Annotated in this window: 40 protein-coding genes and 2 pseudogenes; 23 read left to right on the top strand and 19 right to left on the bottom strand. The window is 70.6% G+C overall.

The window, feature by feature from the left end; genetic code table 11:
* Positions 1-151: 151 nt before the first annotated feature.
* Complete coding sequence (locus MTF69_RS40925) at positions 152-706, bottom strand: CchlQ (protein ID WP_243341893.1); 555 nt, start codon at positions 704-706, stop codon at positions 152-154.
* Between the two features lie 162 nt (positions 707-868).
* On the opposite strand from MTF69_RS40925, the gene MTF69_RS40920 reads away from it, so the two are divergent.
* On the top strand, positions 869-1,135 hold the full coding sequence (locus tag MTF69_RS40920; RefSeq protein WP_243341892.1) for a hypothetical protein: 267 nt from the start codon (positions 869-871) through the stop codon (positions 1,133-1,135).
* Between the two features lie 145 nt (positions 1,136-1,280).
* Here MTF69_RS40920 and alr read toward each other — a convergent pair whose 3' ends face one another.
* The 6 genes from alr to MTF69_RS40890 form a co-directional block, all read right to left on the bottom strand.
* Complete coding sequence (gene alr / locus MTF69_RS40915; protein WP_243341891.1) at positions 1,281-2,354, bottom strand: alanine racemase; 1,074 nt, start codon at positions 2,352-2,354, stop codon at positions 1,281-1,283.
* Between the two features lie 47 nt (positions 2,355-2,401).
* Positions 2,402-3,700 (bottom strand): ATP-grasp domain-containing protein, encoded by a 1,299-nt coding sequence (locus tag MTF69_RS40910; RefSeq protein WP_243341890.1) that lies wholly within the window; start codon positions 3,698-3,700, stop codon positions 2,402-2,404.
* A gap of 38 nt (positions 3,701-3,738) precedes the next feature.
* Positions 3,739-4,878 (bottom strand): GNAT family N-acetyltransferase, encoded by a 1,140-nt coding sequence (locus tag MTF69_RS40905; RefSeq protein ID WP_243341889.1) that lies wholly within the window; start codon positions 4,876-4,878, stop codon positions 3,739-3,741.
* A complete protein-coding gene (locus MTF69_RS40900) occupies positions 4,875-5,366 on the bottom strand; it encodes a hypothetical protein (RefSeq protein ID WP_243341888.1) in 492 nt (163 codons plus the stop codon). The genes MTF69_RS40905 and MTF69_RS40900 overlap by 4 nt, the downstream gene beginning before the upstream one ends.
* Positions 5,367-5,530: 164 nt before the next feature.
* The gene (locus tag MTF69_RS40895) at positions 5,531-6,772 is read right to left on the bottom strand and encodes an MFS transporter (protein WP_243341887.1); all 1,242 of its coding nucleotides are present in this window, start codon (positions 6,770-6,772) and stop codon (positions 5,531-5,533) included.
* A 35-nt stretch (positions 6,773-6,807) separates the two neighbouring features.
* A complete protein-coding gene (locus MTF69_RS40890) occupies positions 6,808-7,890 on the bottom strand; it encodes a hypothetical protein (RefSeq protein WP_243341886.1) in 1,083 nt (360 codons plus the stop codon).
* A gap of 262 nt (positions 7,891-8,152) precedes the next feature.
* On the opposite strand from MTF69_RS40890, the gene MTF69_RS40885 reads away from it, so the two are divergent.
* From MTF69_RS40885 to MTF69_RS40875, 3 genes are all read left to right on the top strand, one after another.
* A complete protein-coding gene (locus MTF69_RS40885; RefSeq protein ID WP_243341885.1) occupies positions 8,153-9,175 on the top strand; it encodes a LuxR C-terminal-related transcriptional regulator in 1,023 nt (340 codons plus the stop codon).
* Between the two features lie 28 nt (positions 9,176-9,203).
* The gene (locus tag MTF69_RS40880; RefSeq protein ID WP_243341884.1) at positions 9,204-9,851 is read left to right on the top strand and encodes a M15 family metallopeptidase; all 648 of its coding nucleotides are present in this window, start codon (positions 9,204-9,206) and stop codon (positions 9,849-9,851) included.
* Between the two features lie 154 nt (positions 9,852-10,005).
* Positions 10,006-10,554, top strand: coding sequence for a hypothetical protein (locus MTF69_RS40875; protein WP_243341883.1), 549 nt, complete (start codon positions 10,006-10,008; stop codon positions 10,552-10,554).
* A gap of 843 nt (positions 10,555-11,397) precedes the next feature.
* Here MTF69_RS40875 and MTF69_RS40870 read toward each other — a convergent pair.
* A complete protein-coding gene (locus MTF69_RS40870) occupies positions 11,398-11,811 on the bottom strand; it encodes an adenylyltransferase/cytidyltransferase family protein (RefSeq protein ID WP_243341882.1) in 414 nt (137 codons plus the stop codon).
* Positions 11,812-12,114: 303 nt separating this feature from the next.
* Here MTF69_RS40870 and MTF69_RS40865 point away from each other — a divergent pair, with 303 nt between their 5' ends.
* Positions 12,115-13,119 carry a helix-turn-helix transcriptional regulator gene (locus MTF69_RS40865; RefSeq protein WP_243341881.1) on the top strand — a complete coding sequence of 335 codons (1,005 nt, stop codon included), beginning with the start codon at positions 12,115-12,117 and terminating at the stop codon, positions 13,117-13,119.
* Between the two features lie 8 nt (positions 13,120-13,127).
* On the opposite strand, the gene MTF69_RS40860 is transcribed toward MTF69_RS40865, so the two are convergent.
* The 4 genes from MTF69_RS40860 to MTF69_RS43635 form a co-directional block, all read right to left on the bottom strand.
* Positions 13,128-13,772 carry a sortase domain-bontaining protein gene (locus tag MTF69_RS40860; protein WP_243341880.1) on the bottom strand — a complete coding sequence of 215 codons (645 nt, stop codon included), beginning with the start codon at positions 13,770-13,772 and terminating at the stop codon, positions 13,128-13,130.
* Between the two features lie 218 nt (positions 13,773-13,990).
* Entirely contained in the window at positions 13,991-14,200 is a 210-nt protein-coding gene (locus MTF69_RS40855) for a hypothetical protein (protein WP_243341879.1), read from the bottom strand.
* 136 nt (positions 14,201-14,336) lie between these two features.
* The gene (locus MTF69_RS40850) at positions 14,337-16,310 is read right to left on the bottom strand and encodes an MFS transporter (protein WP_243341878.1); all 1,974 of its coding nucleotides are present in this window, start codon (positions 16,308-16,310) and stop codon (positions 14,337-14,339) included.
* A 173-nt stretch (positions 16,311-16,483) separates the two neighbouring features.
* Positions 16,484-18,277, bottom strand: coding sequence for a D-alanyl-D-alanine carboxypeptidase family protein (locus tag MTF69_RS43635; RefSeq protein WP_243341877.1), 1,794 nt, complete (start codon positions 18,275-18,277; stop codon positions 16,484-16,486).
* Between the two features lie 2,440 nt (positions 18,278-20,717).
* Here MTF69_RS43635 and MTF69_RS40840 point away from each other — a divergent pair.
* The 3 genes from MTF69_RS40840 (at position 20,718) to MTF69_RS40830 (ending at position 22,985) form a co-directional block, all read left to right on the top strand.
* Positions 20,718-21,452: a GPP34 family phosphoprotein gene (locus MTF69_RS40840; protein ID WP_243341876.1), complete on the top strand. Its 735-nt coding sequence runs from the start codon at positions 20,718-20,720 to the stop codon at positions 21,450-21,452.
* A gap of 254 nt (positions 21,453-21,706) precedes the next feature.
* Complete coding sequence (locus MTF69_RS40835) at positions 21,707-22,591, top strand: helix-turn-helix transcriptional regulator (protein WP_243341875.1); 885 nt, start codon at positions 21,707-21,709, stop codon at positions 22,589-22,591.
* A 184-nt stretch (positions 22,592-22,775) separates the two neighbouring features.
* Positions 22,776-22,985, top strand: coding sequence for a DUF397 domain-containing protein (locus tag MTF69_RS40830; protein WP_243341874.1), 210 nt, complete (start codon positions 22,776-22,778; stop codon positions 22,983-22,985).
* 195 nt (positions 22,986-23,180) lie between these two features.
* Here the strand turns inward: MTF69_RS40830 and MTF69_RS40825 are convergent, their stop codons facing one another.
* The gene (locus MTF69_RS40825) at positions 23,181-24,026 is read right to left on the bottom strand and encodes a hypothetical protein (RefSeq protein WP_243341873.1); all 846 of its coding nucleotides are present in this window, start codon (positions 24,024-24,026) and stop codon (positions 23,181-23,183) included.
* Positions 24,027-24,154: 128 nt separating this feature from the next.
* Here MTF69_RS40825 and MTF69_RS40820 point away from each other — a divergent pair, with 128 nt between their 5' ends.
* The 3 genes from MTF69_RS40820 (at position 24,155) to MTF69_RS40810 (ending at position 29,559) form a co-directional block, all read left to right on the top strand.
* Positions 24,155-25,411: a PLP-dependent aminotransferase family protein gene (locus MTF69_RS40820; RefSeq protein ID WP_374325603.1), complete on the top strand. Its 1,257-nt coding sequence runs from the start codon at positions 24,155-24,157 to the stop codon at positions 25,409-25,411.
* 721 nt (positions 25,412-26,132) lie between these two features.
* Complete coding sequence (locus tag MTF69_RS40815) at positions 26,133-26,921, top strand: SDR family oxidoreductase (protein ID WP_243341872.1); 789 nt, start codon at positions 26,133-26,135, stop codon at positions 26,919-26,921.
* Between the two features lie 40 nt (positions 26,922-26,961).
* Positions 26,962-29,559: a bifunctional FO biosynthesis protein CofGH gene (locus MTF69_RS40810; RefSeq protein WP_243341871.1), complete on the top strand. Its 2,598-nt coding sequence runs from the start codon at positions 26,962-26,964 to the stop codon at positions 29,557-29,559.
* 76 nt (positions 29,560-29,635) lie between these two features.
* Here MTF69_RS40810 and MTF69_RS40805 read toward each other — a convergent pair whose 3' ends face one another.
* On the bottom strand, positions 29,636-30,724 hold the full coding sequence (locus MTF69_RS40805; RefSeq protein WP_243341870.1) for a tyrosine-protein phosphatase: 1,089 nt from the start codon (positions 30,722-30,724) through the stop codon (positions 29,636-29,638).
* 817 nt (positions 30,725-31,541) lie between these two features.
* Here MTF69_RS40805 and MTF69_RS40800 point away from each other — a divergent pair.
* From MTF69_RS40800 to MTF69_RS40785, 4 genes are all read left to right on the top strand, one after another.
* Positions 31,542-32,780 (top strand): ADP-ribosylglycohydrolase family protein, encoded by a 1,239-nt coding sequence (locus MTF69_RS40800; protein WP_243341869.1) that lies wholly within the window; start codon positions 31,542-31,544, stop codon positions 32,778-32,780.
* A gap of 159 nt (positions 32,781-32,939) precedes the next feature.
* Positions 32,940-33,800 carry a TIGR03619 family F420-dependent LLM class oxidoreductase gene (locus MTF69_RS40795; RefSeq protein WP_243341868.1) on the top strand — a complete coding sequence of 287 codons (861 nt, stop codon included), beginning with the start codon at positions 32,940-32,942 and terminating at the stop codon, positions 33,798-33,800.
* Positions 33,801-33,843: 43 nt separating this feature from the next.
* Positions 33,844-34,125, top strand: a complete 282-nt coding sequence (locus MTF69_RS40790) for a type II toxin-antitoxin system Phd/YefM family antitoxin (RefSeq protein ID WP_243341867.1) — start codon at positions 33,844-33,846, stop codon at positions 34,123-34,125.
* Between the two features lie 3 nt (positions 34,126-34,128).
* Entirely contained in the window at positions 34,129-34,404 is a 276-nt protein-coding gene (locus MTF69_RS40785; RefSeq protein ID WP_243341866.1) for a type II toxin-antitoxin system RelE/ParE family toxin, read from the top strand.
* Here the strand turns inward: MTF69_RS40785 and MTF69_RS40780 are convergent.
* Positions 34,367-34,834, bottom strand: coding sequence for an ATP-binding protein (locus MTF69_RS40780; protein ID WP_243341865.1), 468 nt, complete (start codon positions 34,832-34,834; stop codon positions 34,367-34,369). The genes MTF69_RS40785 and MTF69_RS40780 overlap by 38 nt on opposite strands.
* A gap of 128 nt (positions 34,835-34,962) precedes the next feature.
* On the opposite strand from MTF69_RS40780, the gene MTF69_RS40775 reads away from it, so the two are divergent.
* The 3 genes from MTF69_RS40775 to MTF69_RS40765 all read left to right on the top strand — a co-directional run bounded on the left by MTF69_RS40775 (position 34,963) and on the right by MTF69_RS40765 (position 36,606).
* A complete protein-coding gene (locus tag MTF69_RS40775) occupies positions 34,963-35,799 on the top strand; it encodes a helix-turn-helix transcriptional regulator (RefSeq protein WP_243341864.1) in 837 nt (278 codons plus the stop codon).
* Positions 35,796-36,041 (top strand): DUF397 domain-containing protein, encoded by a 246-nt coding sequence (locus MTF69_RS40770; protein ID WP_243341863.1) that lies wholly within the window; start codon positions 35,796-35,798, stop codon positions 36,039-36,041. The genes MTF69_RS40775 and MTF69_RS40770 overlap by 4 nt, the downstream gene beginning before the upstream one ends.
* Positions 36,042-36,162: 121 nt before the next feature.
* Positions 36,163-36,606: a DUF6069 family protein gene (locus MTF69_RS40765; RefSeq protein ID WP_243341862.1), complete on the top strand. Its 444-nt coding sequence runs from the start codon at positions 36,163-36,165 to the stop codon at positions 36,604-36,606.
* A gap of 96 nt (positions 36,607-36,702) precedes the next feature.
* On the opposite strand, the pseudogene MTF69_RS40760 reads toward MTF69_RS40765, so the two are convergent.
* Together MTF69_RS40760 and MTF69_RS40755 are read right to left on the bottom strand one after the other, a co-directional pair.
* Positions 36,703-36,800, bottom strand: a pseudogene (locus MTF69_RS40760) (GNAT family N-acetyltransferase); the annotation flags it as partial.
* A 37-nt stretch (positions 36,801-36,837) separates the two neighbouring features.
* Entirely contained in the window at positions 36,838-37,392 is a 555-nt protein-coding gene (locus tag MTF69_RS40755) for a GNAT family N-acetyltransferase (RefSeq protein ID WP_243341861.1), read from the bottom strand.
* Between the two features lie 85 nt (positions 37,393-37,477).
* On the opposite strand from MTF69_RS40755, the pseudogene MTF69_RS40750 reads away from it, so the two are divergent.
* The 5 genes and pseudogenes from MTF69_RS40750 to MTF69_RS40730 form a co-directional block, all read left to right on the top strand.
* A pseudogene (locus MTF69_RS40750) lies at positions 37,478-37,642 on the top strand (N-acetyltransferase); the annotation flags it as partial.
* 61 nt (positions 37,643-37,703) lie between these two features.
* Positions 37,704-38,342, top strand: coding sequence for a LysE family translocator (locus MTF69_RS40745; protein ID WP_243341860.1), 639 nt, complete (start codon positions 37,704-37,706; stop codon positions 38,340-38,342).
* Positions 38,343-38,410: 68 nt separating this feature from the next.
* Positions 38,411-38,806, top strand: coding sequence for a hypothetical protein (locus tag MTF69_RS40740; RefSeq protein ID WP_243341859.1), 396 nt, complete (start codon positions 38,411-38,413; stop codon positions 38,804-38,806).
* Positions 38,807-38,902: 96 nt separating this feature from the next.
* Positions 38,903-39,880, top strand: coding sequence for a sigma-70 family RNA polymerase sigma factor (locus tag MTF69_RS40735; protein ID WP_243341858.1), 978 nt, complete (start codon positions 38,903-38,905; stop codon positions 39,878-39,880).
* A 33-nt stretch (positions 39,881-39,913) separates the two neighbouring features.
* Complete coding sequence (locus MTF69_RS40730) at positions 39,914-40,312, top strand: VOC family protein (RefSeq protein ID WP_243341857.1); 399 nt, start codon at positions 39,914-39,916, stop codon at positions 40,310-40,312.
* Positions 40,313-40,361: 49 nt separating this feature from the next.
* Here MTF69_RS40730 and MTF69_RS40725 read toward each other — a convergent pair whose 3' ends face one another.
* A complete protein-coding gene (locus MTF69_RS40725) occupies positions 40,362-41,150 on the bottom strand; it encodes a DUF4239 domain-containing protein (RefSeq protein ID WP_243341856.1) in 789 nt (262 codons plus the stop codon).
* 439 nt (positions 41,151-41,589) lie between these two features.
* Positions 41,590-42,609: IS200/IS605 family accessory protein TnpB-related protein (locus MTF69_RS40715; RefSeq protein WP_243341855.1), on the bottom strand; the 1,020-nt coding region annotated here is incomplete at its 5' end.

Here is a 42,609-nt window from a genome sequence, read left to right as displayed (position 1 = left end):
GGTCGTTCGTCACACATCGACGTTGGACGCCCTCGTCTCATGTCCGCAGGCGATCCCTTGGACTCATTCATCTAGGTGCCGTCCGATAGAGATGGTGCTCCGGCTGGAAGAGTCGCTGCTCCCGTCGATCGTGGCCGGGGCGGGGTCAGTGCTACCCGGACGCCGTGTCTGCCTGGCGCTCCCCGCACTGCGCGCAGCGCTCGCGGCCGTCCCACACGGACCAGCCGAAGTCGGCCGGGGTAAGGGCCTGGCCCTCCAGCTCGTTGCGGACGGCCTCGCGGTAGGCCCAGACGGCCTCCAGGTAGGGGTGGTAGATGTCGTGGAAGGCGGGGGTCGAGATGCCGGCGCCTGCGGCGACCGTCCTTCGAAGGACGCGGAGGCGTTCGAACATGGTCTGGCCCGTGCCGGCGATCCGGGCGCTGGCGTCGAGGAAGAGGCGCTCGCGCACCTCGTAGACGCGGGCGTCCGTCAGCGCCAGGCGGCTTGCTTCCTCCAGGTCGGTCGCCTCGGCGCCGTGCTGCGCGAGGCGGCGCAGTTCGGTGTGGGCCGCACCCGCCGCCGCGATGAACTCCGTGTAGACGTCCCGGCGGCGCGACTGGAGGCCGCGGCGGTGTTCCTGGCGGGTGCGCAAGCGGTCTGCCAGCACCGTGCCCGCTATCGCGATCAGACCGCCGCCCAGTGTGGCGACTAGCGTTCCCCACTCCATGCCGTGACCCCCCAGCCGGTGTTCCGGAAGGGCGCGCCCCCGCGCCGTCCCCTCCCCCAGATCATGCCCGACGGCCGTGGCCGACCGTGCACATTCTGGAGCGCGAACCCGCGCTCGTGGTGCCTCGTACACCGCCGTGCGATCAGGCCGCGACGAGCACGAGTGCTTCCTCTAATACTCGGCCAGTACCTCATCTCCCGTGACCCCCAGATGTCCGTCCTCGCCCTCGACCGCGAGATCGAACTCCTCTACCAGCGCGCTGTCCGCCTGCATCGCAGCGCCATAGCCCCCCTCGGGGAGGAAGGCCGGCAGAGCCCTCAGCTCCGTGTGGTGCACACCGCCCTGGCAGGCATGATCGAGGCGGCGGCACCTCTACGGCACGCCGGATTCTCGGCTGGTGTCGTGGTGCGAAACGGGGGCGGTCCCTGACCCGATCCGTTTACGCCCCGCTGAGCAGGAGATCCCAGGTCAGCACCGCCGTGTGCGTGAGCGATGCGTGAGCGGTGCGCCATCTTCTGGATGACCGGACATCGGCCATCCCGCCCCACCCCGAATGGGGGCGGGCCGATGGGGCTCATCCGGTGTACCTGCGCCGCAGGCGTGGCCTGGACATGCCGGTGACGATCTCGTAGTCGATGGTGCCCAGCGTGTCGGCCCATTCCCTGGCCGTGGGCCCGTCGCCGCTGCCGGAACCGAAGAGCACCACGTCCGTGCCGACCGCGATGTCCTCGTCACCGCAGTCCACGACTATCTGGTCCATGCATACCCGTCCCCGCACGGGCCTGCGGGCGCCGCCGATGAGTACGTCGAAGCGGTTGGACAGTCCGCGCGGCACGCCGTCGGCGTAACCCACGGGGACCAGCGCCAGCGTGGTGGGCCGGTCGGCGGTCCACGAGTCGCCGTAGGACACACACTCCCCGGCGCCGATCCGTCTGGTCATCACCACCGAGGAACGCAACGTCATGGCCGGCTGAAGGTCCAGCGTGCCGGGAAGCGGGTTGAGCCCGTACAGGGCGATGCCGACCCGGACCATGTCGAAGTGCAGATCCGGACGATCCAGAGTGGCCGCCGAGTTCGCGAGGTGACGCTTGGGGTCAAGGCCGGCATCCCGTGCGACCCGGAACGCGTCGGCGAATCGTTGCGCCTGCCGGTTCACCGACGGATGACCCGGCTCGTCAGCACACGCAAGATGCGACCAGATCGCGTACACCTCGTTGTCCGATGCCGCGGCAGCGCGCACCAGGTCGGGCCACAGCTGCGGAGGGCATCCGTTGCGGGACAGCCCCGTGTCGATCTTGAGGTGGATGCGCCGTCCGGACAGTGCCCGCAGCTGCTCCAGGCTGGATACGCCGAGGTCCACGTCAGACGGGACATCGGCGTCGGGCACATCGAGCCACGCGAGTATCGGCGCGTCGATCCCCGCCGCGCGCAGGGTGCGCGCCTCCTCCGCCGAGCAGGAGCCGATCCACGTCGCACCTGCCTCCAGTGCTGCCCGGGCGACCTCGACAGCACCGTGGCCGTACCCATCGGCCTTGACCACAGCCATCACCTCGGCCCCCGCGACATGAGCGGAGAGGAGGCCAGTATTGTGCCGAATTGCATCGAGGGCGACCGTCACCTCGGCCCTGATAAACCTGCGATCAGTCATAGCGTTCCATCACTCCCTTATCGGAGCTCTGTACTTTTTCTGGCGCCCTACCCCGATGTAGCGTTCGCAGCCTGCTCCTCGTCGATGTCGTAGCCGATGCAGGCAGCGACGCCCAGTGCGTTCTCGTAGGACTCCTCGCGAGTCCGGCCAACGGCGTGTACATATCCGATGTACTGGCTGTTGGATTCGATCTCGCTGCTCACATGATCATCCAGTTCGACGTAGAGGCCGGCTCCTCGGAATCCTGGAGCAACGGCGGCTTCCTCCAGCCCATGCACCTCGCGCAGACAGCCAGATGTGGGGGCGGTGAGGTACAGCTCCGTCACAGCTCCTGATGTATCGAACTCCGGCAGTTCCCTGCCGATGGAACCGGCGATGACGAGGTCGGCGGGATGTGCGCCCGTAAGGTGACTGATGGCGTGCTGCACGCCTGCACCTACGAGCCGGGGGTTGAGTTCCACCAGCCTGGGCCCGTCGGTCGTCAGGATGAACTCCAGGTGGAAGGCGCCGAAGTCGTATTCCAGCGCCGTAAGGGTACGGGCGACATAGGCGTCGGCGTCTGGGAACGGTCGGTCGGCCGAGAAGCGCAGGGCGAGCTCGACGAAACGGGGCGGCGGCGACATCACCCGGTCCGAGTAGCCGATGACGTGCACGCCCCGGCCGTCGACGAATCCTTCGGCGCTGAACAGCGGCCCTTCGAGAACTTCCTCGAAAAGCAGTCGGCGTTGGGGCTGCACACGGCGGCCGTAGGCACGCTTGAGGTGGTCTGAAGCCATCTTCCGTACGGCTTCTTCGTTCTCGACCAGCGCGACATCCCAGCTGGACGCTCCGTCCACGGGTTTGACGATGCACGGGTAGCCGATGGGGGAGCTCAGGTCTTCCTCGAATGCGGATTTCACAGCCCACCGGATGTCAGGCACTCCGGACTCCGCCAGAGCCTGCCTGGCGACCGCTTTGTCGCGGGCAATGCCGGCGCCCAGAGGCGACGGGCCGGGGAGGTGCAGCTTCGCGGCCACTTCGGCAGCTATCCTCACGAAGCTGTCGACCGAGCTGTAGACAGCGGCAACCCCGCCATTCAGAACCCTGAGGATGTGGACGATGTCCGCGGCATCCAGCGTGTTCGTGATGAGCCATGCATCGACGACATCGTCGTACTGGGTGCCGTAACTCTCGCGGTCCGAAGCAGCCACCGCCGTTCGATAGCCGAGCCTTTTCGCCGACTCCAGCTGGGCGCGGCACGGGGCCGTGACCGCGTCGCCTGCGTGGCGAGTGCCCCGCCCTCCGCCCGGCAGAGTGTGCATCTCGACCGAAACAACCCAGGCACCGTGCATGATCGTGTCTCCCACTCGCCTTTTGTCTTCTGTCTGTTCTCGTGGAGCGGCAGTCACAATGAGTGCTCCAGCAGGCCCGACATCACTTGGCGGGCCGCCCCGCCCAGTTCGTCGGCCATCGGTTGCCATCGGGCAGCGTTGTTCGCCGCGGCTTCTCCGGATCCGTCGGTTCCCAGCCGCTCGCCGGTGCTGACAGCCCACAGAAACGAGACTTCTGCGCCTCTTCGGATCTTGGGCCGAAGGGTGCCGATGCCGAGGTGCAGCCGACGCGCTCCTGAGCGGTAGGCGGCTTCCATGGGTCGGTAGTAGAGGAGTTCGAAGTACTCGCCCGCGACGGCGGGCCTGCTGTGGTCGAACCCGTAGGCGCGAGAGCTGACTTCGCGTTCCGTGGTGTACGTGAGGGTGCAGCCCCGCATGACGCCGCCCAAGTGGCACGCGTGCACGATGCCGGACTCGCCGGTGGCCTCGGCCTGCTCACGCATCAGGCGTCGGATCACGGCCGGGTCGGCTGGCTCGCCGTGATGTGCCTGGTGGGAGGTGATGAGTGGGCTCATCTCGGCCCAGACATCGGCGAAGGGCACCTCCGTGCAGGTGTACTCGGCCCGCTGGAAGGCCTCGCGGTCCTTGCGGATCTGCCGCCGCATGTTGCTGGTGCCTTGCTGGAGGTAGTCCCCGAAGCTGTCACCAGGAAGCGGTATCGCGCAGTCGGCGGCGAGCAGCCGGGGCACCGCCCGATTGGCGTGGGTCAGGAGCGTTTCGGTGTCCCCCTCGCCGAGGTACAGCCACCATGCCTGTCCGTCGGCTTCCTGGGACGCGACAAGGTTGACGGCATCGACGAGCATTTTGGTGATCTCGTTGCGGTCCTGCCGCTCGTCGATGAGGAGGCGGTTGGAGTAGCCACGCCGGTTGCCCACCAGGACGGTTCGTCTGGACGCACCGATGGTCCCCGCCGCGTCGGGAAACAGCACCCGCGGGTTGTACATGCCGCTGGCCTCGGAATCGACGACGTAGATCGGCATGCCCGCGACCAGCCGACCCGAGGCGTCGCGCACCAGCACGTACCGGACGGACGAGTCCGGGGCCGCTTCCTGGTACCGCATCCAGGCGAGGCTGCCGTAGAACGAGCCGGCCGACAACGTATTCCATGCCCCGTCGGCGACACCAGCAAGACTGTCGACTATCTCTGTCCTCAACGGTTGACACCTGCCTGCGTCGTTATGTCATCGATCCATTTGGAAAGGTCTGCGGTGCCGCCGAAGCCCGGCGATGCCTGCACGCTCGGCCGCAGGATGATGGCTCGGCCGGTCCAGCTCGCCCAGAACCGTTCGGCAGGGAGCTCGTCGTGCAGAGCACCCCAGCGGGAGGGGTCAGCGAAACCGGCCACCCGCTGGCCGAGCTGGATCCTCTCCCCCCGGAACAGCACCAGGTGCCCGCCCCTGCGTCCATCCTCGGGAAAGGTGAAGGTGCACGACACGATGGCCGGGATCCCTTCCTGGGCCAGCCGTTGGAGCGGCTCCGGTGAGTCGAAGTGGGCCGCCACACCGGACAGACCCAGACCATCGGCCAGGTTCACCAAGCCCTGGTGGTGCCAGCCCTTCGGGGTGTACGCCCCCAGTTCCAGCCCCTGTGCCAGCAGGTGGCGCTGGGAGGGAACAGCCAGAGCGAAGTGGTCAAGGAGCATGCGGACGCATGCCAGGCCACAGCAGCGCTCCCCCCAGACATCAGGTCCCCCGTCGGGCCAGCCAAAGGCGTGGTCGTCCCGTTCCTCCTGGGTGAAGTGCTGGGCGTAGCGCCTCAGCTGAAGCGGCAGGGACGGGCGTGAAGCCAAGGTGTCACCGTCACCGGTCATGACACGGCCGCCGTCGGCTGACGCTCTGCTTGCGCGGGCACAGAGGCTTCTCCGTGCATTTCGCTGCGGTTGCGCAGTGCCCAGAGGGCGGCGACGGATACCAGCCCGCCCGAGACGGCGAACAGACCGCCGAGGGCGATCCACCCCGTCGAGCCGCTCTCCAAGACCGCCAAGGCCAGCAGAGAGGGGCCAAGGGCCCTCATGACTCCGGGGCCGAGGGCGAACGTGCTCTGGTATGCCCCTTGTGCCTCATCGGCAGCCAGCTCGAAGCCCAGACAGAACTCGGATGAGGTCTGGAGTAGTTCACCTGCGGTATAGATCAATGCCCAGATCAACAGGACCACCAGGCACAGGGCAGGGCCGAGCGCCGTCGTGCCGGCCATCACCAGCGCGGCGGCGGCGAAGACGAGGCCGGAGATCCAGGCCATACGCGCAGCCTTGGGCACCGTGGCCGCGTGCTTGCTCGTACGCACCTGCAGGAGAACCACCAGGATCGTGTTCACGACGAGCACCACCGCAATGCTCCACTTCGGCGCCTGGGTGTGGTCGGCGACCCAGAGCGGAAGCGCGAAGCTCAGCACAGCTGCATGCAGCGTGAGCAGACCGTTGGCTGCCGTGACAGCGAGGTACCGGACATCGCGCAGCGGTCGGGGGCCCCGGAAGGCCGCTGCGGCGGAACCCGCCCGACGCAGCTGGTGCTCGACACGTACCCCGGCCAGTAGTGACGCCGCGGTGAAGAACAACAGGGCATTGCCGGCCACCACAAGGGTGTACGCACCAGTTGTGTCTGCGGTCAGCGCCGCGCCGGCGATCAGCGTGCCGACGCCCAGGCCGACGTTCGTGGCCGTACGAAGCTGGGCGCGGGCCGTCACACGGTTCGCAGTGCCGCTCATCGAGTGAATGAGGGCGCCGACCGTACCGGAGATGCCACGGTCCGCGATTCCGCTCACGATGGCGATGGCAAGGAAGGCGGGGAAGCTACGTACCTGGGTGAAGGCAGCCATCGCCAGCCCCTGGACGACCAGCAGGCAGAGGTAGACCGGTTTCGGCCCGATGCGGTCGGCCAGTCGGCCGAACCCCATCATGAACGCCAGGCCGATCGCGGTGCCGAGGGTCATGCCCAGCGCCGTCTCGGAGACCGTCAGGCCGACCACCCGCGTGAAGTACAGAGTGCCGCCGGTGATGTACAGGCCGCTACCGACGGTGTTGATCAGGTTGGCGATGGCGAACCTGCGCAACCCTCCTGGCGGTGGCAGGAGCTGGAGGCGACCGATCACGACGTGACCCCCCAGGGCATGGGCTTGGCACTGGCCAGAGCCTCAGTCAGCAGTTCGACCAGCAGGTCCGAGTATGAGATCCCGGCGTGACTGCACGAGACCGGCAGGTTGCTGTGCTGCTGCAGGCCGGGAATCGTGTTCACCTCAAGGGCGTACGGGGTGCCGACCGTGTCGACCATGTAGTCGACGCGGATGGCCCCACTGCATGCCAGAAACTCGAACACGCGCTTGGCGCCGTCGGACATGGCCTGGTTGACGTGAGCGGGGAGGTCTTCGGGAACCCGGTATTCGACGCTCGGGGCACCGGCCCCGCCGAGCTTCGTCGACTCGTCGTAGTAGTCGGACTCCGTCACGAACTCCAGCGAGGGCAGGGCGATCGGTCCCGGCTCCCTGCCGATCACGCTCACCGTCATCGACCGGCCGTCGATGTACTCCTCGAGGAACAGCCGCTCGAAGCCGCGGTCACGCAGTTTCCGGATCTCCTCGGAAAGGCCGGCCTCTTCCCGGACCAGCGCCATGCCGACACTGCTGCCGCCGTCCACGGCCTTCAGCATCGCGGGGAAGGGGAAGTCGGAAGGCACCTGGGCCCCTGCGGACCCGAGGATCGGAATACCCCGGGGTACCGCGATGCCGAGGTAGGCGAACACCGCCTTGCTGGCCAGCTTGTCCATGCCGATGCTGCCGGCCAACACCCCGGACCCGGTGTACGGCACAGCCAGGTAGTCAAGAAGCCCTTGGATGCGCCCGTCTTCCCCGAACGGACCGTGCACGTTCAGGAAGGCCACATCGAACAAGCGGACCTTCTCGGCGAAGTCCGGGCTGGTGGGATCGATGTGCTCAGCCGAGAGCCCGAGTTCCCAAAGGGTCTCCATGATGTGGGTGAGCGACCACTGGTCTCGCGGAACGTTACGGATGTACAGGCCGTCCTCCTCAGAGACTGCCCCGTACACCACGGCGATCCTCTTACCCTTCAACACGTCCACGGCGCCCCGGCCCGCCGTCTTGGTCGATGTCCCCATCATGCCCCCTTGCTTGGTTGTGCCTGTTACTTCGCTCTGGGCTTTCGCGACATAAGTCACTTCCCAGCCCTGGCTCCCCAGCCTGAATCGAAGGCAACGAACTGGGCCTCGGTGGCCTCTATGACGGGCCCGTCCTGCACGTCGGGCGAGATGAGTGCTGACACGGCAACTGCCGCTACTGCAACGAGGACAAACACGGAACGGAGCGCGCGATTCACTGAAACTCAAATCCTTTTGATCTCTACTTGCCGGCTCATTGGAGCGGCGGATCAAATACTGCTCGGTCGGTGGCGCTCGTAGGCTTGACATATGCTTCACGATCATGAAATGCACATTCTTGAAGCGCCCACAAAGCGGTACGGAATTGGGCAATCCAGGCATTGCTCACACCGCGGACCCCTGCGGGATAGAGCCCTGCCCCGAGGCGCTGCACATCTACCAGCAGGCTGCGTCGACCGGAGCCCCACTCATAGGCGAAGTCCCGTCATGCTTGTTGTCTCTGGGGCTATTGGAGGAAATCCCCGATAGCCCAGGCGAGTTCTTGGCGCTGCCCCCAAGCGCCGCAGAGGCGCGGATCACCTTGCCGATCGAGCGGGAAATGGCCAAACTCAGGCAATCCCTTGAAGTCACCCGAATCACCCTCGCGCAAGCGGACTCCGCATATCAGCAGGCAATGCGCAACGAGGGCAAGGTGCATTCCATCGTCCGAGGCGCAGACGTCATCAACACCTTGCTGGCGCGAGAAGTGGACTCCTGTACCAAGGAGTTGCGAACAGTACAGCCGGGAGGCGGTCGCCCAACGACCGTTCTCCAGCAAGCGGTCGTCCGGGATCTGGCACTACTCGGGCGCGGAGTGCGTCAGCGCACTCTGTACCAGGAGACCATCCGGGCTCATGGTCCGACGCTCGAATACGCACGACGAATACGCGAGTTCGGAGGGCAGGTGCGAACACTCAGCGAGGTGGCCGACCGGCTCATCATCTGCGACCAGCGCGTGGCATTCATTCCCGTCAGTGACGACCGGGCCAGCTCCGCGTTGGAGATCCGGGAGCCCGCACTGATCCGCTACCTGGCGCGTGGCTTCGATCTGGCGTGGGACCGTGCCCAGTCGCTGGCCGAGGAATCCGTCAGCCCCAGCCGTCCGCAGATCTCTTCGGATGTACAGTTGAAGATCGTTCAACTGGTCGTCGAGGGACACACGGACAAGGCCATCGCTGGACGCGTGGGGACCAGCGCCCGTACGGTCGCCGAACATGTCCGGCGCGTCTCTGACCAGCTCGGCAGCCGCAGCCGCGCCGAGTTCGGCTACCTGGTCGCGAAGTCGAACCTGCTGCAGGACGCGTAATGCCGCACTACGGGGGAGCGCTCCACTCGTGAACGAAATTGTCCTGATGTCGGACCCGCGGGTATACGCCGTGCCGGTACGCGAGTGCGGCGAGCCGCTCGTCGACGTACGCGACAGCGGGATCCTGGTCGACCCTCGGAAGGCGGACGCAACGGGGTCCTACGCCTTGCTGCGGAAAGGGGTGCTTCGCCGGCTGCTGCACGCGCAGGACCAGCTGCCTCAGGGGCTCCGCCTGCTCTTCGTCGAGGGCTACCGGCCGCCATCCCTCCAGCGCCAGTACTTCGACGAGTACCTCGGCGTACTGCGCGCCCAGTACCCGAACCTCCATGAAGCCGAATTGCACACCGCGGCCAGCCGCTACGTCTCTCCACCAGAGATCGCCCCGCACAGCGCCGGAGCGGCCGTGGACCTGACGCTGGCCGATACCAACGGGGTCGAGCTCGACCTCGGCACACGCATGAACGCGAGCCCCGAGGAGAGTTCGGGCACCTGCTACACGCACGCCTCGGGTATCGACACCACCGCCCGCGCGAACCGGGAGATCTTGGGGTCCGCCCTGACCGCTGCGAGATTCGTCAACTACCCCACGGAATGGTGGCACTGGTCCTACGGGGACCGGTACTGGGCCCTGCAGAGCGGGACGGATGCGGCCCTGTACGGCCCACATGAGGCGTAACGCCCGGCTCATCAGAGAGGGGCCGGGGTGCTGGAGACGCAGGATCCTGCGCATACCGCTCAACGGGCTATGCACACCCCGCTCCGGCCCTGCTGCTCAGCCCCTCGTAGGGTGCGTGTCCACGTGGATCGAACGCGTCAGCGAGGAGTAGGGCATGCCGCAACAGTCTGCCGTCCCCGGCCGCAACCACACCTGCCGGCTCCTCCGCAACAACTGTGCCGAGAATTCACCCGAGTTGCGCGATCTCCTCGGCCACGACCAGGCCGCCCACCGTATCGCCCGGTGCCTCATCCAGGCGGGCATCACCACGCCCGAAGCCCTCAGAGATGCCGCCTCTCGCGAGATCATCTATCTACGCGGCGTCGGCCGTCTCGGGCTTCGTCTCCTGCACGCCCGAGGCCTGCTCGGCCGCAGGGCCGGCCACCGCGCGCTCATCTATCAGTCCACCACCCAGCCGCGGGCCAGCATCGAGGAGCTCGACCGGGCCCATGCCCTCGTCGCCTACGCACGCGCCCACGACTTCGACATAGTCGGCGTCGTCATCGAGAACCCCAGCCCGTACGTCCACGACTTGCCCACCGCACAATGGCGCGCTGCTCAGCGCGAACTGCGCGATGGCGACCTCGACGTCATCGTCATCTGGGACGCCACCCGCAAACAGCCCGCCACTTGGGCCAAGGGGGCGCAGGGAGAGCCTGGCTAGCCATCGACACCGGCCGTGACATGAGGAGCTCCGTGTCGCGCACACCGCGCTCGCGGGCGTGATCCAGGCAGCAGCGCCGCTCCGGCATGCCGGATTCTCGGCTACGTCGCGTAGCCGTGGCGGGCGTCGTGCAGCCGGATCTTCTTCTCCAGTTGGACGAGGAAGGTGCTGTCCAGCAAGGCGACACGACCGACTTCACCGCTCTCAGGACCTCTGCAGGGGGAGCGAAATCTAGCCAAGTGGACCGGGCCCCCATTTGAGCCATTAGACCGATACGCGGCATTGTCCAAGCAAGCCTGCGTCACGTCCCCCTGGTATATGACCCAGTACAGACGTGTCCCACGTTCTTCGGCGTTTGGAACGAGTATGCGGCAACTCGCCCAGCAAGCCGTCTGAAAACGCACCGGTTGAGAAACGAGCAGGTCAGAGGGCTGCTACGTTCCGACAGCAACGGAGTTCCGATCCCGTCCGGCCGGACGGGATCGGAACTCACCAGACAGATCCTCGGCATTGGAATCGCCGGGGAGGCCCGATCGCATGGAGGAACACCGTGTCGAATCCCGATAGCCCTCCCAGGGACGAGCCTAATGAGGAGAAGCGTGGGCGAGCCAATCTGTGGCTGGCGGGCATCACGGCCACTGCGGCCCTCCTCGGAGCACTCGCAGCCGTGATCACAGCACTTCGAGGCTGACCCTCTCCACACGACGGGTTGGGAGCCGTACGAGCTCACCGCAGGAACGCTCGTCGTCCTGCACGGGTGGATGACCATGGTCGGTAGCGGCTCCCCGTACCAGCCGCAGGTAGAGCGTCGTGGGTGGCCGAGAGCGACCGGATGTCTGCGGGTCACAGTTGCCGGATCAGGCGGTGGAGGTTCGCGCTGGGGGCGTGCGGGGTGTTCGGGAGGTGGATGACCTCTACTCCGAGGGTGCCGAAGTCGCTTTCCCAGCGCTCGCTTCGGGGGGTGCCGCGCCGGTCGGCGCTCTTGAACAGGCGGTGGAAGCCGACCTGCTGCCAGGCGTCCAGGGTCTCCGGGGTGTGGTCGACGATGGCCTCGTCGACGCAGCTCATGGAGCTGACGACCTCGATGCGCTCGTGGAGGGGGATGGCCGGGGGGAAGCCCTCGTGGCAGGCGGCCTCGTCCGTCAGTACGCCGGCCACCAGGTAGTCGCACTGGGCGCGGGCCTGCTTGAGCAGGTTGAGGTGGCCGACGTGGAAGAGGTCGAAGACGCCTGGCGCGTAACCGATGATCTGAGACACGGGGGTCCTCCCTGAGGCGCTGTAGCGGACGGACGGACAGACCGTGGTGACGGTCCGGTCCCCCGAGCGGTGCGGTGTTTCCTGCTGACGTGATCAAGGTTGCCGCAGGCGGGAGGGGTGGACCAGGGGTCTTGGATGTCCTGGACCCGACATGTCCTACACAGGACAGGGAGAGGAGGGGAGGGGAGGGGGAGAGAGGGGAGAGGGCGGGCGATCAAGCTAGCCTGGCGCACGTACGTAGGGCATGAGGTGCATGAGCTGCGCTGATGTGCCTGTGCATGGTCTTTCAGGGGGTGGGCGGCAATGTTCGGTCGGCTGGAACTCGATGACGTGACCGCATCGGTCTACCGAAGCAAACTGGCCCATCCCCAGGACGGTGTTCCGGAGCTGGCAGAGCGGCTGACGCTCACCCCGGACGACGTGCGCCGTTCGCTGGCCCGGCTCAGTGAGATGGCGCTGCTGCGCGGTGGCGGGGGCGACCCCGGGCAGGGCCGTGCCGTCGATCCGCAGCTCGCGCTCCAGCTCCTCCAAGCCCGCCAGCAGGCCGAACTCGCCGCCCAGCAGCAGCGCATGGAGGCCACGCGGGCTGCCGTCGTCGGGCTGATGGCCGAGATCGCCGACTCCTCGTCGCAGGAGTCCCCCAAGTCCGGGATCCGGTACCTGGAAGGCATCGACGCGATCCGGGACCAGATCGAGCTGCTGTCCGCGCAGACCCGCTCCGAGGTGCTGTCGTTCGCCCCCGACTCGCAGATGTCGCAGGCGAGCATCGAGGCGGCCCGGCCGCTGAACCTGCGCAACGTGGAGCAGGGCATCGTGATGCGGACCGTCTACCTCGACAGCATCCGCCACGACACCCACGCCCGGGAGTACGCGACGTGGCTGGAGGGCATCGGAGCCCACATCCGCACCAGCCCGGTCCTGCCCAACCGCCTCACCATCGTGGACCGCCGCAGCGCCCTGGTGGCCGTCGACGCGACGGACACCGCCGCCGCGGCGGCGCTGGTCACCAGCCCGGGCCTGATCTCCCTGCTGGTCACGCTCTTCGAGCACATCTGGCAGGCCGCGACCCCGCTCGGACCGGCGGCGGCGCCCTGCGAGCCGGAGCTCCTCACCCGGCAGCAGGCCGCGGTGCTGCAGCTCATGGCCGAGGGGCGGACGGACGAAGCCATCGCCCACAGCCTGGGCGTCTCCACGCGCACCGTGGGCCGGGTGATCACCGGGCTGCTCGCCCACCTGGGCGTCCGCAGCCGGTTCCAGGCCGGAATGCGCGCGGTTCAGTACGGATACCTGTCGCACTCCTCCCACTGACAGCGGGATCAGGTCACCAGGTCCGCGTAGAGGATCACGTTGTTGGTGCGGTGGCCGTTCTTGATTTCACCGCCGCAGGTCAGCAGGCGCAGCTCGGGGCGGCTGGTGTCCCCGTAGACCTTGTCGGTCGGGAAGTCCTTCTTGGCGACGTCCTCGATCTCGCGGATCGTGAACCTGGCCGTCTTCCCGTCTTCGCGCGGCACCTCGATCAGGTCGCCGAGCTTGATCTTCTTGACGTTCTTCATCACCGCGTGCCCGTACTTCGTGTCGAAGTGCGCGACGAGTACGGCCGCCCCCTTCTCGCCCGGGGTCACGCCCTGGGTCCACCAGCCCGGGTTGTCCGCGTCGGTGTCCGCGTTCGGCACGCCGAGCTCGCCCGTGGCCGGGTCCACCGCGAGGCCGACCATCTTCTTCGCGTCCACGCCCGCCGCGTCGATCTTCATCCCTGTCGGTTTCGCCCTCGGGAGGGCGGGCGCGGCCTCGCCCGCGGGAGCGGGGGCCGCCGTGCTGCCGACCTTGGGGTCCGGCGGCAGCGCCGCAGCGCTGCCGGCCCCGCCGCCGGTGCCGGTGCCGCAGGCCGTGAGGGTCCCGCACGCGGTGAGGGCGGCGAGCGCCGCGGCGGCGGTGGCGGCGGTACGGACAGTGGCGCGCATGAGTGTGTCCCTCGGGTCGGCGTCACCTGCGGTGGCGACGACCACGACGTTACGAGGGTCATGTCCGGGTCGTCCGTCGGCGAGGTAACAGCCGACCGGACACCTCCCCGCGAAACCGTTAAGGGGCAGGGGCGGACGAAAGCCCTTCCGGCCGGAGCCGGAAGGGCCACATCATCAGATTCACGACAGGGAGGCGGGCTCAGACTTCGGCCCCGCCGTCAGCTGAGGCCTCTGCTGCGCTCGCCGATGCGGTCGCCCTGCGGGGTCCCGGCCCGCTTGAGTTCCGCCTTCGTGTGCGCTCCGCCCTTGACCTTGCTCCGGACCGGTCCGGAGAATCCGTGCGCGTGTTGCACGGCGCGGGGCAGGTGGGTCGCTTCCGCGGCCTTCGCGACAGCCGTGTGGAAGTCCTGCTTCTGCTCTTTGCTCATCCCGTCGTCACTCCCTAAAAAGACTCGGGGCACCCAATCGGACTACTGGGATGGTATGCACATAAAGGGGCCAACGCACCCGGACCGGACGTAAAGAATGGTCGATCAAGGGCGGTCCAAGGGCGGTCAAGGACGGTCAAGGACGCGGCGGAGACGGGCGCTCCGGTGGCCCCAGTACCTCGTAGAGCAGCTCGTCCGGGCACGGGGTGCCCCGCGGGAGCTGGTACTTCGCCGCGATCCGGTACTCCCCCGGCGCCGGGGCGAGCAGCTCCGTCCACTCGTCCCCGGTACCGTCCGAGGCCGCCTTGAACAGGCACCCGGCCGTGTTCGCGTAGACCTTGGGCAGGGTGACCGCACCCTTCGGCGTGGCCTTCCCGGCGGCCTTCGAGGCCTCCGTCTCCTGCGGCGGCTCCACCGGCTTGCCCGCGCCGTCCACCAGGCCCAGCCACGGGGAATGCGGGATGCGCACCATGACCCGTCCGGCCTGCTTCACGTCGATGACCAGCTGGTCGGCGCCGGCGCGCACCACCGTCGCGGGGCCGGTGACCAGGTTCGTCGGGTCCGTGACCTTGAAGAGCTGCCAGTTCGCGTCGCCCCACACCTGCTGGAGGTACGGGAGCCCCTCGCGCACCAGCTTCGCCTCGTCCCTCCCGCCCTCGTCGGGTTTGTCGGCGGGCAGCACCACGTAGTGCACGGCCCAGCGCTCCAGCCACTCGCGGTAGCTGCCGGGCGTCAGGGTGTCGTCGTAGAAGACCGGGTTGCGCTCCAGATCGGCCTGCCGGTTCCAGCCGCGCGCGAGGTTCACGTACGCGGGGAAGGCGGAGGACTCGCGGTGGCTGCTGGCCGGGACCACCTCGACGCGGCCCCGGTCGGCGCCCGCCTTCTGGAGCTGGTCCACCAGCGGGGCGAGCTCCCGGCTCCAGGAGGCCAGCGGGGTGGTGCGGACGATGTCGGTGACGCTGTTGATGGTGATCCAGGCGGTCACTCCGGTGAGCGCGAGGAGCAGCCCGTACCAGCGGCGCGTGCGCGGGGCCTCGTACGGGAGGGCCGCGAGCAGCACCACCCCGCCGAACAGCATCGCCAGCCGGGTCACGTTCGAGCCGACCTGGGAGTCGATCGCCCAGGTCAGCGCCACCCCGAGGGCGTAGATCGCGGAGGCGGTCCGGACCGACTTCCAGCTCTTCGGTACGAGGAACAGCGCGGCCAGCGCGCACGCGAACGGCAGCGCCGCCGAGATCAGCTTCATCGGCTGCGTCCCCGAGAAGGGGAACAGCCAGGAGGACAGCCCGACCACCGCCGCCGGGGCCAGACCGAGGGCGTACGCGCCCGGGCGCCGGCCGTTCAGGAACAGCGCGGCCGCGATCACCCCGAGGAACAGTCCGGCGACCGGGCTGGAGGCGGTCGCGACCGCCGCGAGAGGAGCCGCCACGGCGGCCTTCGCCCAGCGCCGCTCGGCCCATTTGCGGGGCCAGCAGAAGACGGCGGCGACGGCCCCGAGGGCGAACATCGCGCCGAGACCGAAGGTGACGCGGCCCGACACGGCGTTGCACAGCAGCCCGTACACCCCGGCCAGGGCGGGCCACAGCGGCTCGCGGACGGCGCCCCGGCAGCGGGTCAGGATCATGGCGAGCAGCCCGGCCGAGACCGTACCGGCGATCATCATCGTGGTGCGGACGCCGAGCACGTGCATCACGTACGGCGAGACCACGCTGTACGAGACCGGGTGCATGCCGCCGTACCAGGCCAGGTTGTACGCGGAGTCGGGATGGCGGCCCACGAACTCGGCCCAGGCGTCCTGCGCGGCCAGGTCGCCGCCGCTGTTGGCCACGGCGAAGAACCAGATCAGGTGCAGCAGCCCGGCCAGCGCGGTGGCCACGGCCACGGGGTGGCGGCGGGCCCAGCCGAGGGCCCAGCCGAGGGCGCGGACGAGGGCGCGGACGAGGGGACCTCCGAGGGCATGGCCGATGGCACTGCCCCGGGCTGCCAGGTCCTCGGGGGGGCGGAGCGCGGCCTCGTCCCGGCCGTGGCCGTGACTGTGGCCGTGGCCGTGGCCCTGGCCGTGGCCCTGGCCCTGGTCCTGGCCCTGTTCCTGCCGCTCAGCGGTGGTCACGCCGACGTACTCCCCACTCCGGTCACCTCGGGTGCGTCCCTCGGTTCGTAGACGCGGTCCGGCACCCCGGGGTTGCCCCCGGGGCGCCGGACCCGCTCCTCGCTCGCTCGCTCGCTCGTGCGCGGCGTCGGCCGGCGCGTCGGCGCGTCGGCGGTCGGCTCGGCGCCGGTACGTCAGCCGACGCGCGTCAGCTTCTTGCCGATGCCGGGTGCGATCAGGTCGCTCTGCAGCGCCACCGGCACCTTGACCTGGCTGGCGCCCTCTCCGACGGTCAGCACGCCGATCTCCGAGCCCGCCCTGGCGGTCTGCGGGAGCTTGCCCGCGCCGTCGGCCAGCTTGGTGGAGATGGTGAGGGTCGGCCAGCCGACCGCTTCCACGTCGTCGGTGGCCACGACCGGGACGTGGGTCCCGAGTCCGTCGTCCACGTAGCCGACGACATCACCCTTCTTGACGACCGGCGCGGCCTTGAGCATCTTCTGCGTGGCGAGCAGGATGTCCTTGCTCGCCGCGATCGCGGTGCCGAGGATCGGCACGCCGTGCTGGCCGAGGACCGCTCCGACGATCAGCTGATTGGTCTTGCCGACCTTCTTCTCGGCGGCGAAGAGCAGGTTGCCGCCGGCCTTGGTGGTGGAGCCGGTCTTGATGCCGAGCGAGCCGTAGAGCGGAACCAGGTCGTTGTAGTTCCGCCACTTCTTGCCCGAGGGGTCGGTCCACGACGGCTTCATCGTGATCGCGATCAGCTCCGGCATCTCGACGATCTTGAGGCCGAGCTTGACCTGGTCCTCGGCGGTGCTGACCGTGGTCGCGTCCAGACCCGAGGGGTCCGTGTACGTGGTGTTGGTCATGCCGAGTTCCTTGGCGGTGTCGTTCATCTTCTTGACGAACGCCTCCTGCCCGCCGTCCCAGCGCGCGAGCAGCCGCGCGACGTTGTTGGCGGACGGGATCATGATCGCGGAGAGGGCGTCCTTCTGTGAGATCTTGCCGCCCTCCTTCAGGTTGTTGACCGTGGACTCGCCCTCGGTCTCCTTCTTGCCGTCCTCGACCGCCGTCCGGTCGACGGGGATCATCTCCCCCTCCTCCCCCTTCTTCATGGGGAAGTCCTTGAGGATGACGTAGGCGGTCATGGCCTTGGCGACACTGCCGATCGCCACGGGCTTCTGCTCGCCGAAGGACCCGACGGTGCCGAGGCCGGCCGCGGCCATGTAGGCCTGGCCCTCCTTCGGCCACGGCAGGTTCGGGGCATCGCCCTTGAAGGTGTACGAGGTGTTGGCGGTCACCTTCAGCGTCGGCGTGGGCAGCGGGCGCACGAGCTGGACGACGGCGAGGATCACCGCGAGGAGCACGAGGATCGGCGCGTAGATCTTGAACCGGCGGATGGCGGTGCGGGCCGCGCTCGGCGGCGGGGGCGGGTTGTTGGTGAGGTCCGCCAGCATGTCGAGCGGCGGCTTGGGCGGCAGCGGCTGCTGTGTGGTCCGCTCCGGGGACTCGTACGTGACGGGGGTCCGCGGGCCGGCGGGTACCCCGGTCCGTCCCGGCGCCTGCCCCTGAGCCGGGGTGGATGCGGTCCGCGGAGCACCGGGGGCGGGGGGCGCGGCCGGGGTGGGCCGCGCGGGCACGTCGTCGCTCCGCAGCGGTACGAAGGTGCTCGCCCGCTCCGCACCGACGCCGCGCGGGGGCCCTGCCTGGGCGGCACCGTTGCCCTGCCGGGCTGTGCCGGGGTGGGCGGTGCCCTGCTGGGCTGTGCCCGGGTTGGCGTTGCCCTGCTGGGCTGTGCCCGGGTTGGCGGTGCCGGGCTTGATGGCCCGGAACACAGCCGTCCGCTCGCTGTCGGCGGGCTCGCCTCCGGCGGGGGCGGCCGGAGCCGGCGGCTTGACCGCCCGGAACACAGCCGTCCGCTCGCTATCCTCCACCTGGCCGCCGCCCGGAGCGGACCCGGCCCCGGAGCCGGGCTTGACCGCCCGGAACACGGCGGTCCGCTCACTGTCGACGGGCTCACCGGATCCGGAGCCGCCCGGGATACGCGGGTCGCCGGAGGCGGCGGGGGGACGCGGAGCCGTCTGGCCACCCGGGGCCGTCTGGGCGCCCGGGGCCTTCTGGCCGCCCGGGGTCCCCGGGGCGGCCGAGGGGGCCCGGGTCCCCGGAGCCTCCGGGGTGCCCGGAGCCGCCGGGGTAGCCGGGGCACCCGGGGTAGCCGGGGCACCCGGACCGGCCTGGGTAGCCGGACCGGCCTGGGTAGCCGGGGCACCCGGACCGGCCGGGGCGCCCGGGAGCACCTGGCCACCCGGGGCCGTCGGGTTGCCCGGAGTGCTCGCAGAGCCCCGGGGGCCCGGCGCAGACGGGGCGCCTGAGACTCCCGGAGCACCCGGAGCGGCCTGGCCACCCAGGGACGCCGAAGAACCCGGCGCGCTCGCCGAAGCCCGGGGACCCGACGAAGCCGGAGCCCCCGAAGAAGCCGCACCACCCGAGGCCGCCTGGTCACCCGGGGCGCCCGAAGAACCGGGGCCGCTCGCGGAAGCCCTGGAGCCCGACGAGGCCGGACCTCCCGAGGAGGCCGGGCCACCCGAGGCCGTCTGGTTGTCGAGGGTCACCGAAGAAGCCGGGGCGCTCGCGGAGGCCCGGGGGCCCGACAAGGCCGGAGCCCCGGAAGAAGCCGCACCACCCGGGGCCGCCTGGTCACCCGGGGCGCCCGAAGGGGGCCGGGTACCCGAGGCCGGAGTGCCCGAAGCCGGGATACCCGATCCCGGAGTGGCCGAGGCCGAAGTGCCCGAAGCCGGGGTACCCGAAGCCGGAGTGCCCGAAGCCGGGGTACCCGAGCCCGAGGTACCCGAAGCCGGAGTGCCCGAAGCCGGGGTACCCGAGCCCGAGATACCCGAGGCCGAAGTGCCCGAGGCCGGGGTACCCGAAGCCGGAGTACTCAGAGCCGGAGTGCCGGTGGGCGACGTGCGCGACGTCGGGGCGGGCGTCGTGCGGAACGCGGACGTGCGCTCGCTGTCGGCGGTCTCGGCGGGTGCAGGCGCGGACGACGAAGCGGAACCCGCCGGGCGGCCGGTGGTGGCCTGCGGCGGCGTGACCGTACGGAACACCGCGGTGCGCTCGCTGTCGACCGAGTCGGCGCCTGCCGCGGGCTCGCCCGACGTGCCGCGCGCACGGTCGGCGCCAGAAGCGGAATCCACGGGCAGACCCGTACCAGCCGGAGGCGTCACCGGACGGAACGAAGCCGCACGGTCGCTCCCGGCCGACCCGCCGGCAGCCGCGGGCTCGCCCGACGTGCCGCGCGCACGGTCGGCGCCGGAAGCGGAATCCGTGGGGAGGCCCGTACCGGCCGGAGGCGTCGCCGGACGGAACGAAGCCGCACGGTCGCTCCCGGCCGACCCGCCGGCAGCCGCGGGCTCGCCCGACGTGCCGCGCGCACGGTCGGCGCCGGAAGCGGAATCCGTGGGGAGGCCCGTACCGGCCGGAGGCGTCGCCGGACGGAACGAGGTCGTACGGTCGCTCCCGGCCGGCCCGGCGGCAGCCGCGGGCTCGCCCTGGGCAGCACCCGAAGCGGAACCCGCGGAGCGGTCCGCATCGGCGGGCGGAGTCACGGCGCGGAAGGCAGTCGTACGCTCGCCGCCCGCCGCCGTGGAAGAAGCAGAACCGGAAGCGGAATCGGAAGGTGCGGGCCGGTCGGCGGGTGCCGGAGGTGTCGCGGTACGGGACTCGGCCGCGCTCCCACCATCGGCGGGAGCGGCTGCCGCCCGAGCACCCGATGCACCCACACGCCCTGAAGCGGAATCATCAGAGGGAGAGCGAGGAGTGGAATCGGCAGCCGGGGGCGTCACGGTGCGGAACACCGCCGTGCGCTCGCTCTCGGCCGGGCCGGCGGCTGCGGACCCGTCACCCTCGGACCCCGAAGCGGAATCCGAAGGCGACGGCGAAGCCGAAGGCGAGCCAGGGGCCGAACCCGCGGCAGCGGCAGCGGCACCCGCATCCGCGGGCAGGGCCTTGAAGGCCTCGGCCTGCTCGCCCGGCGCAGCCGGCGCCGCGTCGGACGGGTCGTCACCGTCCCCGGAGGTGGCCACCCACGCGGCCACCGCCTCCCGCAGCGGATCGCGCTCCGCCGACCCGTCCTCCGAGCCCCTCGGGCGGAACAGCGACGCCCTCGGGTCACGCCCCTCGGACGACTCCGCCGTCCCCGACGTTCCTTCATCAACCGACTTGTCGGGGGACTCGCCCGCCACCAGTTCCTCCTCGATCGCCTTCACGTCCGGCTGTCCGAATGTCTAACAGTGTCCCGTCTAGGGGGCATCGCCCCCGTGCTAGACGAGAACGACATAGCTGACGGTTCCCCCACAAAGCGGCCAGGCGCTCTCGACAGATGAATGTGAGAGGCGTCACCCTGTCACTCATCCACGCGGGGAGGCATGGATGGGCAAGAGCCGCAGAACGATTCCGGAGGAGCTTTTGCTGCTCGCCTTGGACCCGGCCACGGGTACCACGGCGCAGCCGCAGTCGCTCGACCTCGGCCTGGCCGGGGCACAGCTAGTGGAGCTGGCTCTGGCAGGACGGATAGCCCCTGATGGGGATCGTATCGCCGTGGTGATGCCACGGCCGACAGGAGATCCGACTCTGGACTCCGCACTGGAACTGCTGCGCAGGCGCGGCAGCCCGGTTCGGGCGGTCCACTGGATCGGCGGACCCCGACTGGGGCTCCGTCAGATTTACCTCGCTCACCTGGAGCGTTGCGGCATGGTCCATGCCGTCGCGGGCCAGATGTGCGGGGTGCTGCCGACGGTTCGCTACCAAGCGACCGACACAGCGATCAGCCGGGAGATCCGTGGCCGGCTGGACAGTGCGATCCGCACCGGCGTACCGCCGGACCCGCGGACCGCGGCGCTTGCCGCACTGGCCCACGCGGTCGGACTCGGCAAGCACCTGTACCCCGGCAACGAGGGGCGGTCGTCCAGGTCCCGGCTCCGGGACCTGATCCGGCACGACCCGATGGGCGGACTGGTGGCTCACGCCGTCATGGACGTCCAGAACGGCGTGGCCGCACAGCCGCGCCGCGACCGGGCACCGGCCCAGCCCGCCCGGGCAACGGCGGCAGCCGTTCCGCTGCAGCCGCGCCGGACCGGTGCGATGGCCCGCGCGGCCGCGCACTGATCCACCGGCGGGGCACGCAGGACAGCACGCTCGGCAGCACGCAGGACAGCAGGGCAAGCAGTAGTCGCAACCGCCAACGCGCGGGGCGACGGGGCCGGTACGCCGGCCCCGTCGGCCCGCGCGTTTGCTTTTCCTGACCGATCCGGACCGTTCCCCAGCGAGGTCACACGCTTCGGTGGCAGTCTGCTCACCAGCAGACACGCAGAGAGACAGCAAAAGAGACAGCAACAGAAGAAGGCGGAGGTGCCGTTCACGTGGCGTCCAATGTCAATCCCACCGTCCGACGCCGCCGACTGGGCATGGAGTTGCGCAAACTGCGCGAGGACAAGGGCATGACGGCCGAGCAGGTCGCGGAACGCCTGCTCGTCTCCCAGTCGAAGATCAGCCGGCTGGAGAACGGCCGCCGTTCCATCAGTCAGCGCGACGTCCGCGATCTGTGCGACGTCTACGAGGTCGAGGACCGGCGGCTCGTCGACTCCCTCATGCAAATGGCCAAGGATTCCCGCCAGCAGGGCTGGTGGCACGCCTTCGGCGACATCCCGTACAGCGTCTACATCGGCCTGGAGACGGACGCCGCCAGCCTGCGCACGTACGAACCCCTGGTGATCCCGGGCCTGCTCCAGACCCCGGAGTACGCCCAGTCGCTCGTCCGCGGCGCGTGGCCGGAGACGGCTCCCGTCGACGTGGAGAAGCGCGTCCAGGTCCGGATGCACCGCCAGAAGCGGCTCCACGAGACCGAGAACAGCAATCCCGAGATCGGACCGCTGCGTCTGTGGGCGGTCATCGACGAGGCCGCCCTGCGGCGGCACGTGGGCGATGCGCAGCTCATGATCCGGCAGCTGGAGTTCCTGATAGAGCAGTCGGAGAAGCCGCACGTCACGGTCCAGGTGATGCCCTTCTCCGTCGGCGCCCACCCGGGCGTCAACGGCCAGTACGCCATTCTGGAATTCCCGGACGCGTCGGACTCGACGGTGGTCTACATCGAAGGCGTGACGAGCGACCTGTACCTGGAGAAAGCGAACGACGTCCAGAAATACAGCGTGATGTACGAACATCTGCGCGCACAGGCCCACAACGTGGACCAGACGAGGCAGTTCATCGCGCAGATCATCGAGGACTTCGCGGGCAAGGGGAAATGAGGTCCGGCGAAAAGGCCGGTACGGTACACCGTCACTCCCCGGCCGCAGAAGGCCTGAATGGAATATGCCACTCGGTCGGGTGAACGCGCCCTTCGTGCAACGGGAGCTGCGGGTAGCGTCGATCACGTCAGCCGGAGCAATGGCCGACATGACACCGGAACCACTCGCTGAACCGGAGAGAAACATGGCTATTCGTCAAGGTGCAACGGAAAACTGGACCAAGTCCTCGTACTCCGCCAACGGCGCCTGCGTCGAGGTCAAGTCCCCCGTCATGGAGGCCATCGCGGTCCGCGACTCGAAGGTGCAGGACGGCCCGTCCCTCACCTTCGCGCCCGGCTCCTGGACCTCGTTCGTCGCCGAGGTGACCGAGGGCCGCCTGGGACGCCTCGCCTGAACGTCGAGGCGACCTTCCCGGCCCGCTTTCACACGACAAGCGCCACCAGCCCCACCGCAAGACCTGCAAGACCAGCACCACCTGCAAGACCTGCACTACCTGCACTACCTGCACCACTGACTGGAGCCCTCTCGACCGGCCCGCCGTCGCCTGCCGAGGGGGCTCGGCCATGTCGTCCGGCCCCCCGACCCCGAACTACCTCAGCTGATCGACGTACCGGTCCGTCCCCGGCACCGTCGGGATGAAGGGCGCCACCAGCTCCACCCGCCCCAGCCCCGACTCCGCGACCTCCTCGTCCAGCCCCTGGAACCGGTCCCAGCAGTCGCGCGGGTCGGCCTCCAGGAACCACAGCAGGGTCAGCCGGGTGTCGACCCCCTCCACCTGCTTGACGTACGTCATCCGGTCCCCGGGCAGCGGCGTCGGCCGGAAGACCGTGACCATCGCGGCCGGCGACCCGGCCAGCCGCTTCGGCAGGGCGCGCGAGCGCAGCCACTCCAGCAGCTCTGCCCGCCGCTCCGGGCCCTCCGCGTCGATGACCTGGGCCACGAGCCCGCCGTACGGGTGGTCGAGGGCGTGGAAGTCGCGGGGGCCGGCGGCGCCGTCCCGGTAGACGGTGGCCTCGTGGTCCTGGAACGCGGTGAAGACGTGGGTGCGGTCCTGGTAGACCCGGCCGTCCCGGTTGAGGCGCTTGTTGATGCCGACGGTCCACTTCATGTGCTCGTCGTAGCGGCCCTCGGTGACCCAGTAGGTGGAGATGTAGCACCCGGCGGTCACGGGCTGGGCCACGGCCGACTTCTCCGGGTAGCGCAGCTCCTGGAGCTCGCGGGTGGCGACCCAGCGGCGGCCGGCGAACATCCAGGGCATGGCCATGGCACCGGCGTAGTAGTGGTCGTCCTCGTACCAGCGGTTGTACGCGAACTCGTGGCCCGGGTGCGGCTCGACCATGGTGATCAGCGCGTGGCCGGGGTGGACTCCGTAGGGGCCGACCGAGGCGAGCTCGGCGTAGTCGTCGGCCCGGGTGTTCCGCTCGTCTGCTGTCATGGGAGACGGTCTAGCTGATGTGACGTCAGATGGGGAGCCCCTGGCGGCCGTTCAGCATCCGATACATAGATGCCATCTACACCTTCCCGCCGCTACGATGCGCGCACCCGCCTCCCGAAGGAGCCCCCGTGCCCGCTCCCATACCCGCCTCGGCGCCCGCAGCCTCAGCCGGCGCCGCACCCGTACCCGCACCCGGCGCCGCCCTCGCCCCCACCCCCACCCCTCCGCCGCCCTTCGCCGCGCGGATCCGTACGACCTCCCCCTCCGCCGTCCGCGAGATCCTCGCCGTCACCGCCCAGCCCGGCATGATCTCCTTCGCCGGCGGCCTGCCCGCGCCCGAACTCTTCGACGCCGAGGGCCTGCGGGCCGCGTACGACTCCGCCTTCGCGCGGTCCGCCCGCCGCGCCCTCCAGTACTCGACCACCGAGGGCGTCCCCGAGCTGCGCGCGGCGGTGGCGGCCCGGATGGGCCGGCGGGGGCTGGCGACCACCGGGGACGACCTGCTGATCACCACCGGCTCGCAGCAGGGGATCGGCCTGATCACCACCGCGCTGATCGAGCCGGGCGACGCGGTGCTCGTCGAGAACCCCACCTACCTGGCGGCGCTCCAGGCGTTCCAGCTCGCCGGCGCCCGGGTGATCCCCGTGCCGTGCGACGACGAGGGCATCCTCCCGGACGCACTGGCGGAACTCGTCGCCCGCGAACGCCCCAAGCTGCTCTACACGATCCCCACCTTCCAGAACCCGACCGGCCGCACCCTCCCCGCCGCCCGCCGCGCGGAGATCGCATCGCTCGCGGCCCGGCTCGGACTCTGGCTGCTGGAGGACGACCCGTACGGAGACCTCCGCTACGAGGGCCACGAACTGCCCTGGCTCGCCGCGCACCCGGGGGCCGAGGACCGCACCGTGCTCCTCGGCAGCTTCTCGAAGGTGATGGCTCCCGGGCTCCGGCTCGGCTGGCTGCGCGCCCCGGCGGCGCTGCTGCGCGGGGCGGTGCTCGCGAAGCAGGCGGCGGACCTGCACACCTCGACGCTGGACCAGCTGGCGGCGGCGGAGTACCTGCGGACGGCGGATCTGGACGCGCACGTGGCCCGGGTCCGCGAGGCGTACCGCCTCCGGCGCGACGCCCTCCTGGAGGGCCTGGCCGACGCGCTCCCGCCGGGCTCCACGTGGAACCGCCCGGAGGGCGGCATGTTCGTCTGGGCACGCCTCCCCCAGGGCCACGACGCGAACGCCCTGTTCCGCGCGGCGGCCTCCCGGGGCGTCGCCTTCGTCCCCGGAGCCCCCTTCTTCGCCGCGACCCCGGACCCCCGAACCCTGCGCCTGTCGTTCACGACGCACACCCCAAAGGAGATCCAACAGGGCCTAACCCGCCTGACCACGTAGCCCCTCGCCCCCCTTGCGGACCGAAGCCCCCGCAGCCCCCTCACCTCTGCCCGCAGCAACCCTTGCCGCTGCGCGGGGCGAAGTTCCCCGCAGGGACCCTTGCCGCTGCGCGGGGCGAAGGTCCCCTACCCGCCCTTCCACCGTTCCCCGGGCGCTGCCCGGACCCCGGTCCTCAAACGCCGGACGGGCTGGGAAGGGGTACCGGGCTGCGCCCGGACCCCCTGGGGCTCCGCCCCAGACCCCGGTCCTCAAACGCCGGACGGCTGAATTGGCGCGGGCGGGCTGGATTGCCGCGGGCGGCCGGATTGGCGCGGGCGGGCCGGATTGGCGCGGGCGGGCTGATAACCCACCCGTCGGCGGGGCCGGGAGCGGCCCGGGCCTGGGACGGGGGCGGGGTGGGGTGTCGGCCTGGACGTAAAGCGTGATTTGTGGCGCAGGTGCAGCCCGCACCCTGTCGGAGTAGAACAGGGGGCGCCTAAATCATGCAGTCCAGGCCGACACCCCACCCCGACCCCGGCACCGGCCCCACCCGCAGCCCCGGCCACGCCGGCCACAACCCAGCCCCGCCGGCGTTTGAGGCGCAGGGGCCCGGGGACTGGTCCCCGGCAACGGCGCCGCACCCAGGGCCGGCACCCAGGCACCCGCCCCCCTTCCCTCCCCGCGCCCCGCCCCGTAGCCTGACGCCCCGTCAGAAACAACCGGCGTCCAGGAGGCCCGCACCATGTCGCTGCTGCTGCAAGGCAAAACCGTCATCGTCTCCGGCGTAGGCGCCGGCCTAGGCCACCAGGTCGCCGCCACCGTCGTCCGCGACGGCGGCAACGCCGTGCTCGGGGCGCGGACCGAGGCGAACCTCGCCAAGTCCGCCGCCGAGATCGACCCCGACGGCACGCACACCGCGTACCTGCCGACCGACATCTCCGACGAGCGCCAGTGCGAGGCCCTCGCCGCCCTCGCGCAGGAGCGGTTCGGCGGGGTCGACGCCGTCGTCCACGTCGCCGCCTGGGACTCGTACTTCGGGGGCCTCCAGGACGCCGACTTCGGCACCTGGCAGCAGATCCTCGACGTGAACCTGCTCGGCACCCTGCGGATGACCCGCGCCTGCCTGCCCGCGCTGAAGCGAACCGGCGGCTCCGTCGTCATCATCGGCACCCAGTCCGCCATCGCCTCCCCCAACGAGGTGCAGCAGGCCGCCTACGCCGCCTCCAAGGGCGCGCTGACCTCCGCCATGTACTCCATGGCCCGCGAGCTCGGCCCGCACCGCATCCGCGTGAACACCGTGCTCCCCGGCTGGATGTGGGGCCCCCCGGTCCAGGCCTTCGTCACCTTCACCGCCCACACCGAAGGAATCCCCGAAGCCGAGGTCCACTCCCGCCTCACCGACCGCATGGCGCTGCCGGACCTGGCCACCGACGGGGACGTCGCCGACGCCGCCGCCTTCCTCGCCTCCGACCGGGCACGGGCGATAACCGGCCAGTCCCTGCTGGTCAACGCCGGGGAGCTGATGCGATGAGCCCCTCCGTGCCCGCGCGAGCGGATCGTATGCTCGGGCCATGACCACTCCGAGTGACGCTCCGACCGAGAACTCGATGCGCCGCGCGCTCCGCCGCGCCCGCGACGGCGTCGCGCTCGACGCGACCGAGGCGGCCGTACTCCTGCAGGCGCGCGGCGAGGCCCTGAAGGACCTCGCCGCGTCCGCCGCCCGGGTAAGGGACTCCGGCCTCGAAGCCGCCGGCCGGCCCGGCGTCATCACGTACTCGCGCAAGGTCTTCATCCCCCTCACCCGCCTGTGCCGCGACAAGTGCCACTACTGCACCTTCGTCACGGTCCCCGGCAAGCTCCGCCGCGAGGGCCACGGCCTGTACCTCTCCCCCGACGAGGTCCTCGACATAGCCCGCCAGGGCGCGGCCATGGGCTGCAAGGAGGCCCTGTTCACGCTCGGCGACCGGCCCGAGGACCGCTGGCCCGAGGCCCGCGAGTGGCTCGACGCGCACGGCTACGACGACACCCTCGCCTACGTGCGCGCCATGGCCATCCGCGTCCTGGAGGAGACCGGCCTCCTCCCGCACCTCAACCCCGGCGTGCTGTCCTGGTCGGACCTCCAGCGCCTCAAGCCCGTCGCCCCGTCGATGGGCATGATGCTGGAGACCACGGCCACCCGCCTCTGGTCCGAGCCCGGCGGCCCCCACCACGGCTCCCCCGACAAGGACCCGGCCGTCCGGCTGCGCGTCCTGGAGGACGCGGGCCGCTCCAACGTCCCCTTCACCACCGGGGTGCTGATCGGCATCGGCGAGTCCTACGAGGAGCGCGCGGACGCCTTCTTCGAGCTGCGCCGGATCCAGCGCAGCTACCACGGCATCCAGGAAGTCATCGTCCAGAACTTCCGGGCCAAGCCCGACACGGCCATGCGCGGCATGCCCGACGCGGAGCTGGAGGAGCTCGCGGCGGCCATCGCCGTGGCCCGCCACATCCTCGGCCCGAGCGCCCGCATCCAGGCCCCGCCAAACCTGGTGGACTCCGAGTACGCGCTGCTCATCGGCGCCGGCATCGACGACTGGGGCGGGGTCTCCCCGCTGACCCCCGACCACGTGAACCCCGAGCGCCCCTGGCCTCACATCGACGAGCTCGCCGAGCGCACCGCCGCCGCCGGCTTCACGCTCCGCGAACGCCTCACCATCTACCCCGAGTTCCTCCAGCGCGGCGAACCCTGGCTGGACCCGCGCCTGCTGCCCCACGTACGCGCGCTGGCCGATGCGCAGACCGGGCTCGCGGACGAGGCCGCGAAGGTCGAGGGCCGGCCGTGGCAGGAGCCGGACGAGGCCTTCACCGCCTACGGCCGCACCGACCTGCACACCACCATCGACACGCAGGGCCGTACCGGCGACCGGCGCGACGACTTCGACGAGGTCTACGGCGACTGGGAGGCCCTGCGCGAGGCCGCGGCCCCCGGCATGGTCCCCGATCCCGAGCGCATCGACACCGACGTACGGGCGGCGCTCGCGCAGGCCGCCGACGACCCGACCCGGCTCACCGACGAGCAGGCGCTCGCCCTGCTGCACGCGGACGGCCCGGCGCTGGACGCCCTCTGCCGGATCGCGGACGACCTGCGCAAGTCGGTGGTGGGCGAGGACGTCACGTACATCGTGACCCGCAACATCAACTTCACCAACGTCTGTTACACCGGCTGCCGCTTCTGCGCCTTCGCGCAGCGCCGCACGGACGCGGACGCGTACACCCTCTCGCTCGACCAGGTCGCCGACCGGGCCGCCCAGGCCTGGGACGTGGGCGCGGTCGAGGTCTGCATGCAGGGCGGCATCCACCCGGACCTGCCCGGCACGGCCTACTTCGACATCGCGCGGGCGGTGAAGGAGCGCGTGCCCGGCATGCACGTGCACGCCTTCTCCCCGATGGAGGTCGTCAACGGCGCGACGCGCACGGGGATGTCGGTACGGGACTGGCTGACGGCGGCCAAGGAGGCCGGCCTCGACTCGATCCCGGGCACGGCGGCGGAGATCCTGGACGACGAGGTCCGCTGGGTCCTCACCAAGGGCAAGCTGCCGACGGCCGACTGGATCGACGTGGTCTCCACCGCCCACGAACTGGGCATCCGCTCCTCCTCCACCATGATGTACGGCCACGTGGACCAGCCCCGGCACTGGCTGGGCCACTTCCGCACGCTGGCCCGGATGCAGCAGGACGCGCACGCGAAGGGGGTGGAGGGCTTCACGGAGTTCGTGACGCTGCCCTTCATCCACACCAACGCCCCGGTCTACCTGGCGGGCATCGCGCGCCCCGGCCCGACGGTCCGCGACAACCGCGCGGTGACGGCCATGGCCCGCATCCTCCTGCACCCGCACATCACCAACATCCAGACCAGCTGGGTGAAGCTGGGATCGGAGGGTGCGGCCGAGATGCTGCGCTCGGGCGCCAACGACCTCGGCGGCACGCTCATGGAGGAGACCATCTCCCGGATGGCGGGCTCGAGTTACGGCTCGTACAAGTCGGTCCAGGACCTGATCGCCGTCGCCGAGGCGGCCGGCCGGCCCGCGAAGGCCCGTACGACCCTCTACGGGGAGGTCCCGGAGGAGCGCCAGGCCGCGGCCCGCGCCTCGGACGGCCACCTGCCGGAGCTGCTGCCGGTCCTCGACTGACGCGGACCGCCCCCGCGCACGCGTGCGGGCCCGGCCGGGAGACAACCCGGCAGGGCCCGCACGCGTCGAGGCTCGATCAGCCGACCAGGAGGTCCTTCTTCAGCTGCTTCAGCTCGTGGCCGTCGATGCCGAGGCCGCTCTTGAGGTAGTTGTCGAAGGTGCCGTACTTGGCGGTGACCTCGTCGTACCCGGCGTTCAGGTACTCGGGGCGCACGTCGAGCAGCGGCTTGTAGACGGCGGCGTGCGAGGCCGGCAGGTGGGAGAGGATCGCGTCGTTGGCGGCCTTGCGGTAGTCGTTGCTGGCCAGGTAGTCGGCCATCACGGTCTCGCTCGGCACGCCGAGGGCGGTCAGCAGGGAGGCGTTCGCCCAGCCCGTACGGTCCTTGCCCGCGGTGCAGTGGAACAGGACGGAGCGGTCGCGGTCGCGCTCGATGCCTTCAAAGACCTGCGTGTAGGCCTTCTTCCCGCCCTCCCCGCTGACCATGGCCTTCTCGGCGTCGACCATGGCCTTGACGGCCTCGTCGGGGGTCTTGGGCATGGTCTGGAAGGAGCCGGAGCCCGCGAAGACGTCGGCGACGACGTAGTGCGCGCCGGCCGGGACCTTGTCCACGTCGGTGGTGCGCTCGCTCTCCATGCGGAGGTCGAAGATCGTCTTGACGCGCAGGCGCTGGAGCTTGGCGAGGTCGTTCTCGGTGAGCTTGTTGAGGGCGTCGGAGCGGTAGATCTCGCCCATCTTGACCCACTGGCCGTTCGTGGTGCGGTAGCCGCCCGCGTCACGGAAGTTGGTGGTGCCGTCCAGCTTGATCAGCCGGTCGGCGAGGCGGAGCCCCTGGCCCCGCTCGGGATCGAAGTCGAACCACTGCCGGTCGGCGGCGGGGAGCCCGCTGACCACGGCCTCGCCCTGGGCGCCGCCCTTGGCGACGACCTTGCCGTTCGCCCTGATCTCCACGCGCTTGGTGCCCTTGGCGTTCCACTTCAGGGTGTACGCGCCGTCGGCACCGGCGGTGACGGTGGCCTCGGTGAAGGGAATGGAGGAGCTGCCGTGGTGCCGACCGCCCCAGGGGAGGTCCCACCCGGAGGCGGAGGCGGAGGCGGCGGGGGCCGCGATGATGGCGACGGTGAGCGTGGAGGCGACGACGGTCGCGGCGAGCAGTGCCTTCTTCATGTCCCGAGACTCTTGGCCTCCGAATAACGCAGTGTGAACTCTGCATGGCCGAAATCGACCGGGTGTAAGTCCACTGTCAAAACGTGCCACCCGCCTGGCCGGCGCGGGAACGCACCCCGGGCAGGGCGCGCCCTGGGCTCCGCCCCGAGGCCGGGTGGCGTGCGCGCCGCTGCCACCCGGTGCGGCTGGGTCGACCCTGCGGGGCGGAGTTCCCCTACCCGCCCTTCGCCCGTTCCCCGGGGCTCCGCCCCGGACCCGTTGCCGCGTGCGGCACCGCTCCGGGGGCCAGCCCCCGCACCCCCGCTCCTCAAACGCCGGAGGGGCTGGATTTCGGCTGGCGGGGCCCGCACCTCCAGGCCGACGCCGGCCAAATCCAGCCCCGCCGGCGTTTGAGGCGCGGGGTCCGGGGCGGAGCCCCAGGGGGTCCGGGCGCAGCCCGGGACTCCTTCACAGCGCCGCCCGGCGGCATCCCCAGCCCCGCCGGCGTTTGAGGCGCGGGTCCGGGCAGCGCCCGGGGAACGGTGGAAGGGCGGGTAGGGGACTTCGCCCCGCGCAGCGGCAAGGGGCACCGCGGGGAATCTCGCCCCGCGCAGCGGCGAGGGTTGCTGCGGGGACTTCGCCCCGCGCAGCGGCACAACCGCAGCCGCCGCCCGGCTCGGGCAGGGCCGGACCGGTTCAAGCCCCCCGCCAGGGGACCGGCGGAATCCAGCCGTTCCCGGGCCCCATCCGCCCCCGTGACCGACTGCTTCCGGACCCGATCGGTACTGTCCACTACAGTGCCCGCCAGAGCACGCGCGGGGAGTCCGGGGGGATCGAAATGGACACGGCGACGGAAACGTCCGGGAAGCGACAGAGCGCGCCCGGGGCCGCCCAGCCCCTCCAGGCAGCACCCGCACCCGCACCCACCGGCGGAGCCCCCGGAAGAAGCCCGGGCCCCGCCACGGGCCCCGCCGGCACCACCGGCCTCTGGGGCCGCACCGAGCAGCAGGACTTCCGTAGCCGCGTCAGGGGAACCCTCCTCGGCTCGGCCATCGGCGACGCCCTCGGCGCACCCGTCGCCGCCCTCCCCCTCCCCGAACTCCTCACCGCCCACGGCCCGGCAGGCCTCACCGAGCCGGCCGCCCCCCGCGCCGAGATCACCGCCGCCACCCAGCTCGGCCTGTTCACCGTGGACGGCCTGATACGGGCCCACGTGCGCCGCGACACCGGCGCCTGGCACCCGCCGACCGACGTGCACCGCGCGTACCTCCGCTGGGCCCTCACCCAGAGCGACTGGGGCCCCGACGAGCGCCGCGAGGACAACGGCTGGCTCGCGCAGGAGGAGTGGCTCTACGCCCGCCGCTCCCCCGACCGCTCCTGCCTGACGGGCTTCGCCGACGGAGTCCTCGGCACGCTCGCCCAGCCGAAGAACCCGACCGCCCTGGACCCGGCCGCCGCCACCCGTTCCGCCCCCTTCGGGCTCCTGGTCGGCTGGGAGCCGGCCCTGGTCCTCCAACTCGCCGTCGAGTGCGCCGCGCAGAGCCACGGACACCCCACCGCGTACCTGTCGGCCGGCGCCCACGCCGTCATCGTCCACGGCCTGACCCGCGGCGAGTCCCTCGACTCCGCCGTCCAGCGCGCACTGGGTCTGCTCGGCGTCCGCCCCGGCCACCAGCCCGTCACGGACGCCCTGCAGCGCGCGCTCGGCGCCGTCACCTCGGGGGTCCCGTCGCCGCAGACGATCGAGGGCCTGTCCCCCGGCCACGGCCGCCACGCCGAGGAGGTCCTCGCCATCGCGGTGTACTGCGCCCTCGTCGCCGAGAACGTGGCGCACGGCCTGCGCCTCGCGGTGAACCACAGCGGCGACTCCGCGGCCACCGGCGCCCTGTGCGGCTCCCTGCTCGGCGCCCAGCACGGCGAAACGGCCCTCCCGGCGGCCTGGCTCGCCGGCCTCGAAGGCCGCGCCACGGTCCTGGAACTCGCCGACGACTTCGCCCTGGAGATGACCCAGGGCCCCGCCCTCCACGGCCCCGCGGCGGCCTCGTCCACCTGGCTGACCCGGTACCCGCGGGGGTGATCCCGGGCGGACCGCCACGGCCACGGGCCCGGACCGGGCCGACTCCGTCTCCCGACGCGCGCCGTGGCCGACGCGCGCCGTGGCCGACGCACGCCCCTGCCCTCCGCACGCGCGAAGCCGTACTTTGGCCCTCCCCACACCACGGAGGTGTCAGCGCACATGCGGATCGCCACGACCGTCTTCCTCACCGACCGCACCATCGCTCCCGTCCCCCTCGCCCGAGCCCTGGAGGAACGCGGCTTCTCCGGCCTCTACCTCCCCGAGCACACCCACATCCCGGTCAGCCGCGTCACCCCGGCCCCCATGGGCGGTGAGCTCCCCGACCGCTACGGCCGCACCCTGGACCCCTTCGTCGCCCTCGGCCAGGCCTCCGCCGTCACCGAGCGGCTCCACCTCGGCACCGGCATCACCCTGGTCGCCCAGCACGACCCCATCGACCTCGCGAAGCAGGTCGCCACGCTGGACCACCTGTCCGGCGGCCGCGTCACCCTCGGCATCGGCTACGGGTGGAACGTGGAGGAGGCCGCCGACCACGGAGTCGAGTGGCGCACCCGCCGCGAACTGGTCCGCGACCGCATGGCCCTGATGCGGACCCTGTGGTCCCCGCACCCCACGGCGTACGTGGGCCAGTTCTCCTCCGTCCAGGCCAGCTCGGCCCACCCCAAGCCGGTCCAGCCCCCGCGCGAGCTCGCCCCGGGCGTCCCCCTGTACGGCCCGCGCACCCTGATCGGCGGCCAGGCCGGCCCGAAGCTCTTCGCAGCCATCGCCGACCACAGCGACGGCTGGCTCCCGATCGGCGGCGGCGGCCTCACGGAGTCCCTCCCGGCCCTGCGCCAGGTCTGGGAGGCCGCGGGCCGCGACCCCAAATCCCTCCAGGTGGTCCCGTACGCCGTCCAGCCGACCCCCGGCAAGATGTCCCACTACGCCGACCTGGGCATCGAGGAGGTCGTCCTCCAGCTCCCCTCGGAGGACGAGCCCGAGATCCTGCGCATCCTGGACGAGTTCGCTCAGTACCTGTGAGAGCCCCACAGGCACATTCATGCACATTCGGTACATTCGCTGCATGAGCGAGCCTGTGATCGAGTCCGTGGAAGAAGTGAGCAGCCGCCTGGCGGACGCCATGGACCGTGCGTACCGCGAAGGCGTCCCCACGATCATCACGCGCGGCGGCGAGCAGGAGGCGGTCCTGATCGGCATCGAGGAGTACCGGCTGCTGCGCCGGCTCGCCGACGAAGCCGAGGACTCGCGGCTGAACGAACTGGCCGACGCAGCCGAGCGCGCAGGGGCCGCAGGGTCCGTCACGCTCGAGGAGATGGCCGCCGTCCTCCGTCACGAAGAGTGCTGACAGATGACCCACACCATCCGCCTCACCCCGCACGGACAACGCGACCTGCTCACCGTCCCCCGCCCTGACGCCCTGCGCATCCTGCAACGACTGGCCGAGTTCGAGAGTGCCCTCGCGGCGGGGGACACGACAGCCTTCGACACCAGGCCCCTGCACGGGCACGCATCACGCCGCCGCCTCCGCCTCGGCGAGTACCACGTGGTCTACACGATCGAGGACGGCCGGCTGATCATCTGGGTGCTCACCGACGCCCGGCACCACCGCCCGGGGAGCCGCTGACGGTTCCCCGAACCGTCAGCTCCGCCCAGATCGTCTTCCCGACCACCCGGTCCCTGACCCCCCAGTCGGCGGCGACGGCGTCGACGATGCGCATGCCGTAGCCCGACTCGGCCCCGTACTCGTGCGGCCGGACGGCCGGGCGGCGGTCCCGGCGCGCGTCGGACACCTCGATGCGCAGCGCCCCGGGCAGCAGGCTCAGCCGGAGCTCGAAGTCCCGCCCGGGGACCCGCCCATGGGCCACCGCATTGGCGGCGAGCTCCGCGACGAGCAGCCCGGCGTCCTCGGAGAGCCCGGTGCGGTCGGGGATCCCCCAGTCGTGCAGCTCGACGAGCGCCAGCTGCCGCGCCAGGCGGGCACCGCGCCGGGTGGAACTGAAACGCTGAGTGAACGTGCGTGCGAGGCTCCGAGCCGGGCCCGAGGGTGTGGTCATGGGAGCAAAGTCCCGTGTGGGGCGGGCCGTTCCCCAGCAACCGGACCGCTACTTTTCATCTGTACGAGTTCGCGCTCTGGACAGTCTCGGTCACCGACAGTGAACATGGTGCCGGGGAGGTGACCTCCATGGCGAGTGTCGATGACAGCGGTGACAACGAGGTCGAGCCGGACGCCGACCTGCGCAACTTCGGCGAGATGGTCAAGGCCTTCAGGAAACGCGCCGGCCTGACCCAGGAGCAACTGCACCCTCTGATCCGGTACTCCGTGCAGTACATCGGGTCGGTGGAACAGGGTCGGCGGCATCCGTCCACGAGGTTCGTGGAGAAGGTGGAGGAGGTGCTCGACGCCTTCGGCATCATCCGCATCGCGGCGAGGCAGCTTCAGCGAAGGCGGGGGCTGGCGTCCTGGTTCCGGCGGTGGGCAGAGCTGGAGGAGGGGGCGGTGACGCTGAATACGTACGAGTCGCGGTCAGTTCCGGGCCTGTTACAGCCGGAGTCCTACGCCCGTGCGCTGATCGCCGCAGTGCTGCCGCTACCCACGGTTCAGGAGACCGAAGCTCGCATCACGGCGCGGCTGGAACGGCAGAAGGTCCTGCACCACACGCCATACACGATCTTCAGTTTCATCCTCGACGAGGCGGTGATCGAGCGGCAGACGGGCGGGCCGGAGGTGACCATCGAACTGATCGACCATCTCCTCACGTGTGCACGACTCCCCAACGTCGATCTGCAGATCATGCCTAAGGTCAGCCCGGTGCATGCGGGGCTGGGCGGGCCGTTCTGCCTCCTTGAGACAGAAGAAAACGACTGGCTGGGCTACAGCGAGGGGCAACAGACGGGGCAGGTCATCTCGAACCGGAAAGACGTCAGTCTCCTCCACCAGAGGTATGCCAAACTTCGCATCCAGGCCCTCAATCCCACGGACACGGTGGGCCTGTTGATGCGAATGCGAGGAACTCTGTGAACAGCTCCCGGTTGCGGTGGTTCAAGAGCAGCTACAGCAGCGGCGACGGCGACAACTGCGTCGAGGTCGCCCTCTCCTGGCACAAGTCCACCTACAGCAGCGGCGACGGGGACAGCTGCGTAGAGGTCGCGAGCTGCGCCGACTCCGTCCACATCCGGGACTCCAAAGTGACGGCCGGCCCCGAGCTGGCGGTCTCCCCCCGGACCTGGGCCGCGTTCGTGGGCGGGGTCACCGGGGCCTGAGCCGCGGGCCGGTCCTTAAGGTTGGAACAGGGCTTGACCTCAAGTGAGGTTCAGGTTGGAGGCTTCCTCATATGCCGCTGCCGTAGGGCAGCGCAACACTTCACACGTTGAGGGAAGTCCCATGTCCAGCAGTACCGTTCCCACCTCCGTCCCCGCTGCGCCCCCGGTCCTCCGTTCCGGCCTCGCCTGGTGGAAGGCCCTGGCCACCGGCGTGGGCGGCGCGGTTGTGGTCAATCTGATCGTTCTTGCCGTCGCCAAGCTGGCCGGTGCCCCGCTCGTCATCGTCAATGGCGGCACAGAGCACCCGATCACCGTCGGGGGCGTCCTTGGGGCCTCCGTCGTCCCGTTGGCCGTCGGGGCGGGCGCTGCCTTCTTGTTGGCCCTGTGGAAGCCGGTCTTCCTGCGGATCGCGCAGTACGTGGGCGGCGGGCTGGCGCTGTTGTCGGCTGCCGGCCCTCTGTCGTCCGGCGCCGACGGCGGCACCGTCGCAGCCCTGTCCCTGATGCACATCACCCTCGGCGTGGCGGTCGTCGCCACTCTGCAGCTCCGCCGCCGCAGTCAGTAGGCGGCCTGGAAGGCCTTGGCATCCTTGACCACGAACCCGTAAATGACCTTGAACGGTGGCCCTCCTGGGCGCGGCCCACCCCCTGGCAGGGCCGCCCTGCTCCAGCAGCCCACGCAGCACGGCCGCACCGAGCCTCTGCCCTGCAGGTGTGGGGCCAGGTAAAAGTGCTCCAGCCAGTGGGCATCCTCGGCCGGCTCTCGTCGCCCTTTCGCTCCGCGACCCGACAGGTGATCATGTGCCGGACAGGCCGTGGGTCTTCGGGTTCCAGTCCTGGGCCAGGAGGCCGAGGAGGACCTCGTCCAGGAACTCGCCCATCACCCAGGCCGAGGAGCGCAGCACGCCTTCACGGACGAAGCCGTTGCGCTCGGCGGAGCGGAGCATCGGGGCGTTGTCCGCCAGCGTCTCGATCTGCAGCCGGTGCAGGCCGCGTACGACGAAGCCGTAGTGGCAGAGCACCGCGACCACGTCGGTGCTGTAGCCCTTGCCGCGAGCGGACGGCAGCAGCCCGAGCCCGACGTGCGCGGCCCGGCTGTGGTTGTCGATCCCCCACAGGGTCGCGGTACCGACCAGCGCGCCGCTCTCCAGGTCCACCACGGAGAACGGAACGTGGCCCTGTTCCTTGTCGTCCACCACGAACGCCAACGCCTCCGAACCGGCCATGAGCGGCCGCCACGGGTGGCCCGTAGACCTCGATGCGGTGACCACGTCGTCGTGAAGACCGGCATGCAGGATCGGGATGTCGTCCTCGTGCCGGGCCCTGAGCCCCACCGTGTTGCCTTTTAGCATGCAAGGTTCCTATCCGACCGCACTGCCAGTCGGCAACCCGATAGATCAACGGAAGGCACCCGTCTGCCTGTTCAGGGCAAGCTGGCGCTACGACGAGCACCGGGTACGGCAGCGGCTGCGGGACTCCTTCTCCCCGCAGCACACGTCGATCATCGTGATCGGCCGTGAGCTCGCAGGCTGCGTCACGGTCCGGCCCGCCGAGGGCAGGCTGTGGCTGGAGCACTTCTACCTCGCTCCGCACCATCAGGGCTTGATGCGCCCGCCTGAAATCCCCTTCCCCTCCCGGCCCCCCGTCCGGAACGATGAACCGCATGGTGTCCACTGACCGGCTGTTGGCGTTCGCCGCCATGTCGTTGCTGCTGATCCTCATCCCCGGGCCGAGCGTGCTCTTCGTCATCGGGCGGGCGCTGTCCCAGGGGTGGCGGGCCGCGCTGATCACGGTGGCCGGGAACACGCTGGGGGCGTACGTGCTCGTCGTCGGCGTGGCCTTCGGTCTGGGGTCCGTCGTGGAGCGGTCCGTGCTCGTGTTCACCGCGCTCAAGCTCGCGGGGGCCGCGTACCTCGTCTACCTGGGGATCAAGGCCTTCCGGCAGCGGCACGCGCTGCGTGCGGAGTTCGGGGCGGGAGCGGCCGAGTACGGGAACTGGCGGTCGCTGTGGGAAGGGTTCGCCGTCGGGGTGGCCAATCCGAAGACCATCGTGTTCTTCGCCGCCGTCCTGCCGCAGTTCGTGGACCGCGATCAGGGGCATGTCACCGCCCAGATGCTGCTGCTCGGGCTCGTGTTCAACCTCATCGCCGTGGTCTGCGACAGCGCCTGGGCCATGGTCGCCGCGACCGCCCGCGGCTGGTTCTCGCGGTCGCCGCAGCGGCTCTCCGCCGTGGGTGGGGTCGGCGGGCTCGCGATGATCGGCCTGGGTGTGACCGTCGCCGCGACCGGGCGCAAGGACTGATCCGGAGCACGGCCCGAAGACTTCCCCAGGGGGAACCATGCGCGTCCGCGGTGGACCCCGGGCCGGGTGTGATCCAGTGGTACGGCACCGGCGGCGAGAAGCTGCTCCACGGGCTGATCTCCGCCGCGCGGACCGCCCGGGGCCGGCACGAGGACGGCCAGGTCGTCATCGACCTGGGCCCCTTGTCGGCCCGGCTGGAGGAGGCCCGGGGTTACTCCGTCGCCCACATCCCCGAGCAGAAGACCCACGCCGCCTGGACCAAGGCCCGCGAGCGCCTCTCCACCGGCGTGGGCACGGTGTTGAACGCGTCGAGACTCGGGGTGTCGCCGACGGACCAGAACAAGGCCGCCGAGGGGTTCGCCATCGGCTGGGCGGAGATCGGCGAGGGGATCCAGGGGCTCAAGGAGACCGACGACCGGCTCCGCGCACTGGGCTGCCTGCCGACCAAGGATCCGGGGAAGTAGCCCGGAAGTAGCCCGGGAGTAGCGGGTTTTGGACGCGGTCGGATGATCTACTGAGCCGACCGGTCGGGGAAGCAGTACGGGGGTACGGGCGTGGACATGGGCGTGAACGTGAATACGGGCGTGAAGGTGGACTCGGGCGCGGACGCGGACGCCGATGGCGGCCAGCACCTGCTGGCCCTGCGCTTCGAGGAGCACCGCTCCCATCTGCGGGCCGTCGCCTACCGGATGCTCGGGTCGATCGGTGAGGCCGAGGACGCGGTCCAGGAGGCCTGGCTGCGCTTGAGCCGTAGCGACGTCAGTGACGTGGAGAACCTCGGCGGGTGGCTGACGACGGTCGTGGCCCGCCTGTGCCTGAACGGGCTGCGCGCCCGCGAGACCCGCCGCGAGGACTCCCTCGACGACCGGCTGGACCGGACGGGCGGGGCCGGCGCGGCTCCCCGGATGCCGGACCCCGTCCTCGCCCGGGAGGGCGGGGTGATCGACCCGGAGCAGGAAGTGCTCCTCGCCGATTCCGTCGGGCTCGCTCTCCTCGTGGTGCTCGAATCCCTCGCTCCGGCGGAGCGGCTGGCGTTCGTCCTGCACGACATGTTCTCCGTGCCCTTCGACGAGATCGCCCTGATGCTCGACAAGACAACGACGGCCACCCGGCAGCTCGCCAGCCGTGCGCGGCGCCGCGTCCAGGGGCAGGCGCCCGCGCCGGATCCGGACCTGGCCCGGCAGCGCGAAGCCGTCAGCGCGTTCTTCGCGGCCACCCGCGACGGAGACTTCGACGCGCTCCTCGCCCTGCTCCACCCCGACGTCGTCCTGCGCTCCGACGGCGGCACGGTGCGCGCCGGCCAGTCGGTGGTTCTCACCGGTGCCCGGACCGTGGGGTCGCAGGCGGCGCTCTACAGCGCGCTCGCCCCGTTCGTCCGCCCCGTGCTCGTCAACGGGGCCGCCGGCGTGCTCTGCGTGGTCGAGGGCCGGCTGATGTCGGTGATGGCCTTCACGGTCACCGGCGGCCGGATCACCGCCATCGACGTGCTCACCGATCCCGACCGGCTGGACGCCATCGACCTCGGCCCCCTCACCTGACGCCCCGGGCCGCCCGCCCGTACCCTCTCCTCCATGATCGACTCACACGCGCACATCCGGATAGCCCGGCCCTCCCTCGATCTCGCCGCCGCCGAGCGGTTCTACGTGGAAGGGCTGGGGCTCGACGTGCAGTGGCGCTCCACCGAGCGGGTCTCCGGGGAGCACGACCTGTTGATGGTCGGGCCCCTCGGGGGCGGCTGGCACTTCGAGTTGACCCACGACCCCGAGAACCCGGTGGCCCCCTCCCCCACCGCCGAGGACCTCTTCGTCGTCTACCTGGGCAGGGAGCCCGACGAGGCCCTCGTGGCCCGGCTCGTCGAGCACGGCGGCACCCGTACGCCCGCCCACAACCCGTACTGGGACACCTACGGGGTCACCGTCACCGACCCCGACGGCTACCAGCTCGTACTGTCCTCCCGCACTTGGGGCTGAGCGAAGGCGGCCGGGCGACGGCGACGGCCGGGCGACCGCGGCGCCGCCCCTAGTCCCAGAACTGCGCGAGCGCCGCGTCCTTGAACGGCGCCGGGCTCACGCTCAGTTCCCCGGCGAAGGGCCGGTCGAGGGCCAGCACCAGCAGCAGGCTGAAGCCGATCAGTCCCGCCACCGCCGAGACGAAGAGGAGCTGCATCTTCAGGCTCCGCAGTCCGAAGAGGAAGGTCAGCGGGAGGATCACCAGCGCACCGCCGTACACGAGCACTTGGAGCAGCGGCGGCAGCGAGGTCTCGGCCATCGTCACGCGCGCCCGGCGCTGCGCGGCCACGTCGTTGAGGCGGCCGACGGCCTCCCCGTAGAAGGTCTCGCTCCGGGGACCGGAGGGCTCGTAGGCCTGGAGTGCCGTGTACAGGGCGTGCGTCTGGCCGGCGGTGGCCTCGTAGCTGGGCCGGCCCTCGCGCATGAGGGGCCACTGGATCTCGACGACGGCGTGGACGTAGTCGCTCACCGCCCGGTCCACGCGGGCGCGTTCGGCCGGCGGGAAGACCTCCGCGCTGCGGACGACCAGGGCCAGGTCGGTGGCCTCGGTCGCGACGATGGTCTGGGTGTTCTCCAGCTGCGTCCACAGGGTGACGACGACGAAGGCCAGGATGATGCCGTAGATCGCGCCGAACATTCCGAGGGCCACCCCGACCATCTCGTTGTGGTCGCCGTCCGCGAGGTGCGGGAAGCGGCGGCGCGCGGCCAGGCTGCCGCCGATGGCGAGGGCGACGAAGCCGCCGACGAGGAGGACGCCGAGAAGGAATGTACTGAGGTGATTGAGCAACCAGAGGATCATGTCCTGCCCAACGACCACCCCGCCGGGAGGGCCCGCCCAGAAATCAGCGCGAGCCGCTGTCACCCGGCGGGCCCGGCGGGCCCGCCGCCCCTGCCTCCTGGGCGTCGAGCAGTTCGTCCCAGTGCTCCCGCGTCCACGCGCACGCCGCGTCCAGGGGGCCCAGCAGTCCCCGGCCGAGCGGAGTGAGGGCGTACTCGACCCGGCGCGCCGGGGCCTCGTAGTCCCCGGGGGCCCGGGAGTGGGCCCGGGGGCGGCTACGCCTTCGCCCCCGCCGACGCCGGGGCCCGGATCCCGTACGCGGACTTCGCCCGGGCCGTCCTCGACGAGGTGGGTGCTTCCGCGACCGTGCACCGCACCCACGCGGGGGTGGCGGGAGCATGACCGGCACCACGCCCTCCACGGCTCCGGCCCCGGCCCCCACCGACAGCCCGAACCGTTCCTAGCCAGTGTGCAGGAGTGAGTCCTGGACCCATTCACGCTTACTGGGCGCATCCCGAACGGTTTTGGATGCGCTGGGTCCCCGCTTTCTCTTCCCGCTCGGCGGCACGTCTCTGGGGGCGTGGTCCGTTGCGGGTGGGCGGTTTCCCTCACGTCCACGGGTGCCTGGTCCGGCCTGGGCGGTCCGATGCCCCACACGATCACTCTGGTCGTGTGGGGGCGGTGCCGTCCGACGCCGGATCGGGTGCCCGAGGGCGCGTCGCCCGATCGCGATACCAGCGGCATCGTGACGGGACATCTTTCGGCGCGGGGTGGCCAGCGGCTTCTGCCAGTGCCGGCCTCCCCACCGGGAGGTGTAGGCGGGATCGACCGCGACGACGGCGAGACCCTGCTCGGCGGCCATCGACACGAGCCGGGCTTTGAGCTTGCCGGTCGGGATGCCGGAGATCAACTGCCGGAACCGTTTCCTGCGGCCGTGCTTCTCCCGAGTCTTCTCCGCGGTGAAGTCAAGGTCCTCGATCGCGATGGCGCTGACGCCCACTTGCTTGGCCCAGTGCAGCAGCGTGGTGAGGGCGTGGCGGATCTGCGCGTCACGGTGATCAGCGGTGTCGGACAGGTCGTAGGGGAAGCGGTGCGGATCACCGACGGGGTTCCCGTGCGGGTCAAGCCGGTAGGCGGCGAAATGGCCGGCGTTGGTATCGACGCCGACCATGCCGTTCGCGCGCGCGGCGGCGAGTGGGACCGTCTGAACTGTGGGGCGTTGCCAGGAGGCGGTCAGGTACCAGCGGCCGCGTGTGACGTCCAGGTGGATGCGGTAGGCCACGGCCCGACTCGCTTCGATGCGCTCTGCCCATTCCGCGCCCCGGTGTGCGAACGAGATCCGGCAGGCCAGTACGTACCGCCCGTGCCGACTGTTGGCCAGGTGCGCGAGCGGGGCGGGGAGCTTGATGCTGATCTCGCCGTCGGGGGTGACGCGGATCGTCTCGTTCCCGAACCGTTTCCCGGACTCGCCGTCGGCGGC

Origin of the sequence: Streptomyces sp. AP-93 (genome assembly GCF_022808175.1) — a bacterium.
Taxonomy (GTDB): domain Bacteria; phylum Actinomycetota; class Actinomycetes; order Streptomycetales; family Streptomycetaceae; genus Streptomyces.
This window is presented reverse-complemented; position numbering and strand designations above follow the sequence as displayed.

Coding starts and splice junctions, on each gene's coding strand:
- alr (WP_243341891.1), bottom strand. CDS start 2,354: ATGACTGATCGCAGGTTTATCAGGGCCGAGGTGACGGTCGCCCTCGAT.
- MTF69_RS40900 (WP_243341888.1), bottom strand. CDS start 5,366: ATGCTCCTTGACCACTTCGCTCTGGCTGTTCCCTCCCAGCGCCACCTG.
- MTF69_RS40730 (WP_243341857.1), top strand. CDS start 39,914: ATGATCGACTCACACGCGCACATCCGGATAGCCCGGCCCTCCCTCGAT.
- MTF69_RS40805 (WP_243341870.1), bottom strand. CDS start 30,724: ATGAAGAAGGCACTGCTCGCCGCGACCGTCGTCGCCTCCACGCTCACC.
- MTF69_RS40840 (WP_243341876.1), top strand. CDS start 20,718: ATGGGCAAGAGCCGCAGAACGATTCCGGAGGAGCTTTTGCTGCTCGCC.
- MTF69_RS40885 (WP_243341885.1), top strand. CDS start 8,153: ATGAAATGCACATTCTTGAAGCGCCCACAAAGCGGTACGGAATTGGGC.
- MTF69_RS40865 (WP_243341881.1), top strand. CDS start 12,115: ATGTTCGGTCGGCTGGAACTCGATGACGTGACCGCATCGGTCTACCGA.
- MTF69_RS40795 (WP_243341868.1), top strand. CDS start 32,940: ATGCGGATCGCCACGACCGTCTTCCTCACCGACCGCACCATCGCTCCC.
- MTF69_RS40785 (WP_243341866.1), top strand. CDS start 34,129: ATGACCCACACCATCCGCCTCACCCCGCACGGACAACGCGACCTGCTC.
- MTF69_RS40775 (WP_243341864.1), top strand. CDS start 34,963: ATGGCGAGTGTCGATGACAGCGGTGACAACGAGGTCGAGCCGGACGCC.
- MTF69_RS40830 (WP_243341874.1), top strand. CDS start 22,776: ATGGCTATTCGTCAAGGTGCAACGGAAAACTGGACCAAGTCCTCGTAC.
- MTF69_RS40815 (WP_243341872.1), top strand. CDS start 26,133: ATGTCGCTGCTGCTGCAAGGCAAAACCGTCATCGTCTCCGGCGTAGGC.
- MTF69_RS40875 (WP_243341883.1), top strand. CDS start 10,006: ATGCCGCAACAGTCTGCCGTCCCCGGCCGCAACCACACCTGCCGGCTC.
- MTF69_RS40860 (WP_243341880.1), bottom strand. CDS start 13,772: ATGCGCGCCACTGTCCGTACCGCCGCCACCGCCGCCGCGGCGCTCGCC.
- MTF69_RS40735 (WP_243341858.1), top strand. CDS start 38,903: ATGGGCGTGAACGTGAATACGGGCGTGAAGGTGGACTCGGGCGCGGAC.
- MTF69_RS40825 (WP_243341873.1), bottom strand. CDS start 24,026: ATGACAGCAGACGAGCGGAACACCCGGGCCGACGACTACGCCGAGCTC.
- MTF69_RS40810 (WP_243341871.1), top strand. CDS start 26,962: ATGACCACTCCGAGTGACGCTCCGACCGAGAACTCGATGCGCCGCGCG.
- MTF69_RS40925 (WP_243341893.1), bottom strand. CDS start 706: ATGGAGTGGGGAACGCTAGTCGCCACACTGGGCGGCGGTCTGATCGCG.
- MTF69_RS40755 (WP_243341861.1), bottom strand. CDS start 37,392: ATGCTAAAAGGCAACACGGTGGGGCTCAGGGCCCGGCACGAGGACGAC.
- MTF69_RS40800 (WP_243341869.1), top strand. CDS start 31,542: ATGGACACGGCGACGGAAACGTCCGGGAAGCGACAGAGCGCGCCCGGG.
- MTF69_RS40745 (WP_243341860.1), top strand. CDS start 37,704: ATGGTGTCCACTGACCGGCTGTTGGCGTTCGCCGCCATGTCGTTGCTG.
- MTF69_RS40855 (WP_243341879.1), bottom strand. CDS start 14,200: ATGAGCAAAGAGCAGAAGCAGGACTTCCACACGGCTGTCGCGAAGGCC.
- MTF69_RS40725 (WP_243341856.1), bottom strand. CDS start 41,150: ATGATCCTCTGGTTGCTCAATCACCTCAGTACATTCCTTCTCGGCGTC.
- MTF69_RS40765 (WP_243341862.1), top strand. CDS start 36,163: ATGTCCAGCAGTACCGTTCCCACCTCCGTCCCCGCTGCGCCCCCGGTC.
- MTF69_RS40790 (WP_243341867.1), top strand. CDS start 33,844: ATGAGCGAGCCTGTGATCGAGTCCGTGGAAGAAGTGAGCAGCCGCCTG.
- MTF69_RS40780 (WP_243341865.1), bottom strand. CDS start 34,834: ATGACCACACCCTCGGGCCCGGCTCGGAGCCTCGCACGCACGTTCACT.